Source organism: Streptomyces albus subsp. albus, assembly GCF_000719865.1.
In the GTDB taxonomy this organism is placed as follows: Bacteria; Actinomycetota; Actinomycetes; order Streptomycetales; family Streptomycetaceae; genus Streptomyces; species Streptomyces albus_E.
Window position 1 is genome coordinate 112,102 of the sequence record NZ_JOID01000003.1, and the last position, 57,671, is coordinate 169,772.

44 protein-coding genes and 1 riboswitch (1 of these 45 running past the window's edge) are annotated in these 57,671 nt (G+C 73.8%); of the genes, 25 read left to right on the forward strand and 19 right to left on the reverse strand.

The genetic code is table 11. The annotated features are described in order from the left end of the window. The 3 genes from IF83_RS32915 to IF83_RS0104100 form a co-directional block, all read right to left on the reverse strand. A protein-coding gene (locus IF83_RS32915) for an RNase A-like domain-containing protein (RefSeq protein WP_158710993.1) crosses the window boundary here: on the reverse strand, positions 1-299 show its beginning. Its footprint begins 1,381 nt before the window's first position; only the first 299 of its 1,680 coding nucleotides appear in the window; it begins with the start codon at positions 297-299; the stop codon falls past the left edge of the window. A 286-nt stretch (positions 300-585) separates the two neighbouring features. Beyond that, entirely contained in the window at positions 586-825 is a 240-nt protein-coding gene (locus IF83_RS0104095) for a hypothetical protein (RefSeq protein ID WP_158710994.1), read from the reverse strand. A gap of 127 nt (positions 826-952) precedes the next feature. Next, positions 953-2,344 (reverse strand): THUMP-like domain-containing protein, encoded by a 1,392-nt coding sequence (locus tag IF83_RS0104100; protein WP_051722433.1) that lies wholly within the window; start codon positions 2,342-2,344, stop codon positions 953-955. Positions 2,345-2,415: 71 nt separating this feature from the next. On the opposite strand from IF83_RS0104100, the gene IF83_RS0104105 reads away from it, so the two are divergent. The 4 genes from IF83_RS0104105 (at position 2,416) to groL (ending at position 6,366) form a co-directional block, all read left to right on the forward strand. Continuing rightward, on the forward strand, positions 2,416-3,453 hold the full coding sequence (locus tag IF83_RS0104105; RefSeq protein WP_030542620.1) for a polysaccharide deacetylase family protein: 1,038 nt from the start codon (positions 2,416-2,418) through the stop codon (positions 3,451-3,453). 274 nt (positions 3,454-3,727) lie between these two features. Further along, positions 3,728-4,135, forward strand: coding sequence for a VOC family protein (locus IF83_RS0104110; protein WP_030542621.1), 408 nt, complete (start codon positions 3,728-3,730; stop codon positions 4,133-4,135). Between the two features lie 203 nt (positions 4,136-4,338). Next, positions 4,339-4,647, forward strand: coding sequence for a co-chaperone GroES (groES, locus tag IF83_RS0104115; RefSeq protein ID WP_019710502.1), 309 nt, complete (start codon positions 4,339-4,341; stop codon positions 4,645-4,647). 93 nt (positions 4,648-4,740) lie between these two features. Beyond that, on the forward strand, positions 4,741-6,366 hold the full coding sequence (gene groL / locus IF83_RS0104120) for a chaperonin GroEL (RefSeq protein WP_030542622.1): 1,626 nt from the start codon (positions 4,741-4,743) through the stop codon (positions 6,364-6,366). 222 nt (positions 6,367-6,588) lie between these two features. Here the strand turns inward: groL and IF83_RS0104125 are convergent, their stop codons facing one another. From IF83_RS0104125 to IF83_RS0104135, 3 genes are all read right to left on the reverse strand, one after another. Then, positions 6,589-7,362 (reverse strand): SDR family NAD(P)-dependent oxidoreductase, encoded by a 774-nt coding sequence (locus IF83_RS0104125; RefSeq protein ID WP_030542623.1) that lies wholly within the window; start codon positions 7,360-7,362, stop codon positions 6,589-6,591. A gap of 235 nt (positions 7,363-7,597) precedes the next feature. Beyond that, the gene (locus IF83_RS0104130) at positions 7,598-8,278 is read right to left on the reverse strand and encodes an MOSC domain-containing protein (protein WP_030542624.1); all 681 of its coding nucleotides are present in this window, start codon (positions 8,276-8,278) and stop codon (positions 7,598-7,600) included. Between the two features lie 198 nt (positions 8,279-8,476). Continuing rightward, positions 8,477-8,806 (reverse strand): WhiB family transcriptional regulator, encoded by a 330-nt coding sequence (locus IF83_RS0104135; protein WP_030542625.1) that lies wholly within the window; start codon positions 8,804-8,806, stop codon positions 8,477-8,479. Positions 8,807-9,187: 381 nt separating this feature from the next. Here IF83_RS0104135 and IF83_RS0104145 point away from each other — a divergent pair, with 381 nt between their 5' ends. The 4 genes from IF83_RS0104145 to IF83_RS0104160 all read left to right on the forward strand — a co-directional run bounded on the left by IF83_RS0104145 (position 9,188) and on the right by IF83_RS0104160 (position 13,556). Further along, positions 9,188-9,799: a response regulator transcription factor gene (locus IF83_RS0104145; protein WP_003948568.1), complete on the forward strand. Its 612-nt coding sequence runs from the start codon at positions 9,188-9,190 to the stop codon at positions 9,797-9,799. Between the two features lie 258 nt (positions 9,800-10,057). Continuing rightward, positions 10,058-10,660 (forward strand): sigma-70 family RNA polymerase sigma factor, encoded by a 603-nt coding sequence (locus tag IF83_RS0104150; protein WP_051722434.1) that lies wholly within the window; start codon positions 10,058-10,060, stop codon positions 10,658-10,660. Positions 10,661-10,855: 195 nt separating this feature from the next. Beyond that, positions 10,856-12,358: an IMP dehydrogenase gene (gene guaB / locus IF83_RS0104155; RefSeq protein ID WP_030542627.1), complete on the forward strand. Its 1,503-nt coding sequence runs from the start codon at positions 10,856-10,858 to the stop codon at positions 12,356-12,358. Between the two features lie 73 nt (positions 12,359-12,431). Then, the gene (locus tag IF83_RS0104160) at positions 12,432-13,556 is read left to right on the forward strand and encodes a GuaB3 family IMP dehydrogenase-related protein (protein WP_030542628.1); all 1,125 of its coding nucleotides are present in this window, start codon (positions 12,432-12,434) and stop codon (positions 13,554-13,556) included. 124 nt (positions 13,557-13,680) lie between these two features. Here IF83_RS0104160 and IF83_RS0104165 read toward each other — a convergent pair whose 3' ends face one another. Further along, on the reverse strand, positions 13,681-14,274 hold the full coding sequence (locus IF83_RS0104165) for a hypothetical protein (RefSeq protein WP_030542629.1): 594 nt from the start codon (positions 14,272-14,274) through the stop codon (positions 13,681-13,683). Between the two features lie 163 nt (positions 14,275-14,437). Beyond that, positions 14,438-15,700: a nucleotide sugar dehydrogenase gene (locus IF83_RS0104170; RefSeq protein ID WP_030542630.1), complete on the reverse strand. Its 1,263-nt coding sequence runs from the start codon at positions 15,698-15,700 to the stop codon at positions 14,438-14,440. A gap of 196 nt (positions 15,701-15,896) precedes the next feature. Between IF83_RS0104170 and IF83_RS0104175 the strand changes: the two genes are divergently transcribed. Continuing rightward, entirely contained in the window at positions 15,897-17,606 is a 1,710-nt protein-coding gene (locus IF83_RS0104175; protein ID WP_030542631.1) for a glycerol-3-phosphate dehydrogenase/oxidase, read from the forward strand. A gap of 181 nt (positions 17,607-17,787) precedes the next feature. Here IF83_RS0104175 and IF83_RS29830 read toward each other — a convergent pair whose 3' ends face one another. Continuing rightward, positions 17,788-18,978 (reverse strand): serine hydrolase domain-containing protein, encoded by a 1,191-nt coding sequence (locus tag IF83_RS29830; RefSeq protein ID WP_244176820.1) that lies wholly within the window; start codon positions 18,976-18,978, stop codon positions 17,788-17,790. A 227-nt stretch (positions 18,979-19,205) separates the two neighbouring features. Between IF83_RS29830 and IF83_RS0104185 the strand changes: the two genes are divergently transcribed. The 6 genes from IF83_RS0104185 to IF83_RS0104215 all read left to right on the forward strand — a co-directional run bounded on the left by IF83_RS0104185 (position 19,206) and on the right by IF83_RS0104215 (position 33,801). Next, on the forward strand, positions 19,206-21,374 hold the full coding sequence (locus IF83_RS0104185; protein ID WP_030542633.1) for a serine/threonine-protein kinase: 2,169 nt from the start codon (positions 19,206-19,208) through the stop codon (positions 21,372-21,374). 308 nt (positions 21,375-21,682) lie between these two features. Continuing rightward, positions 21,683-25,747 (forward strand): protein kinase, encoded by a 4,065-nt coding sequence (locus tag IF83_RS29835; RefSeq protein WP_051722436.1) that lies wholly within the window; start codon positions 21,683-21,685, stop codon positions 25,745-25,747. 157 nt (positions 25,748-25,904) lie between these two features. Continuing rightward, positions 25,905-27,620, forward strand: coding sequence for a serine/threonine-protein kinase (locus IF83_RS0104200; RefSeq protein WP_078843170.1), 1,716 nt, complete (start codon positions 25,905-25,907; stop codon positions 27,618-27,620). A gap of 215 nt (positions 27,621-27,835) precedes the next feature. Next, positions 27,836-29,719, forward strand: a complete 1,884-nt coding sequence (locus IF83_RS0104205; protein WP_051722437.1) for a serine/threonine-protein kinase — start codon at positions 27,836-27,838, stop codon at positions 29,717-29,719. Positions 29,720-29,980: 261 nt separating this feature from the next. Further along, positions 29,981-31,654 carry a succinic semialdehyde dehydrogenase gene (locus IF83_RS0104210; RefSeq protein WP_030542636.1) on the forward strand — a complete coding sequence of 558 codons (1,674 nt, stop codon included), beginning with the start codon at positions 29,981-29,983 and terminating at the stop codon, positions 31,652-31,654. Positions 31,655-31,875: 221 nt separating this feature from the next. Next, positions 31,876-33,801 (forward strand): GMC oxidoreductase, encoded by a 1,926-nt coding sequence (locus IF83_RS0104215; RefSeq protein ID WP_051722438.1) that lies wholly within the window; start codon positions 31,876-31,878, stop codon positions 33,799-33,801. A 138-nt stretch (positions 33,802-33,939) separates the two neighbouring features. On the opposite strand, the gene IF83_RS0104220 is transcribed toward IF83_RS0104215, so the two are convergent. Both IF83_RS0104220 and IF83_RS0104225 read right to left on the reverse strand, forming a co-directional pair. Beyond that, positions 33,940-35,097 carry an LAETG motif-containing sortase-dependent surface protein gene (locus tag IF83_RS0104220; protein ID WP_030542637.1) on the reverse strand — a complete coding sequence of 386 codons (1,158 nt, stop codon included), beginning with the start codon at positions 35,095-35,097 and terminating at the stop codon, positions 33,940-33,942. 779 nt (positions 35,098-35,876) lie between these two features. Beyond that, positions 35,877-36,284 (reverse strand): chorismate mutase, encoded by a 408-nt coding sequence (locus IF83_RS0104225; RefSeq protein ID WP_078843150.1) that lies wholly within the window; start codon positions 36,282-36,284, stop codon positions 35,877-35,879. A 317-nt stretch (positions 36,285-36,601) separates the two neighbouring features. Between IF83_RS0104225 and guaA the strand changes: the two genes are divergently transcribed. The 3 genes from guaA (at position 36,602) to IF83_RS0104240 (ending at position 39,617) form a co-directional block, all read left to right on the forward strand. After that, positions 36,602-38,206: a glutamine-hydrolyzing GMP synthase gene (guaA, locus tag IF83_RS0104230; RefSeq protein ID WP_030542639.1), complete on the forward strand. Its 1,605-nt coding sequence runs from the start codon at positions 36,602-36,604 to the stop codon at positions 38,204-38,206. A gap of 122 nt (positions 38,207-38,328) precedes the next feature. Beyond that, positions 38,329-38,928 (forward strand): Uma2 family endonuclease, encoded by a 600-nt coding sequence (locus IF83_RS0104235; RefSeq protein WP_030542640.1) that lies wholly within the window; start codon positions 38,329-38,331, stop codon positions 38,926-38,928. A gap of 167 nt (positions 38,929-39,095) precedes the next feature. Continuing rightward, positions 39,096-39,617 (forward strand): DoxX family protein, encoded by a 522-nt coding sequence (locus IF83_RS0104240; RefSeq protein ID WP_030542641.1) that lies wholly within the window; start codon positions 39,096-39,098, stop codon positions 39,615-39,617. Positions 39,618-39,639: 22 nt separating this feature from the next. Here IF83_RS0104240 and IF83_RS0104245 read toward each other — a convergent pair whose 3' ends face one another. Together IF83_RS0104245 and IF83_RS0104250 are read right to left on the reverse strand one after the other, a co-directional pair. After that, on the reverse strand, positions 39,640-39,921 hold the full coding sequence (locus IF83_RS0104245; RefSeq protein ID WP_030542642.1) for a hypothetical protein: 282 nt from the start codon (positions 39,919-39,921) through the stop codon (positions 39,640-39,642). After that, positions 39,908-41,260: a PspC domain-containing protein gene (locus tag IF83_RS0104250; protein ID WP_030542643.1), complete on the reverse strand. Its 1,353-nt coding sequence runs from the start codon at positions 41,258-41,260 to the stop codon at positions 39,908-39,910. The genes IF83_RS0104245 and IF83_RS0104250 overlap by 14 nt, the downstream gene beginning before the upstream one ends. 323 nt (positions 41,261-41,583) lie before the next feature. On the opposite strand from IF83_RS0104250, the gene IF83_RS0104255 reads away from it, so the two are divergent. From IF83_RS0104255 to IF83_RS0104275, 5 genes are all read left to right on the forward strand, one after another. After that, positions 41,584-42,957: an ATP-binding protein gene (locus tag IF83_RS0104255; RefSeq protein WP_030542644.1), complete on the forward strand. Its 1,374-nt coding sequence runs from the start codon at positions 41,584-41,586 to the stop codon at positions 42,955-42,957. Positions 42,958-43,120: 163 nt separating this feature from the next. Beyond that, entirely contained in the window at positions 43,121-43,903 is a 783-nt protein-coding gene (locus IF83_RS0104260) for a LuxR C-terminal-related transcriptional regulator (protein WP_030542645.1), read from the forward strand. A 112-nt stretch (positions 43,904-44,015) separates the two neighbouring features. Next, positions 44,016-45,272, forward strand: a complete 1,257-nt coding sequence (locus IF83_RS0104265; RefSeq protein WP_030542646.1) for an AAA family ATPase — start codon at positions 44,016-44,018, stop codon at positions 45,270-45,272. After that, positions 45,272-45,994, forward strand: a complete 723-nt coding sequence (locus tag IF83_RS0104270) for an RloB family protein (protein ID WP_030542647.1) — start codon at positions 45,272-45,274, stop codon at positions 45,992-45,994. Before IF83_RS0104265 ends, IF83_RS0104270 begins: the two co-directional genes overlap by 1 nt. Before the next feature lie 380 nt (positions 45,995-46,374). Further along, positions 46,375-46,728 (forward strand): hypothetical protein, encoded by a 354-nt coding sequence (locus IF83_RS0104275; protein ID WP_030542648.1) that lies wholly within the window; start codon positions 46,375-46,377, stop codon positions 46,726-46,728. Positions 46,729-46,801: 73 nt separating this feature from the next. Here the strand turns inward: IF83_RS0104275 and IF83_RS0104280 are convergent, their stop codons facing one another. Genes IF83_RS0104280 through IF83_RS0104290 form a run of 3 tightly spaced genes read right to left on the reverse strand, consistent with a single transcriptional unit; the run spans position 46,802 to position 48,164 of the window. Beyond that, complete coding sequence (locus IF83_RS0104280) at positions 46,802-47,158, reverse strand: DsrE/DsrF/TusD sulfur relay family protein (protein WP_030542649.1); 357 nt, start codon at positions 47,156-47,158, stop codon at positions 46,802-46,804. Further along, on the reverse strand, positions 47,155-47,502 hold the full coding sequence (locus IF83_RS0104285; RefSeq protein ID WP_051722440.1) for a sulfurtransferase TusA family protein: 348 nt from the start codon (positions 47,500-47,502) through the stop codon (positions 47,155-47,157). The genes IF83_RS0104280 and IF83_RS0104285 overlap by 4 nt, the downstream gene beginning before the upstream one ends. Then, positions 47,499-48,164, reverse strand: a complete 666-nt coding sequence (locus IF83_RS0104290) for an ArsR/SmtB family transcription factor (protein WP_030542651.1) — start codon at positions 48,162-48,164, stop codon at positions 47,499-47,501. The genes IF83_RS0104285 and IF83_RS0104290 overlap by 4 nt, the downstream gene beginning before the upstream one ends. Positions 48,165-48,375: 211 nt before the next feature. Between IF83_RS0104290 and IF83_RS0104295 the strand changes: the two genes are divergently transcribed. Next, on the forward strand, positions 48,376-49,653 hold the full coding sequence (locus IF83_RS0104295) for an MFS transporter (RefSeq protein ID WP_030542652.1): 1,278 nt from the start codon (positions 48,376-48,378) through the stop codon (positions 49,651-49,653). 297 nt (positions 49,654-49,950) lie between these two features. On the opposite strand, the gene IF83_RS0104300 is transcribed toward IF83_RS0104295, so the two are convergent. Next, the gene (locus IF83_RS0104300) at positions 49,951-51,129 is read right to left on the reverse strand and encodes a C40 family peptidase (RefSeq protein WP_030542653.1); all 1,179 of its coding nucleotides are present in this window, start codon (positions 51,127-51,129) and stop codon (positions 49,951-49,953) included. Between the two features lie 7 nt (positions 51,130-51,136). Next, a riboswitch (cyclic di-AMP (ydaO/yuaA leader) is annotated at positions 51,137-51,316 on the reverse strand. Between the two features lie 300 nt (positions 51,317-51,616). Here IF83_RS0104300 and IF83_RS0104305 point away from each other — a divergent pair. Continuing rightward, a complete protein-coding gene (locus IF83_RS0104305; protein ID WP_030542654.1) occupies positions 51,617-54,226 on the forward strand; it encodes an ATP-dependent DNA helicase in 2,610 nt (869 codons plus the stop codon). A gap of 294 nt (positions 54,227-54,520) precedes the next feature. Here IF83_RS0104305 and IF83_RS0104310 read toward each other — a convergent pair whose 3' ends face one another. After that, positions 54,521-56,290: a peptidoglycan DD-metalloendopeptidase family protein gene (locus IF83_RS0104310; RefSeq protein ID WP_030542655.1), complete on the reverse strand. Its 1,770-nt coding sequence runs from the start codon at positions 56,288-56,290 to the stop codon at positions 54,521-54,523. A 195-nt stretch (positions 56,291-56,485) separates the two neighbouring features. Further along, the gene (locus tag IF83_RS0104315; RefSeq protein WP_078843152.1) at positions 56,486-57,448 is read right to left on the reverse strand and encodes an esterase/lipase family protein; all 963 of its coding nucleotides are present in this window, start codon (positions 57,446-57,448) and stop codon (positions 56,486-56,488) included. Positions 57,449-57,671 lie beyond the last annotated feature (223 nt).

A 57,671-nucleotide genomic window follows, 5' to 3' on the forward strand; every position in this document is an offset into this window, starting at 1 on the left:
CGTGGTGGCGGCCCGTGCATCCTGGCATTGCTGAACCACTCCGCCGCCGCGTAGTTGTTGGCCGTCTCGGTGAGACCCACGGCCGTGCCACCGACGCTGACGACGCTCTTTCCCCACACCTCCAGGAACCGCGTCGCCACCTTCTCGTAGGCCGCCGCGAAGTTGTCCGCGCCCGAACCGGCGCCGGCCGACTGGCGGTATGGATCGAGGGTGTCGACGAGGATGGTGGCGTTCTTGTCGTGAGCGAACTGTCCGTCCCTGAGCAGGGCGGAGGTGAGGTACAGATGAGACGGCTTCACGTCGAAGCCCTGTCCCGCGTCGGGCGGCGGGGTCCTGAGCGATTCCCGCTCCTCCCGGCGCTGCCGGTCGCTCGGCCGCGGCCCCCGGCCCGCCCCCGTCACCGGCCGGCCGCCGTTCCCGACCGTTCAGCTGCGCTGATCACAGCGCCAACTCCCCTCCCCCGTTGACCCGTTGATCCGTTCACGCGTCTCCGCGACTGTAGCAACGTGCGTCGTCACACGGCGTGCGGGTTCCTCCGGGTGCCGCGCGGCCCGGGCGGCCGCACGCCGGTTCGGCGGAGTCGGCTCAGCGGAGGCGGCCGACCGCCCAGAAGGCGGACACCAGCACTCCGGTGAACCACGCGGCCATCTCGACGGCCCGGCCCGCGAGCGACTGGTCCAGCAGTCCTTCGGAGACCGCCCGCCCGGCCATGCCGAAAGCCCCGGTGCACACGACGCAGACCACTGCCACGATCGTGATGTCGGCGATCTGGTCGTCCCGCTCGTCCTTGCGGCCCATTCCCGGCTCTCCGTCCCCGTGCGCCATACACCCGTGTGTCCGTACATCCGTACGGTGTCGGGATTCAACACGGGAGGGATTCATCCCATTCCACCCGTCTCGCCCATTGGACGGAGGAGCGTCTCACCAGGGGCGGAGCCCTGGCCGACCCGTCTCAGCGGGGCGCCGGACGGCCGATCAGCATCACCGGGGCCCCGGCCACGCGGGTGAGGAAGACCGTGGCCGCGTTGGGGCCTTTGGGCTTGACCCGCTTGCGCAGTTCCTCGGGTTCGACCGCCGAGCCGCGCTTCTTGACCGTCAGCGTGCCGACCTCGCGTTCGCGCAGCAGAGCCTTGAGCCGTTTGAGGTTGAAGGGGAGGGTGTCGGTGATCTCGTAGGCCGTCGCATACGGGGTGGGCGTCAGGGCGTCCGCCGTGATGTAGGCGATGGTCGGGTCGATCAGGCGGCCGCCCTCCAGTTCCGCCGCCACGTCCGCCACCAGGTGGGCCCGGATCACGGCGCCGTCCGGCTCGTAGAGGTAGCGGCCCACCGGCCCCGGCTCCGGGTCGGGCAGGCCGGCGCCCAGCAGGGACGCGCCGGACGGCAGCAGGGTCGCGCGCCGGGCACCCGGCGCGAGCGGCGTGCCGGTGCCGGCGGGGATGCCGCTGCCGGTACGGGTGTTGACGCCGTCCGCGATGCCGGAGCCGGTGGCGGGGGAGGCGCCGGCGCCGTTACCGGAGCCGGTGGTGACCGGGCTGCCGGCGCCGGTGCGGACGCCGGGGGTGCCGGCGCCCGTGCCGAACCAGAGCACCGCCTCCTTCACGTCCCCGCCGTCGGAGATCCACTCCGCCTCCGCGTCCTCCGGCACCGCCTCGTGCGGCACGCCCGGCGCGATCTTCAGCGCCGCGTACGGCGCCCCGCGCGCCGCTCCGATGGCCCAGGAGAGCGGCGGCGAGTACGCCTCGGGGTCGAACACCCGGCCGCGTCCGCCGCGCCGCGCGGGATCCACGAACACCGCGTCGTACGGGCCCGTGTCCACCTCCGTCACCTCCGCCCGGCGCACCTCGATCAGCCCGCCCAGCCCCAGCGCCTCGGCATTGGCCCGGGCGACCGCGCACGTCAGCGGGTCGCGGTCGACCGCCAGCACCGACATCCCCGCCCGCGCCAGGGCGATCGCGTCCCCGCCGATGCCGCAGCACAGGTCCGCCACCCGCCGTACGCCGAGCGCGGCGAGGCGGCGCGCGCGGTACGTGGCGACGGACGTGCGGGTCGCCTGCTCGACGCCGTTCGGCGTGAAGAACATCCGGTACGCGTCCCCCGCGCCGAACTTCGCCACCGCCCGCTGCCGCAGCCGTGCCTGGCCCAGCGCGGCCGACACCAGTTCGGCCGGGTGTTCGCGGCGCAGCCGGGTGGCGGTCGCCAGTTCCCGCGCCGGGTCGTGGTCGCGCAGTTCGCCGAGCAGGGCCCGCCCCTCGCCGGTGAGCAACGCCGAGAAGGCGGAGACGGCGGGGTCGGCGGAGCCGGGGGAGTCGGTGGCGGGGTCGTTCACCTGCTCATTGTGGGCCATACGGGGGGCGGGGACCGGCGGACGGGGCACCGGAGTTGCGCCGGGTGGAGGCACTGGCAGCATCCGATTCCATGGGACTTGTACGAAAAGGCTACGAGTCGGCCGAGTCGGAGAAGGCGCGGACCCGGCGGGCAGGCCCTCGCGGGACGGCCCGCCCCCGCGCCGTCCGTACCGGGCGCACCGCGGCCGCCCTCGTCCTCGCCGGACTCATCGCCGCGGCCTGCGCCCCCTCCGAGGAGCGCGCACCGGCTCACGATCCGTCCCCCGACGCCCGGAACGCCGCCCCCGACGAGGTGCCCGGATCGGGCGATCTGCTCTCCGTCCCGGCCCGGGCCCTCGCCGCCCGCGCCGAGCGGCTGCGGCGCGCCCCGTCCGTGCGCCAGGCCGTGGCCCGCCGTTGGGGGCTGCGCTCGGCGCCGCTCGCCCCGCCGCCCCCGCCCACCGTCAAACCGGTGCTGACCACCCCGGAAGGGCTCCGCCGCGGCGCGCACGACCCGGCGGACGGGCTGCCGCACGTGATCACCCGGGTCCCCACCGACGACCGCGTCATCTTCCTGACCATCGACGACGGCGACGACAAGGACCCCCGCCTGCTCCGCATGATCCGGGAGCTGAACGTCCCGGTCAGCGCCTTCCTCACGCACAGCCTCGCCCGCGACGGCTACGGCTACTTCCGCGAAATGCGCGACCTGGGCGCCGGGATCCAGAACCACACCCTCACCCATCCCTACCTCCCCAATCTCCCCTACGAGCGGCAGCGCCGGGAGATCTGCGCCCAGCAGGACAACCTGGAGCGCGAGACGGGCGTGCGTCCCGTGATGTTCCGCCCGCCCTTCGGCGGCTACGACCACGCGACGCTGCGCGCCGCCGCGTCCTGCGGGATCGAGGTCGTGCCGCTGTGGACCGAGGAGGTCTTCCCGGAGCGGACGGAGTACCGCCGGGGCGCGCTGGACGGGCGCTTCCGCCCGGGCGACATCGTCCTGACGCACTTCCGCGGGCCGGCCCACTGGGACGGCGACATGCGCGACGTGCTGCGCCGGCTGCTGGACCAGGCCACGGAGGAGGGGTTCGCGGTGGCGCTCCTGGAGGACTACATCGAGGCCCCTTGAGAGCCGGTCCCGACCCCGGCCCCGAACCCGAATCCGACCTCGGCCCCCGAACCCGAACCCGAACCCGGTCCCGGAGAGCGCATCCGGAGAAGAACCCGCCGCCACCGATGAGTTCCGCCCGGCCCGCCCGTCCACCCCTGCGGATCGCACAGCTGCAGAACGCACAGCCACACACCGCACAGCCACAGCACGCACAGCCACCCCGCACAGCCACAGCACGCACAGCACAGCTTCGCACCGGCGACGGTGCGGGCGAGAGAGAAGAGGCGACACCATGGCCACCAACAGCGTCTTCGTCAACCTCCCCGTCAAGGACGTCCAGCGTTCCCGCGCCTTCTTCGGCGCACTCGGCTACTCCTTCGACGAGCGCTTCTCGGATGAGAAGGCCGCCTGTCTGGTCCTCAAGGAGGACAGCATCTTCGCCATGCTGCTCTCCGAGCCCTTCTTCAAGGGCTTCACCAAGAAGGAGATCCCGGACACCAGCGCGAACGCCCAGGTGATCACCGCCCTCGCCGCCGAGAGCCGCGAGGAGGTCGACCGGCTGGCGGACAAGGCGCTGGCGTCCGGCGGCTCGCCCGCCGGCGACACCATGGAGGAGGGCCCGATGTACGTCCGCTCCTTCCAGGACCCGGACGGGCACCACTGGGAGCTCGTGTACATGGACATGTCCGCGATGGGGTGACCCGGTCCGGGCCCGCCCGCGTCACGACTCGTTGGCACTCAGCTTGACCGAGTGCTAACGCCGTCATAGGCTCGGCGCTGGCACTCACCACCGGCGAGTGCCAACACAGCGACGGGCAGGTCCGGCACCCGCGACGACGGATTTACCCGGTCGCCACCTCAGACAGTTAACCCCGTGAGATCTCCGAAGGGGGAGGTCGGATCGTGACGACCGCCAGCTCCAAGGTTGCCATCAAGCCGCTCGAGGACCGCATCGTGGTCCAGCCGCTCGACGCCGAACAGACCACGGCTTCCGGCCTGGTCATCCCGGACACCGCCAAGGAGAAGCCCCAGGAGGGCGTCGTCCTTGCCGTCGGCCCGGGCCGCTTCGAGGACGGCAACCGTCTTCCGCTCGACGTTTCCGTCGGCGATGTCGTGCTCTACAGCAAGTACGGCGGCACCGAGGTGAAGTACAGCGGCGAGGAGTACCTCGTCCTCTCGGCTCGCGACGTGCTCGCGATCGTCGAGAAGTAATTCACCCAGCAATTCTGATCTGCGCCCCGGCTCTCCCGTGTACTGAACCACCGGGCGCCGGGGCGCGGCTCGTTGAGAGGACTCAGGCAACCCATGGCGAAGATCCTTAAGTTCGACGAGGACGCCCGTCGCGCCCTCGAGCGCGGCGTCAACAAGCTCGCCGACACCGTGAAGGTGACGATCGGCCCCAAGGGCCGCAACGTCGTCATCGACAAGAAGTTCGGCGCTCCGACCATCACCAACGACGGTGTCACCATCGCCCGCGAGGTCGAGGTCGAGGACCCGTACGAGAACCTCGGCGCCCAGCTCGTCAAGGAGGTGGCGACCAAGACCAACGACATCGCGGGTGACGGCACCACCACCGCCACCGTGCTGGCCCAGGCGCTGGTCCGCGAGGGCCTGCGCAACGTCGCCGCCGGTGCCTCCCCGGCCGCCCTGAAGAAGGGCATCGACGCCGCCGTCAAGGCGATGTCGGAGGAGCTGCTGGCCACCGCCCGCCCGATCGACTCCAAGGCGGACATCGCCGCGGTCGCCGGTCTGTCCGCCCAGGACAAGCAGGTCGGCGAGCTCATCGCCGAGGCGATGGACAAGGTCGGCAAGGACGGTGTCATCACCGTCGAGGAGTCCAACACCTTCGGTCTGGAGCTCGACTTCACCGAGGGCATGGCCTTCGACAAGGGCTACCTCTCGCCGTACATGGTGACCGACCAGGAGCGTATGGAGGCCGTCCTCGACGACCCGTACATCCTGATCCACCAGGGCAAGATCAGCTCCATCCAGGACATGCTGCCGCTGCTGGAGAAGGTCATCCAGGCCGGCTCCTCCAAGCCGCTGCTGATCATCGCCGAGGACGTCGAGGGCGAGGCGCTCTCCACCCTCGTCGTCAACAAGATCCGCGGCACCTTCAACGCCGTGGCCGTCAAGGCCCCCGGCTTCGGCGACCGCCGCAAGGCGATGCTCGGCGACATGGCCACCCTCACCGGTGCCACCGTCATCGCCGAGGAGGTCGGCCTCAAGCTCGACCAGGCCGGTCTGGACGTGCTGGGCTCCGCCCGCCGCGTGACCGTCACCAAGGACGACACCACCATCGTCGACGGTGCCGGCAAGGGCGAGGACGTGCAGGCCCGGGTCGCGCAGATCAAGGCCGAGATCGAGACCACCGACTCCGACTGGGACCGCGAGAAGCTCCAGGAGCGCCTCGCGAAGCTGGCCGGCGGCGTGTGCGTGATCAAGGTCGGCGCCGCGACCGAGGTGGAGCTCAAGGAGAAGAAGCACCGTCTGGAGGACGCCATCTCCGCGACCCGCGCCGCGGTCGAGGAGGGCATCGTCTCCGGCGGTGGTTCCGCGCTGGTCCACGCCGCCAAGGTGCTGGAGGGCTCGCTCGGCAAGGAGCACGACGAGGCCACCGGTGTCGCCGTCGTCCGCCGCGCCGTCGTCGAGCCGCTGCGCTGGATCGCGGAGAACGCCGGCCTGGAGGGCTACGTCATCACCTCCAAGGTCGCCGAGCTGGAGAAGGGCAACGGCTTCAACGCCGCGACCGGCGAGTACGGCGACCTGGTCAAGGCCGGCGTCATCGACCCGGTCAAGGTCACCCGCTCCGCCCTGGAGAACGCCGCCTCCATCGCCTCGCTGCTGCTGACGACCGAGACCCTGGTCGTCGAGAAGCCCGCCGAGGAGGAGTCGGAGGCCGCCGGCCACGGTCACGGCCACTCCCACTGACGCGACCGGAGACCCGGGCCGCTCGCGCCGGGCGGTCCGGACCGCGCGGTTCCGGCCGGCTCCGGCCGGATGGACGAAGCGCACGAAGCGTACGAAGCCGGCGCCCCGCTGGGGGCGCCGGCTTCGGCGGTCCGGGAGGCCGGGGGGACCCGGCCGCGGGCTCACGGCCCCGGGCGCGTAACGCCCTTGCTCCGTCCCGGGGTTCCGGGTGCGGCGCAGCCGTCACCGCGGGCCGTACTTGCGTCCCGTACGGGAGCTGATCCCGCCCAGCATGTTGCGCGGCGCGAGCTTCAGCAGTCCCGTGAGGGTCTTGTAGCGGGGGTCCGGAACGCTCAGCGACTTGCCGCGTTCCAGGTCCTTTATCGCGGCCTCGACCAGCCGGTCCGCGTCCAGCCACATCCAGCCGGGGATGTTGTCCGTCCCCATGCCGGCCCGCTCGTGGAACTCCGTCCGCACGAAGCCGGGGCACAGGGCCATCAGCCGCACCCCCGACCCGGCGAGATCGTGGGCCACGCCCTGGGTGAACTGCACGACCCACGCCTTGCTGGCGCCGTACGTCCCGCGCGGGACGAACGCCGCCACGGACGCCACGTTGATCACACCGCCCCGGCCCCGGTTCCGCATCCCGGCGACGGCCGTGTACGTCAGGCGCAGCACCGCCTCGCAGTGGACCTTGAGCATGGTCAGCTCGTCCTCCACGGGCACGTCGAGGAAGGAGCCGCGGTTGCCGAACCCGGCGTTGTTGACCAGCAGGTCGACCGGGTGCTTCCGGTCCTCCAGCCGGGTCCCCACCGCCTCGATCCCCTCCTCGGTTGAGAGGTCGGCGGACAGGACGTCCACCTCGATGCCGTGCCGGTCGTGCAACTCGGTGGCCTGTTCGCGGAGCCGCTTCTCGTCGCGCGCCACCAGCACCAGATGGTGGCCGTCGGCGGCGAGCCGCCGGGCGAAGGCCGCACCGATGCCCGCCGTGGCTCCCGTAATCAACGCAGTCGTCATACGCGCACGGTATCCGGCGCCGTCGACGGCCGCCGTGCCGCTCCTCACCTTCCGGGTCCCCGGCTTCCGCTTCCACCGCCCGGGGGTTGGGGGAGTACCGCCCCGCGAAGTCGGCCTGATGGGCCCCCGGGCCCCCGGGCCGGGGGCCGCGGCCGTCAACTGCTGTGCGGCCGTGTCCATTTGGCGCAGACCCACCCGAAGCGCGCGGCGCGGGGCGGCGCGTGGCCCGGCCCGGTCAGCGGACGGCGGCCCGCCGCAGGGCTGTCTCGCGGGACTCCGGGTGCAGGGCGTCGCCCGCGGCGAGGATGCGCGGAAGCAGCCCGGGTTCGAGGGTCAGGGCCCGGAAGAGAAAGGAGACCGTGACCTCGTGGTCCGGCCGGTGCTCGACGGTGACGGTGTCCCCGGCCCGGATGGAACCCGGCCGGAGGACCCGGAAATACGCGCCCGGGACGGCGGCCCGCATGAAGGTCTTGATCCAGCCCCGGCCGTCCGCCGTCGGCAGCAGCCCGGCGCCGCCCAGATGTCCGGCGAAGGTGCGGCAGGGGACGCGCGTGCCGCTGACCTCCAGCACGAGGTCCGGGCCGACCCGCCAGCGCTCGCCGATGAGGGCGGCGTTGACGTCCACCCCGGTGGTGGTCAGGTTCTCGCCGAAGACGCCGCCCGGGAGCGTGGCGCCGAGTTCGGCCTCCCAGCGGTCCAGGTCCTCGCGGGCGTAGGCGTACACCGCCTGGTGCTCGCCGCCGTGGAAGCGCCGGTCGCACACCGCGTCCCCGGCGAGCCCGCTGCCGCCCGGGCCCCGGGGGTCGGGCGCCGCCACGGCCACCGGTCCCGCGGCGGGCCGCTTGCCGATGCCGGTGAGCCGCTGGTCCCGGCCGGAGGGGCGCGGGCGGCCGGTGTTCACGGAGAGAAGGCGCATGGGTACGGAGGGGAGCGGCCGCCCGTACCCGCGTCCGTGCCCGCGCTCGTGCCCGCGCTCGTGCCGTCGGACGGGGTGAGGCCGCACCGTCCGCTCGTCTGTCGTGCGCGTCGTCATGAAGTTCGGCTGCCCCGGTCCGTCCCGGTCAACCACGGCGGCCGGCGCGTCGGCCCGCCCGGGCCCGCCGGCGGCCCGTGGTCACCGGGCCTGCTCCTGGTACCCGGGCGCCTGTCCGGAGGGGACGAGCCGGCTGCGGGCCCGGCCCATCAGTTCCTCCCGTTCGTCCTCGGTCAGGCCGCCCCACACGCCGTACGGCTCCCGCACCGTCAGCGCGTGCGCCGCGCACTGGGAGCGGACGGGGCAGCGCATGCAGACCTCCTTGGCCGAGTTCTCCCGCGCGCTCCGGGCCGCCCCGCGTTCGCCCTCCGGGTGGAAGAAGAGCGAGCTGTCGACCCCGCGGCAGGCGGCCAGCAGCTGCCAGTCCCACAGATCGGCGTTGGGTCCGGGAAGGCGGGAGAAATCTGCCATGGCTCGTCTCCTCGGGAGGTACCGGTATGGCGTGAGGGCCGGGGTGGCCACGGCCGGAGGTGCCCGCGACCGCGCGTTCGTGAGTGCCCACGACCGCACGTTCGATGTGTAACCACCTGAAAATATTACTCATGGAAAATCTAGCCACACTCGTCAGCAAAGCGGTATCAATGCCACCAAATAGGGCATAGTCCGTCCGGAGCCCCCGGCCGGAGCCGGGGGCCGGGGCCCGTAACTCTTTCGGGTGACCATCGTTGAAAGTGCGGAGGCGGTTGACGCCGCGAACAGCCGGGCGGTGCCCGGCCCGCGGCCGCCGCCCAGGTGACGACTACGTACAGCCTGGAGGCTCAAGGTGACGCGCATCAGCTGCGGAGGGCGGCCATGACATCCGTCCTCGTCTGCGACGACTCCCCGCTTGCCCGAGAGGCGCTGCGCCGGGCGGTAGCCACCGTGCCCGGCGTCGAGCGCGTGACGACGGCCGCCAACGGCGAGGAAGTCCTCCGCCGCTGGGGCGCCGACCGTTCGGACCTGATCCTGATGGACGTCCGGATGCCCGGCCTCGGCGGCGTCGAGACCGTGCGCCGGCTGCTCTCGGCCGACCCCGGCGCCCGGATCATCATGCTCACGGTCGCCGAGGACCTCGACGGCGTCGCCCTCGCGGTGGCCGCCGGCGCCCGGGGCTATCTGCACAAGGACGCCTCCCGCGCCGAGCTGCGGGCCACCGTCACCCAGGCGCTCGCCGACCCCACCTGGCGGCTGGCCCCGCGCCGGCTGCGCTCGGCCGAGATGGGCGCCGCCCCCACCCTCACCGCCCGCGAGATCCAGGTGCTGGAGGGCATGAGCCACGGCCGCTCCAACGCCGAGATCGGCCGTGAGCTGTTCCTCTCCGAGGACACGGTCAAGACCCACGCCCGCCGGCTGTTCAAGAAGCTGGGAGCCTCCGACCGCGCCCACGCCGTCGCCCTCGGCTTCCGCTGGGGCCTGGTTCGCTAGTGCGCCACAGCGGGGGAACGACGGTCCTCGCCCGTCCCCGGCGGGCGAGGCGGCGCACCGCCGGAACGCGGGGCGAGGGGAGTCACATCCCGGTTTCGCGCGGGCTGCCGCATCCTTGGAGACATGAACTTCCTCGGGGACGGCTCGGTCGGGGGGAGGGCGCGCGACATGACAGCCGGCGCACCTGCTCATAACGCTTCGGTGCACAAGTGCGGAGGCGGTGCGCCGCACGGTCCGGGGCCAAGGCACCATGGACCGATGCGTGACACCGAGAAGCCGGGTTCCCCCGTGGCCGGAGGCCCGGGGGGGATCGGCGCACTCGTCCGGCGCGCGGCCGACGGTGACGAACGGGCCACCGGTGATCTCCTCGCCCAGGTGCACCCGCTCGCGCTGCGCTACTGCCGCACCCGGCTCTCGCGGCTGCCCGGCGACGCCCGGCACTTCGTCGACGACCTGGCGCAGGAGGTCTGCCTGGCGGTGCTGTGCGCGCTGCCCCGGTACCGCGACACCGGCCGGCCCTTCGAGGCCTTCGTCTTCGCCATCGCCCAGCACAAGGTCGCCGACCTGCAGCGGGCCGCGATGCGCGGGCCCGGCTCCACGGCCGTGCCCTCGGACCAGATGCCGGAGCAGCCGGACGACTCCCTGGGCCCGGAGGAGCGGGCGCTGCTGAGCAGCGACGCCGAATGGGCCAAGAAGCTCCTCGCGAACCTCCCGCACCACCAGCGCGAGCTGGTGCTGCTGCGGGTCGCCGTCGGGCTGACGGCCGAGGAGACCGGGCATCTGCTCGGCATGTCGCCGGGGGCCGTACGGGTCGCCCAGCACCGTGCGCTGAGCCGTCTGCGGGCCCTGGCCGAGCAGTAGGAACGGCGGCCGGGCGAACGGCGCGGCGGCGCCGTCCGTACTCGCTGCCGTGGACGCCGCACGCCGCACGGGGCTGCCGCGGGGGCTGCCCGCGGGGGGTTCCGGCGGCGGGACGGGGATCTTCCGGGGCCCGTTAGCATGGGGAATCCGCGCTGGGCAAGAGCACTGCTGGGCAAGAGCACTGGGGAAGGTGTCATGACTGACAACGTCGACGGAACGCCCGAGAAATTCGCGATGCTCGGGCTGACATACGACGATGTGCTCCTGCTGCCGGGTGCCTCCGAGGTGCTCCCGAACGCGGTCGACACCTCGTCCCGCGTCTCGCGCAACGTCCGGGTCAACATCCCGCTGGTCTCCGCCGCGATGGACAAGGTCACCGAGTCCCGGATGGCCATCGCCATGGCCCGGCAGGGCGGCGTGGGCGTGCTGCACCGCAACCTCTCCATCGAGGACCAGGCCAACCAGGTCGACCTGGTGAAGCGCTCGGAGTCCGGCATGGTGACGGACCCGATCACCGTCCGCCCCGACGCCACCCTCCACGACGCCGACGCCCTCTGCGCCAAGTTCCGGATCAGCGGGGTGCCGGTCACGGACCCCGCCGGCAAGCTGCTCGGCATCGTCACCAACCGCGACATGGCCTTCGAGATGGACCGCAGCCGCCGGGTCCGCGAGGTCATGACCCCGATGCCGCTGGTCACCGGCACCGTCGGGATCTCCCGCGCGGACGCCATGGAGCTGCTCCGCCGGCACAAGATCGAGAAGCTGCCGCTGGTGGACGCGGCGGGCATCCTCAAGGGCCTCATCACCGTCAAGGACTTCGTCAAGGCCGAGCAGTACCCGCACGCCGCGAAGGACGCCGAGGGCCGGCTGATCGTCGGGGCCGCGGTGGGCGTCGGCGACGAGGCGTACGACCGTGCGCAGGCCCTGGTCGAGGCCGGCGCCGACTTCCTGGTCGTGGACAGCGCGCACGGCCACAGCCGCGGCATCCTCGACATGATCGCCAAGATCAAGTCGAACGTCGAGATCGATGTGGTCGGCGGCAATGTCGCCACCCGCGACGGTGCCCAGGCGCTGATCGACGCGGGCGTGGACGGCGTGAAGGTCGGCGTCGGCCCCGGCTCCATCTGCACCACGCGCGTGGTCGCCGGCATCGGCGTCCCCCAGGTCACCGCGATCCACGAGGCCGCGCGCGCCTGCGGCCCGGCCGGCGTCCCACTGATCGGTGACGGCGGCCTCCAGTACAGCGGCGACATCGCCAAGGCCATCGCGGCCGGCGCCGACTCCGTGATGCTGGGCAGCCTGCTCGCGGGCTGCGAGGAGTCGCCGGGCGAGATGGTCTTCATCAACGGCAAGCAGTTCAAGTCCTACCGGGGCATGGGCTCCCTGGGCGCCATGCAGTCGCGCGGCCAGGCCCGTTCGTATTCCAAGGACCGCTACTTCCAGGACAACGTGCTCTCCGAGGACAAGCTCGTCCCCGAGGGCATCGAGGGCCAGGTGCCCTACCGCGGCCCGCTCGGCTCGGTGGCCCACCAGCTCATCGGCGGACTCCGCGCCTCCATGGGGTACGTCGGCTCGGCGGACGTCCCCGAGCTGAAGGCCAAGGGCCGCTTCGTGCGGATCACGGCGGCCGGTCTCAAGGAGAGCCACCCGCACGACGTGCAGATGGTCAGCGAGGCCCCGAACTACAGCCGCCGGTAACCGCTGCCGCTCACCGGCGCCCGCACGGGGTCGGCGATACTGGGACGGCAGACCGAACTGGGAAGGGCCAATTGTGACTGAGATCGAGATCGGGCGCGGCAAGCGCGGCCGGAGGGCGTACGCGTTCGACGACATCGCCGTGGTGCCGAGCCGGCGCACCCGCGACCCGAAGGAGGTCTCGATCGCCTGGCAGATCGACGCCTACCGGTTCGAGCTGCCGTTCCTTGCCGCCCCGATGGACTCGGTGGTCTCCCCGGCCACCGCCATCCGGATCGGCGAGCTGGGCGGCCTGGGCGTGCTCAACCTCGAAGGGCTGTGGACCCGCTACGACGACCCGGAGCCGCTGCTCGCCGAGATCGCGGAGCTGGACGAGCGCACCGCCACCCGCCGGATGCAGGAGATCTACGCGGCCCCGATCCGCGAGGAGCTGATCGGGCAGCGGATCAAGGAGGTGCGCGACTCCGGCGTCATCACCGCCGCCGCGCTCTCCCCGCAGCGCACCGCGCAGTTCTCCAAGGCCGTGGTGGACGCGGGCGTCGACATCTTCGTCATCCGCGGCACGACGGTCTCCGCCGAGCACGTGTCGGGGGCCGCCGAGCCGCTCAACCTCAAGCAGTTCATCTACGAGCTCGACGTGCCGGTGATCGTCGGCGGCTGCGCCACGTACACGGCCGCGCTGCACCTGATGCGGACCGGCGCGGCCGGTGTGCTGGTGGGCTTCGGCGGCGGCGCCGCGCACACCACCCGCAACACGCTCGGCATCCAGGTGCCGATGGCCACCGCGGTCGCCGACGTGGCCGCCGCCCGCCGGGACTACCTCGACGAGTCCGGCGGCCGCTACGTCCATGTCATCGCGGACGGCGGCGTGGGCTGGAGCGGCGATCTGCCGAAGGCCGTGGCCTGCGGCGCGGACGCGGTGATGATGGGCTCCCCGCTGGCACGGGCGGAGGACGCCCCGGGCCGCGGCCACCACTGGGGCATGGAGGCCGTCCACGAGGACGTGCCGCGCGGCAAGGTCATGAACCTCGGCACGGTCGGCTCCACCGAGGAGATCCTGCTGGGCCCCTCGCACACCCCGGACGGCTCGATGAACTTCTTCGGCGCGCTGCGCCGGGCGATGGCCACCACCGGCTACTCCGACCTCAAGGAGTTCCAGCGGGTCGAGGTGACGGTCGCGCCCTCGCGCCACGACCGCTGAACGCGCGGGCGGCCGGGCCCGGCCGCCGATGGTGCACACCCCGAAGGCCCGGACCAGTCACTGGTCCGGGCCTTCGGGATGATGCCGTGGGGTGCCGGGGCGTGCGCTCCGGTTCCCGGGTGGGTCAGCTGAACTTCTTGGTGAGGCTGAAGCCCGCCGCGCCGGAGAGGGCGTAGAAGAGGTAGTCGATGGCCTCCAGGTTCTCCTTCAGCGCCTGGTTGATGTCACCGAAGTGCTGGGTGAGGACCTCGAAGAAGCCCGGGGCGCCCGGGAAGTCGGCGAAGGCCATGGCCACGCCGAACACCTGGCCGAGGTAGACCCCCAGCAGGCCGAGAACGATGCCCACGAACGGCAGGACCGGGTTGTGGCCGCCCAGCTTGCCGAGCGCCAGGCCGATCAGGGCGCCGACACCGACGGCGATGTAACCGATCTGCATCTCGGCCTCTTTGAGGATGAGGCCGTAGATCGCCGAGCCGACGAGCATGAGGACGACCGCCGCGACGATCGCGAGGGCCACGTTGCCGCTCCGCCCGGCGGGCGGCGGGGGCGGCGGGAAACCGCCGGGCATGCCGCCGGGCGCGCCGCCCGGCTGCGGCTGCTGGGGCGGGTAGCCGTAGCCGCCCTGCGGGGGCACGCCCTGCTGCGGGGCACCCGGCTGGGGCTGCTGGGCGTAAGGGTTCTGGCCGGGCTGCTGTTGCTGCCAGGGCTCGGTGCTCATGGATCCCCCGTGATGAAGTTCTGGGAAAGGCGGGAAGCTTGTCCGACGGCCGGAAAGCGCCCTGAGGCTAACAGCCCCCGCCGCCGGCCCGGCAGGTGTTTTCCATGTCCGTGACAAGGCTGGGACCTGTCCGGTACACCGCGGAGGCGGGCGGGCGCCGCGGTCAGAGGCGGTGCGCCGTGCCCGCCGGGATCGCGCCGCGGGTGTCCAGCAGCAACCGCGCCTTCACCGACAGCCCTTGCAGATCGTAGAAGCGGTGCGGCTGGAGCAGCACCGTCAGATCGGCGTCGGCCGCGGCCTCGTAGGGGAAGCCGGCCCGGGGCACCGGGCGGCCCAGGACGCTCCACTGCGGCACATGCGGATCGTGGTAGCCGATCCGGGCCCCCAACTCCATGAGCCGCGCGGCGATTTCGCCGGCGGGCGAGCCGGTCCGGTCGCCGGTGTCCGGCTTGTACGTGACGCCGAGCAGCAGCACCCGGGCGCCGCGGGCGGACTTGCCGTGCTCGTTGAGGAGGATCGCGCAGCGCTGCACCACGTAGCGGGGCATCCGGTCGTTGACCTCCTTGGCGAGCTCCACCATCCGCAGCGGATAGCCGAGGCTGCGCCGCCGGTGCGCCAGGTAGGTGGGGTCGACGGGGACGCCGTGGCCGCCCGCCCCGGGCCCCGGCCGGAAGGCCTGGAAGCCGAACGGCTTGGTCTCGGCGCAGCGGATGACGTCCCACAGGTCGACGCCGATGTCGTGGCAGAAGACCGCCATCTCGTTGGCCAGCGCGATGTTGACGTGCCGGTAGTTGGTCTCCAGGACCTTGACGGTCTCGGCCTCGCGCGGGCCGCGGGCGCGGACCACGCGGTCGGTGATCCTGCCGTAGAAGGCGGCGGCCGCCTCGGTGCAGGCGGAGGTCAGACCGCCGACGACCTTGGGGGTGTTGGCGCAGCCGAAGGCGCGGTTGCCCGGGTCGAGGCGGCTGGGCGAGTAGGCGAGGTGGAAGTCGTGGCCGGCGCGCAGCCCGGACCCCTCCTCCAGCAGCGGGCGGAGGTATTCCTCCGTGGTGCCCGGGTACACGGTCGATTCCAGCAACACGGTGCTGCGGGGCCGCAGATGGGGGGCGAGGGTGCGGGCGGCCCGGCCGACGGCGCGCAGATCGAGCGCGGAGTCCTCGCCGAGCGGCGTGGGGGCGCAGATGACGGCGGTGCGGACCCGGCCGAGTCCGGCCGGGTCGGTGGTGGCGCGGAAGCCGGCGGAGAGCATCCGGCGCAGCCCGGCGGCGGTGAGCGAGCCGTCCGCGGGCGGCCGGCCGGCCATGAGGCCGTCGGCGCGGCCGCTGTCGGTGTCGTATCCGACGGTGGCGATGCCGGCCCCCGCGGCGGCCCGGGCGAGAGGGAGGCCCAGCGGGCCGAGACCGAGGACGGCGAGGTCTGCGGGCATGGCTGGGGGCCGTCCTTCCCGGGGCGCGTCTTGATGGATCTATGTAAGGCTAAACAGACATATTGCTGATAGGGAGTATTGCCCGCGTCGCCACGGTCCGGTGTTGCCGTGTGGGGACGCCCAGGGTTGCGTGCCCGCCGGGCGGTGAGAATCGCTGAGAGGGGAACGCGCGACCCGACCACGACGGGAGGCAGCGGTGAGGACAGCGACACTGGGACCGGCCGAGCGTGCCGAGGCACTCGCCCGGATGGCCGAACACGAACTCGACATTCTGGTGGTGGGCGGGGGAGTGGTCGGCGCGGGCACCGCCCTGGACGCCGCCACCCGCGGACTGTCCACCGGCCTGGTCGAGGGCCGGGACTGGGCCTCCGGCACCTCCAGCCGGTCCAGCAAACTGATCCACGGCGGGCTGCGCTATCTGGAGATGCTCGACTTCGCGCTCGTCCGGGAGGCGCTGAAGGAGCGCGGCCTGCTGCTGGAACGGCTCGCCCCGCACCTCGTCAAGCCGGTGCCGTTCCTCTACCCGCTGCGCCGCAAGGGCTTCGAACGCTGGTACGCCGGCGCGGGCGTGGCGATGTACGACGCCATGTCCGTCTCCTCCGGGCACGGCCGCGGCCTGCCGGTGCACCGCCACCTCAGCCGCGGCCGGGCCCTGCGGGTGGCCCCCGCGCTCAGGAAGGAGTCCCTGGTCGGGGCGTTGCAGTACTACGACGCGCAGGTGGACGACGCCCGCTTCGTGGCCACCCTGGTCCGCACCGCCGCCGCCTACGGCGCCGACGTCGCCAACCGCGCCCGCGTCATCGGCTTCCTGCGCGAGGGCGAACGCGTCGTGGGCGCCCGGGTGCGGGACGTGGAGGCCGGCGGCGAGTACGAGATCCGGGCCCGTCAGGTCGTCAACGCCACCGGCGTCTGGACGGACGACACCCAGGGGCTCATCGCCGAGCGCGGGCAGTTCAAGGTCCGCGCCTCCAAGGGCATCCACCTGGTGGTGCCCAAGGACCGCATCCACTCCACCACCGGGCTGATCCTGCGCACCGAGAAGAGCGTCCTCTTCGTCATCCCCTGGGGACGGCACTGGATCGTCGGCACCACGGACACCGACTGGGACCTGGACAAGGCCCACCCGGCCGCCTCCAGCGCCGACATCGACTACCTGCTGGAGCGCGTCAACTCGGTGCTGGCGGTGCCGCTCACACGGGACGACGTGGAGGGCGTCTACGCCGGGCTGCGCCCGCTGCTGGCCGGCGAGTCCGACGCGACGAGCAAGCTGTCCCGGGAGCACACCGTCGCGCACCCGGTGCCGGGGCTGGTCGTCGTCGCCGGCGGAAAGTACACGACGTACCGGGTGATGGCCAAGGACGCGGTGGACGAGGCGGTGCACGGGCTGGACCAGCGCGTCGCGGAGTGCGTCACCGAGGACATCCGGCTGGTCGGCGCCGAGGGCTACCGGGCGATGTGGAACGCGCGCAACCGGCTCGCGGCGCGCACCGGCCTGCACGTCGTCCGCGTCGAACACCTGCTCAACCGGTACGGGGCGCTGGCGGAGGAGGTCTTCCGGCTCGTCGAGGAGCAGCCGTCGCTGGGCGAACCGCTGGCCTGTGCCGACGACTACCTGCGCGCTGAGATCGTCTACGGCGCCTCCCACGAGGGCGCCCGGCACCTGGACGACGTGCTCACCCGGCGCACCCGCATCTCCATCGAGACCTTCGACCGCGGCACGCGCAGCGCGCGGGAGTGCGCCGAGCTGATGGCCCCCGTGCTCGGCTGGGACGAGGGCCAGATCGAGAAGGAGGTCGAGCACTACGAGAAGCGGGTGGAGGCCGAACGGGAGTCGCAGCGCCAGCCGGACGACCAGACGGCGGACGCGGCCCGGCTGGGAGCGCCCGACATCGTGCCGCTGAGCTGAGTCGTGCTGCGCTCAGTCGCGCCGGGCCGGGCTGTGCCGGGCCGGGCTGAGCCGGCTGTGCCGGGCCGCCGCTGAGCTGAGTGGTGTTCAGGCCGGAGCGGCCGCCGTGCGGAGCCGGGGTCGGTACGGGCAGTGACCCGGCCGGGACGGACGCCCGGGCCGGGGCAGGCCCCGGCTCCCGTCACCCGCGGCCGCAGAACGCCGCGTTCAGCAGCCGCCGTTCGGCCTCCGCGTCCCCCACCTCGTCGGTGTTGACCCGGTACCCGAGCACCCGGCCGCCCCCGGCGGTGGCGGTGATCCGTACGTACGAGCCGCTGATGCTGCCGTTGTGCCCCCACACCGTCACCCCGCACGGCAGCCGCTCCGGGAAGAGCCCGTAGCCGTACCGGCCGTGGGTCACCGAGGTGTCCCGCATGCGGCGCAGCTCCGGCTCGGGCAGCAGTTCGCCGCGCAGCAGCGCGCGGAGGAAGCGGTCCAGGTCGCCGAGGGTGGAGACCATCTCGCCGGCGGCGCCGGCCGTCGAGGGGTTCAGCTCCGTCACGTCCACCAGCGCGCCGGAGCGGGAGCCGCCGGGCGCGGCCGCCGCCGAATAGGCCCGGCCGTGCGGGCGCGGCAGTGCGTGCCGGGTGCCGGGGAAGGACGTGCCGCTGAGGTCCAGCGGCCGGATGATTCGCTCCTCCACCGCACGGGCGTACGGGCGGCCGGTGACGCGCTCCACGACCAGCCCCAGCAGGATGTAGTCGGTGTTGGAGTAGCGGTAGCCGGTGCCGGGCGCGAAGTACGGCCGGTGCCGCAGCGCCGCGCGCACCAGTTCGCGGGGCGAGCGGGTGTCGTAGCGGTGTGTGCTGAAGCCCGGGCCGAAGGACTCCGCCGCGAGCCGCGGATCGCGTACGTAGTCGAAGAGCCCGCTGGTGTGGGTGAGCAGCTGACGGAGCGTGACGCGCGTGCCGTCGTAGCCCCGTCCGCGCAGCAGGCCGGGCAGATATCTCTCCACCGGGTCGGAGAGGCGCAGGGCGCCCTCGGCACGCAACTGGAGCACCACGGTGGCGATGAACACCTTGGTGACGCTGCCCGCGCGGAAGCGGTCGGCCGGGCCGATCCGCCGGTCGCTGCGCCGGTCCGCGACCCCCGCCGTGGCGAACCGGGCCCGGCCGCCCTCGCGGGTGTACGCGGCGGCGCCCGGGGCGTCCGCCGCGTCGGCCAGCCGTTCGACGGCCGCCGCCAGCCGGTCCGTCCGGGCCATCTGGCGTCTCGCCGCCGCGCCCGCCGTGCCGTACTGGCCGGACGGTAGCGCGCACCCCGCCAGCAGGGCCGCGCACAGGACCCCCACCACCCAGACCAGCGGGCGCGGGCGCACTCCGCGAACCGGCAACTCCGGCCTCCCTCCCGGCTCCGCTCCGTGTACGCGCCCATGATGACCTGCGGCGGCGCGAGGCGTCAGCGCGGGGCATGAGGCGCCGGACCCCGGGCATGGGCATGGCGGGGCATGGGGGAGAATGGAGACTCTGCCGGGGCGGACCACCGCGGTTGCGACAGAGGCGCGGTGAGCCACTGCCAACTCGGCGCCACCGCCTGGACATCGCAGCGCTGAGGGGACACATGTCGGAGCCGGAGCAGACACAGGGCGCCACCGGACGGATCCTGGCCGGCCGCTACCGGCTGGGCGAGGTGCTGGGGCGCGGCGGCATGGGCACGGTCTGGCGCGCGGTCGACGAGACGCTGGGGCGTCAGGTCGCGGTCAAGGAACTGCGTTTCCCGTCGGCCGTCGACGAGGACGAGAAGCGCCGGCTGATCACCCGGACCCTGCGCGAGGCGAAGGCCATCGCCCGGATCCGCGCCCAGGGCGGCATCACCGTCTACGACGTCGTCGACGAGGACGACCGCCCCTGGATCGTCATGGAGCTGATCGAGGGCTCCTCGCTCGCCGAGGTCATCCGCGACAAGGGCCGGCTCTCCCCGCGCCGGGCCGCCGAGGTCGGACTCGCCGTCCTCGACGTGCTGCGCGCCGCGCACCGCGAGGGCATCCTGCACCGCGACGTGAAGCCGTCCAATGTGCTGATCTCCGGCGACGACAGCCGGGTGGTGCTCACCGACTTCGGCATCGCGCAGGTCGAGGGCGACCCGTCGGTCACCTCGACCGGCATGCTCGTCGGCGCCCCCTCGTACATCTCGCCCGAGCGGGCCCGCGGCCACAAGCCCGGCCCGCCCGCCGACCTGTGGTCGCTCGGCGGACTGCTGTACGCGTGCGTGGAGGGCGTGCCGCCGTACGACAAGGGCAACGGGCTCGCCACGCTGACGGCCGTGATGACGGAGCCGGTGCCCCCGCCGGAGCACGCGGGGCCGCTGGCGGACGTCATCTACGGCCTGCTGGAGAAGGACCCGGGCCGGCGCCTCGACGACGCGGGCGCGCGGGCGCTGCTCACCAAGGTGCTCGCGGAGACCGACGAATCCCAGCGGGTCGCGAAGACCAGGACGATGGCGGTGCCGGGGGAGTCGTCCGGCGCGAAGGCGGGGAAGGCCGGCGGCGCGGGCGCGGCCGGTGCCGCCGCGGCCGGTGCCTCCGCGACCGGGAGCGGGAGCGGGAAGGGGAGCGGGACCGGAAAGGGAGGCGGACGCAAGCCGGAGCCGTCGCCGGGCGGAGCGCCCGGGGACGGCGGGAAGGCCCGGACGGACTCCGGGGCGGGCTCCTCCGCGGGCTCCCCGGCGGACTCCGCGCCGGGGACCGACGGCCGCGGCACCAAGGAGGGGCGGGTGCGCGCCGCGCTGCGCTCGGTACGGGCCGCGGCGGCCGCGGGCGCCGCGGCCTCGGCGTCGTCCTCCCCGTCATCCTCCCCGGCGTCCGCGCCGGCGGAGCCGTCCTCCGGCGCACCGGCCGCCGCCTCCGGCCCGTCCTCCACCCCGGCCACCGCCGTCAACGCCTCGCCCTCGGCGGTGACGGGCACCGGCAGCCGGCGGCCCGTCACGGCCGCGCTCACGGACGTCGTGCCGAGACGAGTGCTGGCTCTCGTCGCGGGTGTGGTGGTCCTCGCCGTGCTCGGCGTGGTGCTGGCCTTCACCCTCGACGGCGACGACGGCGGATCCGCGGGCGGCGCCAAGGGCGACAAGGCGGCCGCCGGGGGTACCGGCGGCGGCAAGGACGACTCCGCGGACGCCGGCAAGGACGCCGGGCCGTCGGCCGAACCCTCGGGCGACGCGCATGACGGCCAGGGCGAGGGGAAGCCGGACGGCGAAGGCTCCGCCGGCAAGGACGGCGGACAGGACGGCGAGAGCGGCAAGGACGGCGGCAAGGATGCCGGAGACGCGGACGAGATCCCCGAGGGCTACGCGACCAGGACCGACAAGCGCTTCCGCTTCTCCATGGCCATGCCCGAGAACTGGAAGCTGACGCGGATAGCGGGCCAGAACTCCGGCGGCGTCTACAGCGAGTCCGGCGGAGTGCCGCGGATACAGGTCGACTTCAGCTCCCAGCCGAAGGACGACGCGGTCGCGGCCTGGCGCGCCCAGGAGCAGGCGTCGCGCGGATCGTTCCCCGGATACTCGTCGCGGGGCATCGACAGCGCGGAGTACCGGGACTATCCGACGGTCGCCGACTGGGAGTTCGAGTACACCCGGAGCGGTGAGCGGGTGCGGGTGCTCAACCGCGGCTTCAAGGTGGACGACGGCCATGCCTACTCGATCATGATCACGTGCGTGGCGGACGAGTGGGACGGCAAGGAGTGCACCACGCTGCGCGAGACGGCGTTCCGGACGTTCAAGCCCGTGGACTGAACGTCCGGACGCGGCGGGGCCGGCGGGAACGGCGCGCGCGGGGCGGTGTGACGGCGGCGCGCGAGCGGTGCGCGAGCGGCGCGCGAGCGGTGCGCGAGCGGCGCGCGAGCGGTGCGCGCGCCCGCTCGGCCCGTGCCCCGGGCCCGCTCCGCGCCGGGTGCGGAAACCGGTTACGCCGTCCGCTCCGCACCGCCCCGCCGGGGCACGTATCGTGAAACGGTGCGGACGCTACGCAGCCGCAACGGGTCGGTGGGCGGACAGGGTTGACTGTTCCGGGTGGATGCGGAACGCGCGCTTGGGGAGGCGTCGTGGAGGACTACGCGGGCCGGGTGCTGGCCGGCCGGTACCGCCTGCCCCGAACCGCCGACGAGACGTTCGACGCCGCCGAGACCCGCGCCTTCGACACCTACAGTGGCCAGGAAGTCCTGATCCGGCACATACCCCTGCCGGAGACCGTCGAGGCCGAGATCGTCGGCGACGACGGCCGTTACGGGCCCGGCGCGCCCGGCGGCCCGGCACGCGGTGCCGGTGACCCGGCGGTGCGGCGCGCCCTCGCGGCCGCGCGGGCCGCGGCGGCGGTCCCGGATCACCCGCGCTACGACCAGGTGTTCGACGTATTCGCCGAGGGCGGCGGTCTGTGGATCGTCAGCGAGCTGGTGGCCGGCCGGCCGCTGGCCGAGCTGCTCGCCGACCGCACGCTCTCCCCGCATCGCGCGGCGGAGGTCGCGGCCGACGTCCTGACCGCCCTGTCGGCGTTGCACGCCCAGGGCTGGATCCACCGCAACATCACCGCCCGCACGGTGCTCGTCTGCGAGGACGGCCGGGCCATGCTGACGGGACTGGCGTCCGGCGCGGCGGAGGAAGCGCTCTGCGGCTACGACCCGACCCCGCCCCCGGAGGGCGGGCCGGGCGGTCCGGGCGGTCCGGGCGGTCCGGGCCGAGACTTCGGCGGTCCGGGCGAGCCGGGGGCTCCGGGCGGAGACTTCGACAGTCCGGGTGGCCCGGGTGGCCCGGGTGGCCCGGGTGGCCCGGACGGTCCGGGCGGTTCGGGCGGGCCGGGTGGTTTCGGCGGGGAGGACCGGGGCGGCTTCGACGGCGGTCGGGGCGGCCGGAGCGATGGCTTCGGCGGTCCGGGCAGGCAGGGCAGTCCGGGCAGCCCGGGTGAGCCGGGCGGCTTCGGTGGTGGTCCGGGCGGCTTCGGGGGCGGCCCGGACGGTTCGGACGGTCCGGGTCCCGGCGGCGGTGAGCCGGGCACCGCACACGCACAGATCAACGGCCCTTATGACGACGGCGGTTCCGGCCGGTACCCCGGCGACGGCTCCAGTTCGCCGCACGGCCCCGGGGGCACGGCGGGCCCGGCCGGCCCGGCCGGCCCGGGGCACGAGGCCCCGGGGCGTGCCCCGCACACCGGTTCCGGCCCTTGGCAGGACCCCGATCCGCACCGCGCCTTCCGGCGCCCGCCCCCGTCCCCGTCCCCGGCCCCGTCCGGCCACGGACCGGAGCAGGAGCCCGGCCCGGCCGGCCGCGGGCAGAGGCAGAACCCCGGCCCGGACGCGCCCGCGGACCGGCCCGCCCCTGACGGCAGGCAGCCCCGATCCCGTGCGATCGCCGCCTACTCGGCGGGTGCCCGGGCCGCGGCCCGGGCCCAGATCCGGCCCGCCGACCAGCCCCGGGTCCGTCCGCTGTCCGCGCTGCCGGGCCCGGCCGGAGACCGCACCGGCGAGCCCGGGCTGCCCGGACCGTCCGAGGACCCCGCCGCCCGGCCCGGCGGGCCCCGTACCGGGGAGGGGAACGGCACGGCACCGGGTCTTCCGGGGCCCGCGCTTCCGGGCCGCCTCCTGGGGCCCGCCGTGCCCGGCCCCGCCCTCGGCCCGGCTCTGCCCGGCGGCACCGCATCCGGTTCTTCCGCGCCGGGCGGCACCGTGCCCGGTCCCGCGGTGCCGGGTTTTTCCGCGCCGGGCCCCGCAGCCCTCGGTCCTTCCGTGCCGGGCGGTGCCGCGCCCGGTCCTGCGGTGCCGGGCTCCGCCGTATCCGGTCCCGCCGTGCCGGGTGGTCTTGTGCCCGGCTCCACCGCGCCCGGAGCCGACGACTCCGGTTCCGCTGAACCCCGTTGGCCGGGTGCGGAATCCGCCCCGGGGCCCGCCGGCCCCTCCGCGCCGCGCTGGGGCGGACTGCCCGAGGCCCCGGTGCCGGCGGAGTCGAGCTGGCACGGCAGTACGGGGCGGCCCGGCCGACCGGGCATGCCCCCCGGCTCTCCCGGCTCTCCCGGCGGCGGGAAGCAGGGCGGGGGCGGACGCCCGGACCCGGCCGGACGCCCCTCCGGTGACGGCGGCGAGCCGGACCGCGAGGCCGGGGGCACGGACCGCCCGGGCCGGACGCCGGCCTCCCTGCCGCCCGCCGACCGGCCCATCGGCGGCCCCGAGCTTCCCCCAGGAACAGGCCGTCGCGCGGAACAACCCCGGTATCCGGGGCGGTCCGGGGAACTGGAGCCGTCCCGGGAGTCCGGACGCCCCGGAGGGCCCCAACAGCCGTACTCCGGCGAGCAGTCGGGCCGGTCCGGTGCGGTGGAGACGCCCTGGCGGCCGGACGACGAGCCCGCCCGGCGCACGGGGGCCGCAAGCGGCACCGACGCCGACCGGCGGTCCGGCGCCACGGAGCCGGATGACCGCTCCGGCGGCCACGGCCCCGGCCGCTCGCCCGGTGGGTACGGCTCACCGGGACCGTACGACCGGGAAGCCGGGCCTCCGCAGGGCCCGCCTGCGTACGGCGCCGCCGGCCGGCCGCCGCATCACACCGGTGCCGTCGCACAGGTCCGGCGTCCCGGGGCTGTCGAGCCGGTCCGCCGGGAGAGCGGCGAACGGCCCGGCGGTACGGCACCGGCCGGTGGCCCCGCGGGCGAGCACCGGCCCGCCGTGCCCGGGCAGCAGTCTGCCGGCCGCACCCCGTCCGCCGGCCGCACCCCGTCCGCCGGCCGTGACGGCGCCCCGCCCCGTGCCGACCGGTACGCCGCCCCGTCCACCGGAGGCTGGGACGAGACGCCCGGGGACGGCCCGGCGGCCGGCCGGTACCAGCGCGGCCCCGGCACCCCGCTGGCCGCCGAGCGGGCCCGCCAGGCCCGCATCCTCGTCGTCGGCGCCGTCACCGAGCGCTGGGCGCCCGAACAGGCCGGTCCCGTGCACGCCAACTGGCAGCTCGCACCGCCCATCGGCCCCGCAACCGACCTGTGGGCCGTCGGCGCGCTGCTCTTCCGCGCGGTGCAGGGACACGCGCCCTACCCCGAGGAGAACGCGGCCGAGCTGGTGCAGCTCGTCTGCACCGAGGCGCCCGCGTTCGCCGAGGAGTGCGGCGCGCTGCGTCCCGTCGTCGAGTCGCTGCTGCGCCAGGACCCCACCGAGCGCCCGGAGTTCGAGGAGCTGCGCGGCTGGCTGCGGTCGCTCATCCGTACGGCCCCGGAGCCGGATGTCGGCGCGCGCACGGTCACCGTCCCCTCCCTGGGCCCCGGTGCGGACGCCGACCCGCGGCGGCTGCCGGTGATACGCCGCCGGGGCGAACTGGTGCGCCGGCGCCGCGGCGGCGGGGCCGTGGTGCACGGCCGGCACAAGCGGGCGAAGGAGCACCGGCACGGTCCGCGCCGTCTGGGACGGCTGCTGCTTCTGCTGATCCTGCTGGCGCTGGCCGGTGCCGTCGCCTACGCGATGCTCTTCATGCCCCGCGCCGGGGACACGGCGGGCGGCTCCACCGGCCGCGCCGGCACGGCCGGAGCCCCGAGCGCGGCCCCCTCCGCCGACGCCTCCCCCGGTGAGGGGGAGCGGGACACCGCGGGCGACGGTGACGGCGAGCAGGGCGGAAACGGAAGCGACAAGGAGAACGAGAAGGAGAGCGAGAAAGAGCAGGACGGCTCGGGCGACAGTGCCGGTCTCGCCAAGGGCTTCGAACTCCGCACCGACCCGGAGGGCTTCCGGATCGCCGTGCACGAGAGCTGGGAGCGGCGTGGTGGCAATGCCCTCGGCCAGGTCCGCTACGGAAAAGGCGACTTCGAGCTGACCGTCGTTCCGGGGCGGGACACCGTGGAGGAGTTCGGCAGCGACCCGATGGCCTATCAGCAGGATGCCGAACGGGAGTTGGCCCCGTTCCGGGAGTCGCAGTGGTCCTCGGCCTCCGGGCTGCGGCGGATCGAGGTCGGGCAGACCTCCATGGCCGAGGGGGTCTTCAACTGGCGGGACGACGCCGACCGGCAGATTCACACCCGCAATCTGGCGATGATCATCGACGGCCGCTACCACCTCGTCCTGGTCTCCGGACCGATCGCGGACAAACAGGAAGTGGCCCGCTTCTTCGAGCAGGCGACCGCCACCTACCGCCCCACGGACTGAACGGCCGGGCCGGGCGGCGGGCCCCGGCCGGGCGGCGCGGGGCGCAGTCCGGCAGTGCCGAGGTCTGGCCGAAAGACGTTCCCGGCCGGGAAGTTTAAACGGAACCGGCGGGCGAACACCCTCGGATCGCCCGAAAACCTGGGGCACCATGGGCGTCATGGGGAGCTTCGGGGCGGAGAGCCCACTCATCGCCGGCCGCTACCGCCTGGACTTCCGGCTCGGCCGGGGCGGCATGGGGACCGTGTGGCGCGCCACCGATGAACTGCTCAGGCGGCACGTCGCCGTGAAGGAGGTCCACGTCGGCGAGGGGCTCCCGGAGAGCGACGCGCGGTCGCAGCGGGAGCGCACGCTGCGCGAGGCCCGTACGCTCGCGCAACTGCGGCATCCCAGTGTGGTCGTCGTGCACGACGTGGTGGAGGAGGACGAACGGCCATGGATCGTCATGGAGTTGATTGTCGGTCAGTCACTCGCCGACCGGATCGCCGCCGAGGGCCCCGTACCGCCGCGCGAGGCCGCCCGGATCGGGATCGCCCTGCTGGGCGCGCTCCGCGAGGCGCACCGGCACGGTGTGCTGCACCGGGACCTCAAACCCGCCAACGTCGTGCTGGAGGCCGCGGCGGGGCGGGTGGTGCTGACGGACTTCGGCGTCGCGCGGATGGACGGCGGCACGACGATCACCGAGAGCGGCACCTTCGTCGGCTCCCCGGAGTACACGGCCCCCGAGCGGATGGCGGGCACCGGGGCGGGCCCGGAGTCCGACCTGTGGTCGCTGGGCGTGCTGTTGTGCGAGGCGCTCAGCGGCCGCACCCCGTTCCACCAGGACTCGCTGGGCGGAGTGCTGCACGCCGTCATGGCGGGCGACATCCGGCCGCCGGAGGCCGCCGGCCCGCTGCTCCCCGCCGTCCTCGGGCTGCTGGAGCGCGATCCGGCGCGCCGGATGGTCGCGGCCGAGGCCGAGGCGCTGCTGACGGAGTATCTGCGCACCGGCCGGATGCCGGAGGTGCCGCGGTTCGCACGGGCGGAGGGGGGACGACGTGCCGGGGCGGGCGGCGGTGCCGGTGCGGAAGCCGCCGCGCGGGCCGGCTACGCGGGGCCGCCGCCGGACGGCGTCCGCCCGGGGGACGGCCACCCCGGCGGGCCGCCGCTCGGTCCGCTGCTGCCACCGCGCGGGAGCAGGCACCGGGGGCGCACGGCGCTGGCGGCGGCCCTGATGGTCGCGGCGGCCGGCGGCACGGGCGTGGCCGCGTTGGCGATGCTGGTGAACGGCGAGACCCCGCTGGACGAACGGCCGACCTCGACCTCGCGCCCGGACGGGACGGCGGACGGCGACGGCGACGGCGACGGTGAAGGGGACGGCGGCGGCAGCGGCGGGCCCGCGCGCCCGACGGCGACGCCCAGCGCGTCCCGCACCTCCCCGTCGCCCGGGCCGTCCGGCAGCGGGCCGTCGGCTTCCGGACCGTCCGCTTCCGGCCGCCCGACGGCGGGCCCGTCCGGGTTCGGACGGAGACCGGGACGCGGTCCCTCGGCCTCCGCTTCCGCCTCCCCCTCCGCCGCGCCCTCCGCGCCGAGCCGCCTGTCCGGGGTATCCGGGGTGTCCGGGCTGTCCGAGGCGTCCCGGGCGCCAGGGGCGTCCGACGGGACCGGGCCGGTCCCGGTCGGCGGCCGGCTCGCGGCAGAGGCCGCGTCCCGGTCGGCTCCGGCCTCTGAGCGGTCCCTTCCGGAGACGTCCGTCCCGCCGCTCGCCGGCCGGCTCCCGGCCGGGGCCGGTCCCGGCCCGGCGGCGGTGGACGGCGACGGGGCGCCGGAGCGCCTGCGGGCGGACGAGGAGGCGGCGGCGGGCCGCGAACGCGAACACCCGCGCGCACCCTGGTAGCCGGGCAGGCCGTGCCGGGTGCCGGAGGCCGCGGGCCGGCTCCCGTGTGGCGGCTGCCGCGCCGCCGCGCGCCGGGTGCCCGCGGGCCGCGGCCGCGCGGGCCGTTCCTCCGGGCCGTGCCGGTTCGCCCGTCCCGGCGTCCGCTGTGTCACGGTGCTGCACCGCCCCGGTGGCCCGACTGGAACCGGGCGCCGGAGGGCGGCCATGATGGGGACATGAAGAACGACGGGGGACGGGCCGACGAGCCCACCAGCTATCTGATCCCGCCTCCGGGCGCGCCCGCCGCCGGTCCCGCCGGTGCCCCCGCGCCCGGGCAGGACGGGGCGCCCGGGACGCCGCGCCCCGGCGCCGCGCCTCAGCAGGAGCCCGGGCAGGAGCCCGCGCAGGAGCCCGCGCAGGCATCCGCGCCCCACCAGGCGTCCGCGCAGGAACCCGCAGCCCGGCAGGCGCCCGCGCCCCGCCATCCACTCGCGCCGCACCCGGCGCCGGGGGCCCCGGCCCCCGCGTCCGGGGCCCCGCACCCGGAACCCGGAACCCCGGCGCCCGTGCCCACCGAGGTGGTCGCCACCCCGCCGCCCCGGGCTGCGCACGGAGCCGGTGCGGGCACCGCAGGCCCCGCGCCCGGCCGGACGATCGGCGGCCGCTACCGCCTCCTGTCCCGGCTCGGCCACGGCGGCATGGGCACCGTCTGGCGGGCCCGGGACGAGGTGGTCGACCGTGATGTGGCGGTCAAGGAGCCCCGGGTTCCCGACCAGTTGAGCGAGCAGGAGCGGCAGACCGTCTACCAGCGGATGCGGCGCGAGGCCCGCTCCGCGGCCGCCATCGACCACCCGTCCGTCGTCACCGTGCACGACGTCGTGGTGGAGGACGGCCGCCCCTGGATCGTCATGGAGCTGGTCCGCGGCCAGTCGCTCGGGGACCGGCTCGGCGAGGGCACCCTGGACCCGCGCGAGGCGGCCCGGATCGGCCTGGCCGTGCTCGGCGCGCTGACCGCCGCGCACGAGGCGGGGGTGCTGCACCGGGACGTCAAGCCGGACAACGTCCTGCTGGGGAGGCACGACCGGGTGGTGCTCACCGACTTCGGCATCGCGCAGGTCGAGGGGGAGCAGCGGCTCACCGAGACCGGCGCGTTCCTCGGCTCCCCGGAGTACATCGCGCCCGAACGGGTGCTCGGGCAGCTCCCCGGGCCGGAGTCCGACCTCTGGTCGCTTGGCGTGCTGCTGTACGCGGCGGTGGAGGGCATGTCCCCGTACCGGCGTTCCAACACCCCCGCGACGCTGCAGGCCGTGCTCTCCGCCGAGCCGCCCGCGCCGGCGCGCGGGGCGGGCGCGCTCGGCCACCTCGTCATGCAGTTGCTGCGGAAGGACCCGGCGGCGCGCCCCGCGCCGGCCGAGATCCGGCAGACCCTGGAGAGCGTCGCCCGCCCGCCGCAGCCGCCAGCCCTGCCGCAGACCCGCGCCATGACGACGGGCGGCCCCGGCGGACCGCGCGGCCTGCTCCGCACCACCCGCGGCCGGGCCGGCCTGGGCGGCGGACTGCTGGCGGCGGTGCTCGCCCTGGTGCTCGTCATCGCCAATCCCTTCGCCGCCGACGGGCCTCCGGAGGACTGGCGGGTCCGGGAGGAGGGCGAGATCGTCAAGGCCTCCCTGTTCCTGCCGCCCGACTACGAGCGCACCGACTCCGAGGAGGGGTACGTCACCTTCGCCGACCCCAGCGGCGTCTACACCGTCGAGCTGTGGCGGGACCAGGACACCGGGGAGCCGGGCGACACCCCGAACGCGGACTCGGCGGAGAAGGCGGCCGAGGAGCTGGTGACGTACTACGGGTCCGGGGCCGAGAACTCCGTGCAGGAAGCCCGCAGCACCACGCGCCAGGCCTCCCAGCAGGAGCGGAAGGCGGTGCAGGTCTTCACCACCTTCCGGGACTACGGCGCGCGGGAGGACGACATCACCCGGCACTTCCGGGAGCACGTCTACGTCAACGCGGACAAGGTCGTCTGGCGGCTCCGGGTGCGGATGCCCGCCGAGGGGCACGCGCGCCCGGAGGGCGAGAAGCTCTTCGACGAGATCGTGCGCCACCTGGAGATCCAGGAACTCTGAGCGCGGCAGCGGCAGCGGCAGCGGCAGCCGGCGGCGAAAGCGACAGCGCGAGGGCGGTGGCCCGGCGTCCCCATCGGGCACCGGGCCACCGCCAAGATCTTTCCCGGGCACACTTCCCTCACCGGTCGGCCATGAGAACTCCCTGACCAGGACCTATTTGCCAGTAATCACTGGCGCGATCTCATCTTTTCGTTCCACCGCGGTGAAATCGGTGTTACTGCCGGGTACACAAACGAGGCGCACCGGCATACCCTCACCCGCATGACGGAGACGCAGGCCACCCCGCAGGACACCGCAGCACCCGCCACGACCGGAGGCACCCCGGTCCCGGCCGCCCCGGCGGACGTGACCGGCGGCAACCCGGTCTTCACCGCCCCGGCGGGCACCCGCACCGCCGCCGAGGTGGTGACCCCCGAACTCGTCGCCCGGCTCACCGACGGCCTCACCGGCTCCGGCCGGACCGCCAACCACACGCCGTTCACCGGCGAGCGGCTGGCCGAGCTGCCCGAGTCCACCCCCGAGGACGTGGCCTCCGCGTTCGAGCGGGCCCGCGAGGCCCAGCGGGCCTGGGCCGCCGTCCCCGCGCGGAAGCGGGCCGCAGTGCTGCTCCGCTTCCACGACCTGGTGCTGGCCCGGCAGGACGAGGTTCTCGACCTCATCCAGCTGGAGACCGGCAAGGCCCGGATGCACGCCCACGAGGAGGTGCAGGCCGTGGCCATGGCCGCCCGCCACTACGGCCGCCGCGGCCCGGCGTACCTGCGGCCCAAGCGGCACACCGGCGCCGTCCCCGTCCTGACCAAGGTCACCGAGCTGCGCCAGCCGCGCGGCGTCGTCGGCCAGATCGCCCCGTGGAACTACCCGCTGGAGCTCTCCGTCGGCGACGCGCTGCCCGCCTTCGCCGCCGGCAACGCCGTCGTGATGAAGCCGGACACCGAGACCGCGCTCACCGCGCTGTGGGCCCGGCGGCAGCTGATCGAGGCCGGACTGCCCGAGCAGCTGTGGCAGGTCGTCATCGGCGAGGGCCCCGTGGTCGGCCCGGCCGTCGTCGAGCACGCCGACTACGTCTCCTTCACCGGCTCCACCCGCACCGGCCGCACCGTCGCCCAGAGCGCGGCCGCCCGGCTCGTCGGCTGCTCGCTCGAACTGGGCGGCAAGAACGCCATGCTGGTGCTCCGCGACGCCGATCTGGACAAGGCCGCCGAGGGAGCCGTCCGCGCCTGCTTCTCCTCCAGCGGCCAGCTCTGCATCTCCATCGAGCGCCTCTTCGTCCACGAGTCGGTCGCCGACGACTTCCTGGAGCGCTTCGCCGCCCGCACGAAAGCCATGAAGCTCGGCACCGCCCTCGCCTACGGCGCCGACATGGGCTCCCTCGTCTCCGACCGTCAGCTGGAGACGGTCAGCCGCCACGTGGACGACGCCGTGGCACGCGGCGCCAAGGTCGTCGCCGGCGGCCGCGCCCGCCCCGACGTCGGCCCGCTGTTCTACGAGCCGACCATCCTGGACGGCGTCGCCGACCCGATGGCCGTCTGCTCCGAGGAGACCTTCGGCCCCGTCGTCTCCGTCTACCGCTTCACCGACGAGGACGAGGCGATCGAGCGCGCCAACGCCACCACCTACGGCCTCAACTCCAGCGTCTGGACCAAGGACGGCCGCCGCGGCCGCGCCGTCGCCGCCCGGCTGCGCACCGGCACCGTCAACGTCAACGAGGGCTACGCCGCCGGCTACGGCAGCGTCCAGGCGCCGATGGGCGGCATGGGCGACTCCGGGCTCGGCCGCCGGCACGGCTCCGAGGGCATCCTCAAGTACACCGAGGCGCAGACCGTCGCCCACCAGCGGCTGATGCCGCTCGCCCCTTCCTTCGGACTGACGGACGAGAAGTACGCGGCGCTGATGTCGGTGAGCCTGCGCGCCATGAAGGCGTTCCGGCTCCGCTGACCACCGGTCGGGGCCGCCCGCGAGCCCGCACCGCGCACGCCCCGGCCGCCCGCGACCCCCCACCCCCCACCCCCGTCCCCCGACCCCGGCACCGCCGGCACCGCGCCCGCCCCGCGGACCGGCGCCGCCGGCCGCACGACCCCACACCGCACCGCACCCGCCCCGCGACGGCACCCGGGCGCGGCCGGAACAGAACCTCACAGCATGGGAGGGCCGACACCGTGGCCGAAGGCAAGTACGACTACGACGTGATCGTCGTGGGCTCCGGCTTCGGCGGATCCGTATCCGCCCTGCGGCTGACCGAGAAGGGCTACCGCGTCGGCGTCCTGGAAGCCGGCCGCCGCTTCACCCGCGACAGCCTCCCCAAGACCTCCTGGGACCTCAAGAACTTCCTGTGGGCCCCCGCGCTCGGCCTCTACGGCCTCCAGCGCATCCATCTCCTCAACAACGTGATGATCCTGGCCGGCGCCGGGGTCGGCGGCGGCTCGCTCAACTACGCCAACACCCTCTACGTACCGCCGCGTCCGTTCTTCGAGGACCGCCAGTGGGGCCACATCACCGACTGGCAGGAGGAGCTGAGGCCCTACTACGAGCAGGCCCAGCGCATGCTCGGCGTCCGCCTCAACCCGACCACCACCCCCTCCGACGTCCATCTCAAGGCCGCGGCCGAGAGGATGGGCGTGGGCGACACCTTCCATCTCGCGCCGGTCGGCGTCTTCTTCGGCGACGGCAAGGACGCGGACGGCAAGACCCTGGCCGAGCCGGGCGCCGAGGTCCCCGATCCGTACTTCGGCGGCGCCGGGCCCGACCGCAAGGCGTGCACCGAGTGCGGCGAGTGCATGACGGGCTGCCGCCACGGCGCCAAGAACACCCTCAACGAGAACTACCTCTTCCTCGCCGAGAAGGCCGGCGCCGTCGTCCACCCGATGACCTCGGTCACCGCCGTCACGGAGGACGGGGAGGGCGGTTACGCGGTCTCCACCGTCCCGACGAACAAGCGCCGCCGGCTCCGGAAGAAGCCGAAGGTGCTCCGCGCCCGGCAGGTCGTCATCGCCGCCGGCACCTACGGCACCCAGACCCTGCTGCACACCATGCGCGACCAGGGCCTGCTGCCGCGCGTCTCGGACCGCCTCGGCGCGCTCACCCGCACCAACTCCGAGGCCCTCGTCGGCTCCATGACCTCACCGGCCCGCTACCGCAAGAAGTACGGCCAGGACCCGGACTTCACCAAGGGCGTCGCGATCACCTCCTCGATCCACCCGGACGAGAACACCCACATCGAGCCCGTCCGCTACGGCAAGGGCTCCAACGCGATGGGCCTGATGACCACCCTCCAGGTGCCGCACGGCTCCGGGCTGCCGACCGCCCTCGCGCACGCGCTGCACTGCCTGCGCCACCCCGTGCTGCTGCTCCGCTCGCTCTCCAACTACCGCTGGTCCGAGCGGACCATCATCGGCCTCGTCATGCAGTCCCTGGACAACTCCCTGACGACGTACCGCAAGCCGAAGGGCCCGGGCAAGGGCCTGCTCACCGCCCGCCAGGGCCACGGCGCGCCCAACCCGGTCTTCCTGCCGGAGGGCGCCGAGGCCGCCCGGCACATCGCCGAGGACATCAACGGCTTCGCCGGCACCAACATCGGCGAGGTGATGGGGACTCCCCTCACCGCCCACTTCCTCGGCGGCTGCCCGATCGGCGAGGACGCGGACCACGGCGTCATCGACCCGTACCACCGGCTCTACGGCCACCCCGGCATCCACGTCGTGGACGGCGCCGCGGTCTCGGCGAACCTGGGCGTCAACCCGTCGCTGACGATCACGGCGCAGGCCGAACGCGCCATGTCCCTCTGGCCGAACAAGGGTGACGCCGACTCCCGCCCGGCCCAGGGCGAGGAGTACGTACGGCTGCCCGCCGTCGAGCCGCGCTCCCCGGCCGTCCCGGAGGGCGCCTTCGCGGAACTGCGGCTGCCGGTGATGCTGCCGGTGCCGTCCGTGCCGCCGAAGGCGAAGGTGCCGGAGCCGCGGACGGAGGAGGCGGTCCCCGCCGAGCCCGCCGCGCCTGCCGCACCGGCCGAGCCGGTGGCTCCGGCGGCCGACGGGGCCGCGACGGCGCCGGAGCCGTCACCGAACGGCCGCCCGGCCGAGGCGTAACCGCCCGGGCCCGCCGCCGCTCGAAACGCCGCCGGGGACACGAGGAAGGGCCGCACCCCGGGGTGCGGCCCTTCTCGTCGTGTCGCGGCCGTGCCGTGTTCCGGCCGTGCCGTTTGTCTGCCCTGGGAGCGCGGAGCCTTACGCGGCGGCGCCCATGTCCTCGGTCCGGCGGCGGCGGACGACGAAGATCGCACCCGCGCCGGCCACCATGGCGACGCCACCGATCATGGCGATCACCGGCAGCATGGAGGACGAACCGGTCTCGGCGAGGTTGCCGGTCACCGGCTGCTTCTCGACACCGCCCTGCGGCTTCGGGCCCGTACCGGCGCCCGGCTTGGCCTCGTTGCCGGGCTTCGGCTTGGCCTCCCCCGGGTCCGGAACGCTCGTGCCCGGCTTGACGACGGTGAACTCGTAGTCGTCCCAGCCCTCGGCGATGCAGTCCTGGCCCTCGACGTTGTCGAGGAAGGCACCGGAACCGAAGGTGTAGCCGTCACCGGCCGGAGCGTTCTTGTTGATGTTGACGCGGAGGTCGATGGCGACGTAGTCCTTCGCCTTCATCTCCTCGACACCCCAGAAGTAGGCCCCGGCCCACTCCTTGTCGCCGATCGCCACCCACTCGTTCGTGCCCGGCACCCGGAACTGGAGCTGCACGAAGCGGCTGAGGTACTTGTCCTCGTCCATTTCGTAGTTCTCCACCTCGGCGTAGAAGGCGACCTCCTTGAGGTCCTTCTCCGAGGTGTTGGTGACGGTCAGCTTGAAGCCGTGCCAGCCGCTGCCGGCCTCGATCTTGCCCGGCAGCCCGCCCAGCTCGGCCGTGACCGCCTGGGTGTAGTTCTCGTCGACCTCTTCGCAGAACAGCGGGGGCTCGAACTCTTCTTCCTCGCCCTCGCCCGGCTCGGTGGCGGGGTCCTCGCCCGGCTCGGCCGGCTTGTCCTCCTCGCCGGAGGACTCCTCGTCCTCACCCGCGGCCTCGTCCCCGGCCCCGTCGCCGGCTCCATCGCCGTTCTCACCCTCGGCGGGGGGCACGTCGGATCCGGTGTCCTCCCCTTCGGTGTTCTCGTCCGCGGGCTGGTCGTCCCCGGCGGGGGGCTGGTCGTCCCCGGGCTCCTGCGCGGTGTCCCCCGACTCGTCGCCGGACGTGGAGCCGGCCGTCTCGGTGCTCCCGGGAGACGGGCTGTCCGCGGCGGTGACCGTGGTCTCGTTCTCGTTCGCGTACGCGGCCGGAGCCGCCATCAGCGCTGCCGGGGCGATGACAGCCGTCGCGGCAGCGGTCGCCAGAACGCGGCGAATTCTCATGCAGACCTCTTCGGTCAGCGGTGCCGTGACAACGCGGCACCGGAAAGAAAGAAAATGGGGCCCTGCCGTCGCGGTGGGGCGCGTTATGGCGGAGCGATCGTCATAAGTGACCGGTAAAGATCGCCAATGGTTGTATCCGGACCGGCGCAGCACGGAGTGACTCGCGTCACAGGCATATGCCGAAGGGCCTCACGGGGCGGGAGGTGCGGGGCGGCCGTGAGGCCCTTCGGCGGCCGGCCCGCGCGTCAGGGGTGCGCGGGCCGGGAGGGGGCGGGCGCCGGGGGAACGCCTGCCCGCGGAGGAAAGTCGGGGTGGACCGGACACGGCCGGCTCCGGGCGTCCCCGGAGCCGACCGCTTCGGCAGTGACCGGGCTGCTGTCCCCTGCTGTCCGGTCACGCACTGAAGCGCGGTCCCACGACGTGCACCGCTTGTCCCCAAGCCAATCGGCACGCCACACGCTTCAGTGAGATCCGTCCCTGCCGCACCCGGCGCCCCGAGGGGGCTGGGCGGAAACCGCGACGCAACGCCCTCTGGATCGGGCCGCCCGGTCGGCACGGACAACGGGCTCAACGAGGGACCGTGGGAACGGTCACGGCCTTCCCGGCAACCCGGGACGACGCCCGGGCCGGGTTCGCGCCCGCGCGCCGTCGGCCGCCCGGGCGAAGCCATGACCGGTCCCCGGACACGACGGCTGGGTGCTCCCGCCGGATGAGTCCGTGCGGCCGGACGACCGCCACGTGATGTGCGGCGCCCGCGGGCGGACGGGACCGCGCGCGCGTCAGACCCGCCCGCGGCAGAGCTCCAGGATGGTCATCGCCAGCGCCGTGCCCGGCTTGCCGAGCTGGTCGCGGTAGTGGTGGAGGACCTCCATCTCGCGGGAGAGGTTCACCCGGCGGCCGCCGGAGGTGATCCGGGCCTCCTGGATGGTGGCCGAGACGGCCATCCGTTCGCGCACCAGGCCGATGATCCGGGCGTCCAGATCGTCGATCCGCTCGCGGGCCCCGGCGATGAGGGCCGCGGCCTCGTCGGTTCGGGCGCCCGTGTCCGGCGCGGCCTGGCCGGGCACCCGCGCGGCCGGCGCGGGGACGCCGCCCGTACCCGTGCCCGCAGCCGTGCCCGTACCCGTGCCCGCAGCCGTGCCCGTGCCCGTGCCGGTGTTCGTGCCGGTGTTCGTGTCCGTGTTCATGTCCGTGTCTCCTCGGGGCCGTTGGGCCCCGGTACCGCCGCCGCCCGGACCGAACGCGAAGCGCCCCGGGCCTTGACCGGCCCGGGGCGCCTGGAAAGTCGCGTGTCAGTGGTTCACGCAGCGCGACCATGGCAGCCGGACGGGCCGGTGCCATAGGTAAAGCGGAAGGTGAGCTGCGCGAACATGCGGCCAGTATGACCCGGCCGGGACGGGCGGTGCCAGGGCGGGCCGGATGCTGAGACGGACGGGGGCGGTGCCCCGCCCCGTTAGAATCGGGATCCAGCCAGCTCCACCGTCCACGCCGGAAGGCCGCCGCAGTGCCCTCAGCGACCCCCGCTTCCGCTCCCGACGCCGACCACTCCCCGGACACGGTCCTCGTCGTCGATTTCGGTGCGCAGTACGCCCAGCTCATCGCCCGCCGCGTCCGCGAGGCCCGGGTCTACAGCGAGATCGTCCCGCACACCACGCCGGTGTCCGAGATCCTCGCCCGCAACCCCAAGGCGATCATCCTCTCCGGCGGACCCTCCTCGGTCTACGCCGAGGACGCCCCGCACGTCGGCCCCGAGCTGTTCGAGGCCGGCGTCCCCGTCTTCGGCATCTGCTACGGCTTCCAGGCCATGGCCAAGGCGCTCGGCGGCACGGTGGCCCGCACCGGCACCCGTGAGTACGGCGGCACGGACCTGACCGTCTCCCGCCCCGGCTCCACCCTCTTCGAGGGCACCCCCGCCGAGCAGTCGGTGTGGATGTCGCACGGCGACTCGGTCGCGGAGGCCCCCGAGGGCTTCACCGTCACCGCCTCCACGCCGGGCACCCCCGTCGCCGCCTTCGAGAGCGACGAGAAGAAGCTCTACGGCGTGCAGCACCACCCCGAGGTGATGCACTCCACCCACGGCCAGCTCGTCCTGGAGCACTTCCTCTACCGGGGCGCCGGCCTCAGCCCGGACTGGACGATGGCGAACGTCGTCGACGAGTCCGTCGCCGCCATCCGCGAGCGCATCGGTGACAAGCGCGCCATCTGCGGCCTCTCCGGCGGCGTGGACTCCGCGGTCGCCGCGGCCCTGGTGCAGAAGGCCATCGGGGACAGGCTCACCTGCGTCTACGTCGACCACGGACTGATGCGCAAGGGCGAGTCCGAGCAGGTCGAGAAGGACTTCGTGGCGGCGACCGGCGTCAAGCTCAAGGTCGTCGACGCCGAGGAGCGCTTCCTCACGGCGCTGGCCGGGGTCTCCGACCCCGAGCAGAAGCGGAAGATCATCGGCCGGGAGTTCATCCGGGTCTTCGAGCAGGCCGCGTCCGAGATCGTCGCCGAGGCGGGGGAACACGGCGAGTCCGTGGAGTTCCTGGTGCAGGGCACCCTCTACCCGGACGTCGTCGAGTCCGGCGGCGGCACCGGCACCGCCAACATCAAGTCCCACCACAACGTGGGCGGGCTCCCCGAGGACCTGCAGTTCCAGCTCGTGGAGCCGCTGCGCCGGCTCTTCAAGGACGAGGTCCGGATGGTCGGCCAGGAGCTGGGCCTCCCCGAGGAGATCGTCCAGCGCCAGCCCTTCCCGGGGCCGGGCCTCGCCATCCGCATCGTCGGCGACATCACCAAGGAGCGGCTGGACCTGCTCCGCGAGGCCGACGCCATCGCCCGCCAGGAGCTGACCGCCGCCGGCCTGGACCGCGAGATCTGGCAGTGCCCGGTCGTGCTGCTGGCGGACGTCCGCTCGGTCGGCGTCCAGGGCGACGGCCGGACGTACGGGCACCCGGTCGTACTCCGCCCGGTCTCCTCGGAGGACGCCATGACGGCGGACTGGACCCGGCTGCCGTACGACGTGCTCGCGCGGATCTCCACGCGGATCACCAACGAGGTCGACGAGGTCAACCGCGTGGTCCTCGACGTGACCAGCAAGCCGCCGGGCACCATCGAGTGGGAGTGACCCCTCCGGGTCCCGCTCCTGCCTCCGTCGCACGTCAACCCCGGCGCCGCCGCTCACACGGATGAGTGGCGGCGTCGGGGTTTGCGACGGGTGGGCTGTTCAGGTCGGCAACGATGGGTCCCATGGGAGCGTCACGGACCGGTGCCGAACCACAGTGGCGGCACACCTGGCCGCAGCCGCCACCCGGTGGCTACACAGCCGACCACCTGGACCGGCTCCCCGGCCTGCCTCCGCACACGGAGTTGATCGACGGAAGCCTTGTCTTCCGCAGCCCGCAGACGGTTTTCCACACGCGGACCCTGCGTCTGCTGGAGCACAGCCTGCTGCGCACCGTGCCCGAGGACATGGAGGTCCTCAGGGAGATGACCATCGTCCTGGACGACCGGCAGCGGCCGGAGCCCGATGTGATGGTCGCGCGCGCGGACGCCGACACGGGGCCGGACCAGACGGCTTACCGTCCGCAGGACGTGATCCTCGCCGTCGAGGTCGTCTCCGACGACTCCAAGGCGCGGGACCTGGAGACCAAGCCGCAGAAGTACGCCAAGGCCGGCATCCCGCACTTCTGGCGGGTGGAGAGCGACAACGGCCGCCCAGTCGTCTACGTCTACGAGCGCGACCCCGCCACCGGCGCCTATGTGGCGACCGGCATCCACCACAACCGGCTGAAGCTGTCCGTTCCGTTCACGATCGACATCGACCTGACCGGGGCCGCCCGCCCCTGAGCGGTCCGTCCTTGTTCGGCCCGCCGCCGGGGCCCGTGTCCGGAGATGGCCTGCTCGAAGATGATTGGATCTGCTCAATTTATTTGATTGTTGATGTACCTCGTCTCCCGTAATCGGTCCGGATCGGAGAGAATTCTGCCCCCGGCAGCGATCGAGAGGCGGACCTCATGGCGCACGGGCTCCACCGGGCACACACGCCGGAGCCGGCGGGAGCACGGGCCACCGCTGCCCGCTACGCCCTGCTCCCGCTGCGTATCTTCCTCGGCGTCACCTTCGTCTACGCGGGCATCGACAAGCTCACCGATTCTGCCTTCATCGCCGACTCCGGAGCGGGGTCGATCGGCCGGCTCATGAACTCCGTGCGGGACAACTCCGCGATCCCGGCCCTGGTGGACCTCGGTCTCCGCGACCCCTCGCTCATGGGCTACGCCATCGCGGGCGGCGAGATCGCGGTCGGCCTCGGCACGCTGTTCGGGCTCCTCGCCCGGCTCGCGGCGTTCGGCGGCGCCCTGATCTCGCTGAGCCTGTGGCTGACGGTCAGCTGGCCGTCCGACCCCTACTACTACGGCAACGACCTGGCCTATCTGATGGCCTGGCTGCCGCTGGTGCTGGCGGGCGCCCCGTATCTGTCGCTCGACTCGGTCCTGACCAAGCGCCGCGCCCGCCACGGACAGCAGCTCTACGGCTGACACGGGCGCCCGGCCGCGCGCGTCACCCCTGGGCGCCCGGCGGTTCCCCGCCGCCCGGGAGCCCTCGGCGCGTCCGGTGCCTCGCGCGCCGACGGCGGACGCCGTAGGAGACCGCCCCCACGACCCCCGCGGCGCACAGGCCGAGGAGGACGGCGGGCAGCAGCCGCGGGCCCGGCCCGGGCTCCACGGCGCCGGCCGAGGCCAGCAGGGCCACGACGCCCGCGGCGAGCAGGACCAGTCCGGCGACGAGCTTCGCCGGTTCGAACGCGTGACGGCCGCGGCCGCCGTGCTCACGGGGCGGCACGTTCCACCTCCACCCGGCCCACGCCGGCTTCGAGTTCCAGGACGAGGGTGCCGGACGGGGCGCGCCCGTCCTCCGGCCGCAGGGTCACGGTCCGCCGGGCGCCGGGCTCGACGTCGATGTCGTCCGGCGGGTCGCCGGGCAGCCGGCTGTCGCCGAGGCCGATGTCCAGGGTCAGATCCAGGACGGCGTCCGGCGGGACGAGGACCAAGAGTTCGCCCGCGCCGACGCTGGCGCGGGTGGCGACCTTCTCGTCCTTCCCCAAGTCGAGCGCGCTGAGGTCGAGTTCGGCCCGTCCCGTGCCGAGTCCGTACGCCGGGCGCACGTCGGCCGCCGAGGCCGGGCGCCACGTGCTCCGCTGCCAGTGGGTGGTGACGCCCTCCGGGAGGCTGCCCGCGCCCACCAGCAGCCCGCAGGTCAGGACCGCCGCGACGACCGTGCCGCCGCCGGCGCGGCCGTAGAAGGCGGACACCGCCAGCCCGAGCCCGAACACCGCAAGGGCGGCGGCGAGTCCGGTCTGCAGGCTGGTGGTCAGCGGACCCCGCTCCCAGGTCGCCAGGGTGCCGGTGACGGCAGCGAGCACCGCCGCCAGGAACGTCCAGCCGCCGGTCCACGGGCCGGACGGGCCGCGACGGCCGCCGTACGGCGCTCCGGCGGCCGTCGCCCGCGGGTCGTACGGGCCGGAGTCCCGCCCGTCGTCCGGGCCCCAGAGATAGCCGGTCGCGAGGGGGCCCGTGGTGCCGTCCTTGACGATCGGATCGCGCCACCAGGACGGTCCGCCGGGGGAGGGCGGGGCCGTCGTCTCGGGGGGCGCGTCCGCGACGGCCTGCGCCGCCGCCGCGTCCACCGCGGCGCCCGCCCGCTCCAGCCGCCGTCTCCGCAGCGACCAGGAGCAGACGCCGGCCAGCGCGGACGACAGCAGCACGGCGAAGAAGAGCACCGACCCGTTGTTGAGCATGGACAGCAGCAGACCGGAGCCGACCAGCGCGAAGAGCAGAGCGGTCAGCGCCGTGCCCTCGACGCGGCCGGAGAGCAGCCGCCGCAACTCGTTCTCGTCCTCCCCGTCGAGCGGGATCAGCAGCCAGGCGAAGCCGTAGGCGATGAGGCCGATGCCCCCGGCCATGGCGAGCACGGTGAGCACGATCCGGAAGATCACCGGGTCCAGGTCGAACTGCCGGCCGAGGCCGCCGCAGACTCCGGCGATCGTCTTCGTACGGCGGCTGCGCCGCAGCCGGGGCAGCACGGGCGGGACACCGGAGGCGGGATCGGCGGTGCTGCCGGTGGGTCCGCCGGCTCCCGCCGCGTCCGCCGCCGGGCCCGGGGTGGGCTGCTGATCGGTCATGCGTCCATGGTGACGGCCCGGCGGCCCCGGCAGCACCCGTGACGACCCTGGCGGAACCCTGACCTTTCCCGGAGGCGGGCCGCCCGCGGGGCCCGGCCGCGGAGCCCCGCACACCGACGGCCTTCCCGGGATGACGGGGCCCACACGCGCTCCGGGGCTCCGGAGGCACCGGGGAGCCCGCGTACCGGAGCCCGCGCCGCCCGGGCCTCGTTCCCCCGGAACGAACCCGGGACTCCCGGACCCCCTGAACCCCCCGGACCCCCGGGACCGTTCAGGGTCCGACCCTGATGCCCGGGCACCCGCTCCCGTGTGACCATCGGTTCATGACCGCCGCCGCGCCCCGCGCCGGGACTCCCCGCGCGGGCAGTCCCCCCGTCCCCGGACCCGAGGTCCCCGAGGAGCCACCGGTCCGCAAGCTCTACCGGAGCGCCGAGGGCCGGCTGCTGGGCGGCGTGGCGCGCGGCCTCGCCGGGCATCTCGGGCTGCCGGTGTCCTGGGTGCGGATCTTCTTCGTGGCGCTCTTCATGGTGGAGGGGCTCGGCGCGCTGCTGTACGCGGCCTTCTGGTTCGTGGTGCCGCTCGGCGTCGGCGGCGTGGAGGCACCGCGCGGCGCGGGCGGTGGCCCCGCGGCGGCCAGGGGCGGGGCCGGCGCGGCGACCGGGCCGGGCACCGAGGCCGCCACCGGTCCGGACGGCCGGCGCCGGCTCCTCGTCCGCAAGCCGGACCGCGGGCAGATCATCGCGCTGCTCGCCATGGTCGTCGGCGTGGCCGTGTTCGTGGACAACCTGCAGCTCGGCCGCCGGGCCAACGCCTACCTCTGGCCGACGCTGCTGATCGGCGCGGGCGTGGTCCTCGTCTGGCGGCAGGCCGACAACGCGCGCCGCGCCCACTGGGCCGCCGTCACCCGCCGCACGCGGGTGCTGCCGTTGGTGCGCGGGGCGGCCGGGGTGCTGCTCGTGGGCGTCGGCGTGAGCGCCATCGTCGTGATGCAGGGCTCCGCGCGGCATCTGGGCGCGGTCCTGCAGGCGTCGCTCGCGGTGCTGGTCGGCATCGCGCTGCTCGCGGGCCCGTATCTGATCCGGATGACGCAGGACCTGTCGGAGGAGCGGCTGATGCGCATCCGCGCCCAGGAGCGCGCGGAGGTCGCGGCCCACGTCCACGACTCGGTGCTGCACACCCTGACGCTGATCCAGCGCAACGCGGACAACTCCCGCGAGGTGGCCCGTCTCGCGCGCGCCCAGGAGCGGGAGTTGCGGGCCTGGCTCTACAAGCCGGAGGGCCGCGGCAAGGACGAGGAGACGGAGCCGGACACCCTCGCCGAGGCGGTGAAGGCCACGGCGGCGGAGGTCGAGGACCACCACGGGGTCCCGGTGGAGGTCGTCTGTGTCGGCGACTGCCCGCTGGACGAGAAGCTGGGCGCCCAGCTCCAGGCCGCGCGGGAGGCGATGGTCAACGCGGCCAAGTACGGTGGCGAGGGCGGGGCGGTGCAGGTCTACGCCGAGGTCGAGAGGGCGACCGTGTTCATCTCCGTACGGGACCGGGGCCCGGGCTTCGACCTGGACGCGGTACCGGCGGACCGGATGGGCGTCCGGGAGTCGATCATCGGCCGGATGCAGCGCAACGGCGGTACGGCGAGGCTCCGTTCGGCACCGGACGGGGGCACCGAGGTGGAACTCGAAATGGAACGCTCGGCATGACGGGCGCGAGGCTCCGCACGGACGCGTCCCCACCCGGAGCGGACCCGGCGGCTCTCAGCCGCCGATGCGCCCCCGCGCCTACGCTGGGGCAGTACAGGGACCGGGGCGACGACGACACGACCGCGGGCGCGGCCGGGCGGTACGGACGAGGGACGGACGGGCGATGAACGACGGAACGCGGAACACGGGCGGCACCGGCGGGGCAGGTGGCGCCGGGGCCTTCGACACCCCTGCGAATAGCGGCCCACACGCCGCCGACGCCACCAACGGCCCGGAGACGGCCGACCGCCACGCGCGGGTCGTCCTGGTCGACGACCATCGCATGTTCCGCACCGGCGTCCAGGCCGAGATCGGGCAGACGGAGACCACCGGGGTGGAGGTCGTCGGCGAGGCCGCGGACGTCGACCAGGCGGTCACGGTGATCACGGCGACCCGGCCCGAGGTCGTCCTGCTGGACGTCCACCTCCCGGGCGGCGGCGGCGTCGAGGTGCTGCGCCGGTGCGCCCCGCTGATGGCGGACCAGGAGCGGCCGGTGCGCTTCCTCGCCCTCTCCGTCTCCGACGCGGCCGAGGACGTGATCGGCGTGATCCGCGGCGGCGCCCGCGGCTACGTCACCAAGACCATCACCGGCGCCGACCTGGTCAACGCGGTCTTCCGGGTCAAGGAGGGCGACGCCGTCTTCTCCCCGCGCCTGGCCGGCTTCGTCCTGGACGCCTTCGCCTCCACGGACGCCCCGCCGGTGGACGAGGACCTGGACCGCCTGACCCAGCGGGAGCGCGAGGTGCTGCGCCTGATCGCGCGCGGCTATGCCTACAAGGAGATCGCGAAGCAGCTCTTCATCTCCGTCAAGACGGTCGAGTCCCACGTCTCGGCGGTCCTCCGCAAACTCCAGCTCAGCAACCGCCACGAACTCACCCGCTGGGCCACGGCCCGTCGCCTCGTCTGATCCAGGGGTGTGACGCGCCGGTCCCGAACCGGCCCGGCCGGGTCCTGCCACTGCCACTGGAGAGGCGTACACGTGATCACCCCGCTACTCTGTGCGCGGTGAGGAGGGTGGCGTGCTGCTGAGATTCCGCGTGGCGAACTTCCGGTCCCTGCGCGACGAGCAGGAGCTGTCGTTCGTCGCGCCCGCGGACGAGGAGGACGCCGCCCGCACGCTGCCGCTCTCCGACGGGAAGAGCCTCCGGACCTACCCGGTACTCGGCGTCTTCGGCGCCAACGCCTCCGGCAAGTCCAATGTGATCACGGCCATGAAGGAGATGCGCGAGGCCGTTCTCAACTCCTACGCGCACTGGACCTCCTACCGCGGAATCCCCCGGGAGCCCTTCGCCCTCGATGCCAAGACGGCCGCGGAGAGCACCTTCTACGAAGCCGACTTCGTCATGGCGGACGGCGTCCGCTGGACCTACGGCTTCGAGCTGGGCGACCTCCGCGTCGAGTCCGAATGGCTGCACTCCTACCCCAAGGGCCGGCGCCAGGTCTGGCTCGACCGCGACGCGACGCGCACGAACCCCTTCGAATTCCCCGGTGACCGCATCCACGACCGCGCCCGGCTGGCCCGCACCACACGGCCCAACGCGCTCCTCCTCTCCCGCGCCGCCACCGACAACCACCCGCAACTCACGCCCATCTACCGGTGGTTCGAGGGAAACCTCTGGGACATCGACCCGGAGACCGAACGCTCCCAGCGCGAGACCTACACCGCCGAGCGTCTCCTCGACGACGCCTTCCGGGCACGGGCCGAAGAGCTGCTGCGCGTGGCCGACCTGGGCATCAGCGGCCTCGACGTGGAGCAGAAGCCGGGGGAGCCCCCGGCCGTGCGGCTGCGCCACACCGGCGGCGGCGAACAGCCCGTGCCCCTGGACTGGAGCCGCGAGTCATTCGGCACCCGGTCCTGGTTCGCCCTGCTCGGCCCCCTGCTGCTGGCCCTGGACGAGGGCGCCGTCCTCCTCATCGACGAACTGGACGCCAGCCTCCATCCCCGCATGGCCGCCGAAGTGGTCCGCCTCTTCCAGGCCCCCTGGGTGAACCCGCGGGGAGCGCAACTGGTCTTCACCTCGCACGACCCCTCGCTGCTGCGCGCACCGGGCGGCGGCCGGCTGCTCGACCCGGGCCAGGTCTGGCTGACGGAGAAGGACGAGCGCGGCGGCACCGAGTTGTACCCGCTCACCGACGCGGAGCCGACCGACGACGAAGACCTCACGAAGTCGTACCTGGCTGGAGCCTTCGGAGCCGTCCCACGGGTGTCCGAGGGCCAGATCGGCCGCAGGCTGCTGATGACGCGGGAGACGGGAACGGAGGCGGAGGGGTCCTGATGGCGAGGTCCAGGGGGCGGGACGACACGGCCCGGCGGCGGAGGGACCACGGCCGGAAGCGGTTAAGGCCGCGCGGCGTATACGTCTTCACCGAGGGCGAGGTCACCGAGCCGATGTACATCGACCTCGTCCTGCAGCACGGTGTCCCGGCCTTCCCGGACCGGCCGGTGGAGATTCATTACCCGGACGAGCACGCCCCCTCGAAGCGCCGCAAGCCGCTGCCCCTGGTCGAGGCGGCGATCCCCGTCCTGCGCGAGGTCGAGCGCGACGCCAAGAAGGCCGGACTCAAGAAGGACGACTGGAACTGGCCGCAGGTCTGGTGCCTGTTCGACCGCGACGAGCACGACCAGATCCCCACCGCCTTCGCCAGAGCGAGGCAGGCCGGGGTCCGCATCGCCTACTCCCACCCGTGCTTCGAGCTGTGGCGGCTGCTGCATTACCAGAACTACACGAGCACCTTCAGCGGCGTCTGCGGCAGCGCGGCGGCCAAGCTCCGGCAGCGCCCCGGCTTCGCGCAGACCTACGGCCGGAACATCCGGAGCGTGTCCGAGGAGCAGGCGAAGCACGTGATGCCCGGACAGCTTCTCGAGCGGTACGGGAAGGCCAGGGGATACGCACAGCAGATCAACGCGGAGCACCGCGGGTCCGATGAGACGGCCTGGGATCCGTTCACCGACGTCTGGCGCTTCGTTGAGGAAGCCGTCGGGATCGCCGACTACTGAAGCCGGCCGGCCCGGCGCCGAGAGTGCGGCATGGCCTTCCGGCCGTTTTCCGGGTCCCGGGGTGCCACGGCGCTCGTACACCTTGAGTTTGTACGCGCTCACGGGCTGCGACCAGGGCCCGCGCCGCGCCATGATGGCGGAGCCGTGAGGCGGTTGGCGCTCCCCCTGCGCCGTTGCCTCGGCCGTCTCGCGGTGCCCCGTTCCGGGCGGTGCTTCGCTCCCGCCACCTCCGGCCGCCCGGAACGGGAACCCTGGAAGGGAGCCCGGAACGGGCCTCCCGGAGTGGGCAATCGCGGGCAGGGCACGGGCCGGTCACGCTCCGGAGACCATCGGGAGACCTGGCTGCCGGGCGGGAGAGGGCCCCGCATAGGCTCGCGGGCATGGACGTACTCATCGATGTCTTCGTCGGCCTGCACATCATCGGTATCGCCTCGCTGCTGGGCGGCTTCCTCGTCCAGATGAAGGCGATGAGCGCCGGCACCGCGCGCATGGTGCCCGCGATGCTGCACGGGGCGCTGACCATGCTCGTCACCGGTGTGCTGCTCGTCGGGTTCAACGAGATGAACGACGCGATGGTCAACAACGTCAAGATCGGCGTGAAGCTGGCGGTGCTGGTCGCCATCCTCGGGCTCGTCTACGTCAAGCGGGACGAGGAGCGGGTGTCGAAGGGCGTCTTCGGTGCCGTCGGACTGCTGACCGTCCTCAACATCTTCATCGCCGTTCTCTGGCACTGACGGCGGCGACCGGAGCCCGCCCGTCCCCGGCACCCCTTGCCCGGGCGGGCGGGCTCCGTACTGCTCGGAAAGCTCAGAACGTGATGACCTGGTCCGCCCACAGGGTCCAGTCGGCCAGCTCCTCCAGGGTGGAGCGGCGGGCCTCGCCCGTGAGGAGGTCCTCGCCGAGGCCGCGGGCGTCCATGCACGTCCCGCAGCAGCCCACTTCGGCGCCGTGGCGGATACAGGACTCGACCATCCGGTCGAGGTGGTAGTAGCCGTTGGGCACCTGCTGGCCGGCGATCGCGCAGCCGACCGCGTCCCCCATCAGGAAGATCCGGATCTCCGTGCCCGGCCGCTTGGCCAGGGCTCCGGCCAGGCGCAGGCCGTTGTAGGAGCGTTCGGTGCCGTAGGGCGGGTCGTTGAGGATGAAGAGGATCTTGTGGTTCATGCGGGGCCTCCGGAGTTCGACGGACGGGTCTCATGCCCGGTGCGCGGCGGGTCCAGTGGGTGCCACGGTGCGTCACGCCGGGTGGGGCGGGCGCCGGGGCTGACCCGCAGGGCGTAGGCCGGCCGGGGCGTACCGGGAACGGGGCCGAGGTAGGTGTGGCCGGTGAGGTGGCACCAGGCCGCCAGGTCCAGCGGGGCGGCCGGATCGGTGGCGATCAGGCGGACGACCGTGCCGGGTTCGGTCCGGCCGACCCGGCGGCTCAGTTCGAGGATCAGCTCAACGCACAGCCGGTCGCCGCCGTCGATGACCAGCGGTGCCGGGGAGCCGGGGCGTTCGGTCGTCACGCGGCGGCCGTTTCGACGGGCAGCCCGTCCAGCCGCCACTCCAGCATCCCGTCGGTGAGCCGTGCGGCCGTGCGGCCCCGTTCGCGCAGCAGGCGCACGGCGTCGTGGGCGAGGACGCAGTAGGTGCCGCGGCAGTACGCCACCACGTCGGTGTCCGGCGGCAACTCGGCTATCCGCTCGGGGAGTTCCCCCACCGGGATGGACACGGCTCCGGGGATGTGTCCCGCCGCGTACTCCTCCGCCGGGCGCACGTCCAGGACGACGACCTCGCCGGCCGCCGCCCGGGCGAGCAGCTCCTCCCGGCCGACCCCTTCCCCCGTGTCCGTGCCCAGGTAGGCGGCCCGGGCCGGCTCGACTGCGGGCTGGTGGTTCCGGGCGACCTGGCGCAGCAGCGCGTACAGGGCGGCGACGTCGTCCCCCGCCAGCCGGTAGTGGACGCGGACCCCCTCGCGGCGCGTGGCCACCAGCCCGGCCTGCTTGAGGGTCTGCAGATGGGCCGAGGCGGTAGTGAGGTTCAGCCCGGCCGCCCTGGCCAGGGCCTCGACGGGGCGTTCGCCCTGGGCCAGCAGGTCCAGCAGCTCCAGGCGCTTTCCGCTGCTCAGGGCCTTGCCGGTGCGGGCGAAGGCGTCGTACAGCGCGCTCTTGCGCGTGGCGTCCGCCATGCCCACCTCCTTCCTCCATGAATCCATGGAATATTGTAGCTTGAGGGAAGGCTGGGGTGTACGGAAGCGGCCCGGCCTCCCGGCAGTACCCGGAACATCCGGCGGCAACCCGGGCCCCGGACCTCGGACCTCACGGACCCCGCCGCCGTGCCCGGCGGCAGGCCCGCCGACCGGTCCGCCGTCACCGGACACCCCCTGCGAGGAGAAGCGCGTGAGCAGCCCCCACACCACCCCGGCCCCCCACGGCATACGGCTCGGGCTGCGCGCCAACCTCGCCCAGTTCAGCCTGCTCGTCCTCGTCAACGCGCTGGTCGGCGGCATGCTCGGGCAGGAGCGCACCGTTCTCCCGCTGCTCGCCGAGGACGTCTTCCACCTCTCCGCCTACACCTCCGCCCTCACCTACATCCTCGCCTTTGGCGCGACCAAGGCCGTCACCAACTTCTTCGCCGGCACCTGGTCCGACCGCTTCGGCCGCAAGCCGGTCCTGATCGCCGGCTGGCTGATCGCCCTGCCCGTGCCCGCGATGCTGGCCTGGGGTCCGAGCTGGGGCTGGATCATCGCGGCCAATGTGCTGCTCGGCGTCAACCAGGGCCTCACCTGGTCCACCACCGTGATCATGAAGATCGACCTGGTCGGGCCCGAACGCCGTGGTCTGGCCATGGGCTTCAACGAGGCCGCGGGCTACGTCGCCGTCGCCGTCACCGCGATGGCCACCGGCGCCATCGCCGACCACGCCGGGCTGCGGCCCGAGCCGTTCCTGCTCGGCGCCGCCTACGTCGTCCTGGCCCTGGGCCTGTCCACCCTCGCCGTCCGCGAGACCCGCGAGCACGCACGCTTCGAAGCGGCCCGCCACACCCCGCCGGCGGGCAGCGAGCACCACGGAGAGCTGACCACCGGGCAGATCGCGCGCCTCACCAGCCTGAGCGACAAGGCCCTCTCCAGTGCCAGCCAGGCCGGCATGGTCAACAACCTCAACGACGCCCTCGCCTGGGGCATCTTCCCGCTGATCTTCGCCGCCCAGGGCCTGTCCATCGCCCAGATCGGCGTCCTCGCCGCCCTCTATCCGGCGGTCTGGGGCGCGGGCCAGATGCTCACCGGCTGGTGGTCCGACCACATCGGCCGCAAGCACCTCATCACCGCGGGGATGCTGCTCCAGGCCGTCGCCATCGCCCTCGTCGCCCTCGGCACCACCTTCGGCGTATGGGCCGGCGCCCAGATCCTGCTCGGCGTCGGCACCGCCCTCGTCTACCCGACGCTCCTCGCCGTCATCGGCGACGTGGCCCACCCGGCCTGGCGCGCCCGCGCCGTCGGCGTCTACCGCCTGTGGCGCGACGGCGGCTTCGCCGTCGGGGCGCTGCTCGCCGGCGTCCTCGCCGACCTCTACGGCCTGAGCGCCGCTCTCTGGGCCGTCGCCGCCCTCACCGCCGCCTCCGGTTTGGTGGTCGCGGTCCGGATGTACGAGACCCGGCCGCCCCGCGCCGTGACGTGACGGCGGGGAACGGCGGCGGCCGCACCCGGCAGCCCTGACGGCGGAGCCGCCCGCCGGCGGCGTCCGGACCGGGCCCGGCGGTAGGGCGGGACGCCGTGACGCAGCCGGACGCGGCGGCGGGCGGTGCCCGGCCTCCCCCCGAGGCCGGGTACCGCCCGCGCGTTCGTGTCCCGCACCCGCGCGTCGTCGGCCGCGAGCCCGGAGTTCCTGCCCGGCTGCCCGGCTGCCTCGTTCGCGCTCCGCTTGAGCCGCGTGGTCCGCGCGAAACGGAGCCCGGGCCGGCCCCGCGGGCGCCCGCTACGCGGGGCGCGTCGCCGCGTAGAACGGCATGGTGTCGATCGACTCGATGCGCACGTTCGTGCCCGGCTTCGGTGCGTGGATCATCTGGCCGCCGCCGATGTACAGGCCGACGTGGCTGATGTCGTCATAGAAGAAGATCAGGTCACCCGGCTGCATGGCCGACTTCGCGATGCGCGTTCCCGTGTTCACCTGGTCATAGGTGGTACGCGGCAGCGTGACACCGGCGGCCTTCCAGGCGGCGCCGGTGAGACCTGAGCAGTCGTACGAGTTGGGGCCGGTCGCGCCCCAGACGTACGGCTTGCCGATCTGGGCGCGGGCGAACTCGATCGCCTGCTGCGCCTTGGTGCCGGTGGTCTCCGTCGTGCCGCTTCCGGCCGAGGTGTCCGTGCCGGCGGAGGTGCCGGTGTCCGTGCCGGCCGCGGCCTCCGCCTGCGCCTGCTGCCGCGCCTCCTCCGCGAGCCGCTGCCGCTCCGCCTCCTGCTGCCGGGCCAGCTCCTCCGCCTTGCGCTGGGCCTCCGCCTCCTTCTTGCGCTCGATCTCCGCCAGCCGGGCCCGCTCCTCCGCGGTCAGCCGACTGAGCAGCTCGCGCGCCTCGGCCAGCTTGGCCTGGACGGTCCGCTTGCTCTCCCGCAGCTTCTCCTGCGAGTCGGTGAGCGTGCCGAGGCTCCTGCTCGCCTCCTCGCGCTTCTCCGTGGTCGCGATCTGCTGCTCGCGGAACTCCTCGACGGCCTGCTCCTGCTGGTCCGTCATCCGGGCCATCACGCGCGTCTGGTCGAAGTAGTCCTGCGGGTCGGAGGCGAGGAGCATGGTGGCGGTGGGGCTCATGCCGCCGCCCCGGTACTGCGCGGTGGCGAAGCTGCCGAGGGACCTCCGCGCCTCGTTGAGCTTCTCGGTGCGCTTGGCGACCGCGTCCAGAAGACCGTCGACCTTCGAACGCTGTTCCTCCGTGCGCTCCTTGGCCTGGTTGTACTGCTGGGTCGCGCTCCCCGCCTGGCGGTAGAGCTCGTCGACCTTCTTCTGCACTTCCTCGATCGACTGCTTCGGTTCACCGTCGCCCGGCGCGGCCTGCGCGCTCTGGAGGAGGGTGACGGAGGCGAGGGCCGCCGTACCGAGTCCGACGGCGGTGCGACGCGAAGCCGGGGTACCGAGGGGCCGGGATTTGCGGTGCGACGCCAAGATCGGCGCTCCTTCCGTGGACCGCCTACCGGGTTAGCTGTCGGGTTCGGGCGTATCGGAAGGCTGCCCTACGGTCGGTGCGAGACGCCGTGCGCGCCGCGCGGAAGACCGATTCACCCCGGTGTCGCGTGTGGGTCCCCGGCTCCGGACTCCCTGGGGAAAGGGCCGGATTCGGCGGTGGCTGCCCGTGCCGGCGCGGTCGCCGGCGGGGAGTGCGGGCCGCCTGAACGAGCACCGTAGCCATATGTGCGGCTCCTGTGAAGGCCGTTGTGCGATATGCCCGAAACCATTCCGTTATATTTTTCCGGCAGAGCGGAATTGTGCCCTCCGGGTGGCTGACCGGGCACGGTAAGTAGCGCATAAAGGCTGGGCGCGGCCGGGGAGTTCGGGTTCGGACTCCCAGGCCCACCGGTGTCCGGACGCGGCGGGGACCGCCGGCGGGAACCCCGTGCCGCATGTCGGCGGGTCCGCCTAGACTCGGGGGGCGATGAGCAGCCTCTTTGACGACAGCTTCCTGGCAGACCTCGGCCCCGCGGACGAGGAGCCCCCGCCGCCCGAGCACGACGCCCCCCGTGAGGAGATCCCGGCCGATCTCTTCGGCGGCGCGTTCGACGGCCCGCCCCGGGAGGCGTACTACCGCGACGGCGCCCCGCGGCCCGTCACCGACCCCGCCGCGCTGCTGCACGGTCTCAACGACCAGCAGCGCGCCGCCGTGCTGCACACCGGCTCGCCGCTGCTCATCGTCGCCGGCGCCGGCTCCGGCAAGACCCGGGTCCTCACGCACCGCATCGCGTATCTGCTCGCCGCCCGCGGCGCGCATCCCGGCTCGATCCTCGCGATCACCTTCACCAACAAGGCTGCGGGCGAGATGAAGGAGCGCGTGGAGGAGCTGGTCGGCCCGCGGGCGAACGCCATGTGGGTCTCCACCTTCCACAGCGCCTGCGTGCGCATCCTCCGCCGCGAGAGCAAGAAGCTGGGCTTCACCTCCAGCTTCTCGATCTACGACGCCGCCGACTCCAAGCGGCTGATGGCCCTGGTCTGCCGCGATCTGGACCTGGACCCCAAGCGCTTCCCGCCGAAGTCCCTCACCGCCAAGGTCTCGAACCTCAAGAACGAGCTGATCGACGAGGAGGACTTCGCCGCGCAGGCCGCCGCCGAGTCCTCCCCGAGCAGCTTCGACAAGACGCTCGCCGAGGCGTACACGATGTACCAGCAGCGGCTGCGCGAGGCCAACGCCCTCGACTTCGACGACATCATCATGACCACCGTCCATCTGCTCCAGGCGTTCCCGGATGTCGCCGAGCACTACCGGCGGCGCTTCCGGCACGTCCTCGTCGACGAGTACCAGGACACCAACCACGCGCAGTACACGCTCATCCGCGAACTCGTCGGCACGGCCGGCGGGGCGGAGCGGGGCGGGGCGGAGGGCGAGCAGGGACAGCCGGCCGTCGAACCGGCCGAGCTGTGCGTCGTCGGCGACGCGGACCAGTCGATCTACGCCTTCCGCGGCGCGACGATCCGCAACATCCTCCAGTTCGAGGAGGACTACCCCGACGCCACCACCATCCTGCTGGAGCAGAACTACCGCTCCACGCAGACCATCCTGAGCGCCGCCAACGCCGTCATCGAGCGCAACGAGAACCGCCGCCCCAAGAACCTCTGGACCGAGGCCGGCGCGGGCTCCGCGATCACCGGCTACGTCGCCGACACCGAGCACGACGAGGCCCAGTTCGTCGCCGACGAGATCGACCGGCTGACCGACGCGGGCCAGGCCAAGGCCGGTGACGTGGCGGTCTTCTACCGCACCAACGCCCAGTCCCGGGTGTTCGAGGAGATCTTCATCCGGGTCGGGCTGCCGTACAAGGTCGTCGGCGGCGTGCGCTTCTACGAGCGCAAGGAGGTCCGGGACGTCCTCGCCTATCTGCGGGTGCTGGCCAACCCGGAGGACTCCGTCCCGCTGCGGCGCATCCTCAACGTCCCCAAGCGCGGCATCGGCGAGCGCGCCGAGGCGATGATCGACGCCCTCGCCTCCCGGGAGAAGATCAGCTTCTCGCAGGCGCTGCGCCGCGTCGACGAGGCGTACGGCATGGCCGCGCGCTCTGCCAACGCCGTCAAGCGGTTCAACACGCTGATGGAGGAGCTGCGGACGATCGCCGAATCCGGCGCCGGCCCGGCCACCGTCCTGGAGGCCGTGCTCGAACGCACCGGCTATCTCGCCGAACTCCAGGCCTCCACCGACCCGCAGGACGAGACCCGCATCGAGAACCTCCAGGAACTCGCCGCCGTGGCGCTCGAGTTCGAGCAGGAGCGCGGAGCGGCTGCGGCCGCCGCCGGCCCGACGGAGGGCGAGGCCGAGGGCGGGACCCCGGCAGGAGAAGAGACCGCGGCCGGAGAAGAGACCCCGGCCGAAGCGGAGACCGCTGCCGGAGCGGGAGCCGGGGCGGAGGGCCCGGGCACGCTCGCCGACTTCCTGGAGAGCGTCGCCCTGGTCGCCGACTCCGACCAGATCCCCGACGAGGACGAGGACGGCGGCGGCGTCATCACCCTCATGACCCTGCACACCGCCAAGGGACTGGAGTTCCCGGTCGTCTTCCTCACCGGCCTGGAGGACGGCGTCTTCCCGCACATGCGCGCCCTCGGCCAGACCAAGGAGCTGGAGGAGGAACGGCGCCTGGCGTACGTGGGCATCACCCGTGCCCGCGAGCGGCTCTACCTCACCCGCTCCGTCCTGCGCAGCGCCTGGGGCCAGCCCTCGTACAACCCGCCCTCCCGCTTCCTGGAGGAGATCCCCGACACCTACGTGGAGTGGCGGCGCACCGGACCGGCCGTCCCCTCCGCGTCGGCGGCCGGGGCGGGCGTGGCCGCGTCGCTGTCGTCGGCGCGGGCCAAGGGGCCCAGCGGTTTCGCCACCCGGCGGACCACGGACCGGCCGGTGATCGCGCTGGCCGCCGGGGACCGCGTCACCCACGACCAGTTCGGGCTGGGCACGGTGCTGTCGGTGGCCGGCAGCGGACACGACGCGAAGGCCACCATCGACTTCGGTGACACGAAGCCGAAGGTGCTGCTGCTGCGCTACGCCCCGGTCGAGAAGCTGTAGCGCCGCCGGGGGCCGGCCGTTGGCCTGCCGCTCCGGCGGAGGGCCGCGGTCCGTGGCCTCGTCCCCGCGCCGGACCCCTGCGCCGGACCCCTGCGAGCCCGGCCGTGCGCGGTGGCCCGGGCGGCCGGGTGGCCCGGTGGGCTGGCAGCGCGTGGCGGACATCGCGGGTGCCCGCCCGTACCGGCGTACGGACGGACGCGGGGCCCCGGGAACATGCGTCCGGGGGCCCCGCGTCCGTCGTCGTATCCGTCCGGCCCGTTCGGCCTGTTCGGTCCGTCCAGCCGCCCGTGCCCGCTACTGCGGGTCGAGGCCGTGGCTCTGGAACCAGCCCAGCGGGTCGATCGCCGAGCCGCCGCCGGGGCGCACCTCGAAGTGCAGGTGCGGGCCGGTGGAGTTGCCGGAGTTGCCCGCGTAGGCGATGGTGTCGCCGGCCTTGACCGTGCCGGACCGGATCTTGGTGCTGCTGAGGTGGCAGTACCAGGTCTCGGTGCCGTCGGGGGCCGTCACGATCGCCATGTTGCCGTAGGCGAGGTTGTACTGCGTGCGGACCGTGCCGTCGGTGGCCGCCATCACGGGGGTGCCGTAGGCGACGGGGAAGTCGATGCCGCTGTGCACGGACATCCAGTTGACGCCCGCCTGGCCGTAGTAGGCGCTGAGCCCCTGCTGCGCCACGGGGAGCGCGAACTTGGGGCGCAGGGCCTCCTTGCGCGCCGCCTCCGCCTCCTTGCGCCGCTTCTCCTCGGCCTGGCGCTCCCGGAGGTCGATGCGCTCCTGGGTGCGGCTGGCGCGGTCGGCGAAGTCGCCGGCGTCGGCGGTGAGCGTGGCGAGCTGGGTGTCCAGCTTGTTGTTGGCCAGGGCCGGCTTCACCGCGTCCTTGTCGGGGGCGGCCTGGGTGGTCGTGGAGTCGTCCGCGGAGGTTCCGCCGACGGAGGCGGCGGCGATCCCGGCCACGCCCATCACGGCGACGGAGGGGACGGCCACGGTGAGCAGCGCGGACCGCTTGGCGGGGGCCCGGCGGCGGCTGCGGTTCCCGGAACCGGCGCGGCGCGAGGGCGGGCCGGCGTAGGGAGTGGCGGGGACGGCGGCGGAGACGACGGTGTCGAGGACGGCGATCTCCTCGGCGTCCGGGTGGCCGGTCTCGTGGTGGCCGTCGGCGTCCGCGTCGATGCCGGCGCCGGTGGTGTACGGATCGGCGGTGTACGGCTCGCCGTCGTGTGTTTCGGAGGTGTACGCGTCGGTGCTGTACGCGTCGCTGCTGTACGCGTCGGTCCCGGGGGAGCCGGCGGAGGCATGGCCGTCGCCGGTGGTCTCGGCGGGATGGGCGTGGCCGGGTCCGTCGAAGCCGTGGTACCCGCCATAGGGGTCGTAACCGTCGTGACCCGGGTCGTGCTCGGCATGGGCGGCCGTCTCGGGCAGCGGCTCGAAGACGGCCGTGCGTTCGTGCTCCGCCTCGGGGGCGGCGTCGTGGGCCCCGCCGGCGGCCGAGCCGTCGGTCTGCCACGCGGTGGCGTCCCACTGGCCGGAGCCGTCGAAGCCCCCGGCGGTCTCGAAGGAGCCGGTGTCGTGGCCGGCGGTGGCGTACTGGCCCGTGTCGTACGGGCCGGAGGCGTCATAGCCCTGTGTCCCGGCGGCGTACTGGCCGGCCGTCGCATAGGTGCCGGTGGCGGCGTTCGGGCCGTGGCCTTCCGCGCTCTCCCAGGACCCGGTGTCCCACTGGCCGGTGGCCGGAGCGGCGGGCTGGTGCTGCCCCTCCGGTGTCCAGTGCGCGCCCGTGTCGTACCCGCCGGTGGCCCAACCGCCGGTGTCGAAACCGGAGTTGTCATACGCGCCGGTGTCCCACTGGGGGGTGAGCTGCTGCTCACCGCCCGGGGCCGCGCCGAAGAGCGGGTCGCCGTCCCCGTAGGAGGAGGCGTCGTGGTGCCCGGGCACGCCCGGGGTGTGGTCGCTGTAGCCGGCGTAACCGATCTGGGTGTCCTGCTGGGCGTAGGGGGCGTAATACCCGTACGAGGCATCAGGAGCGTGGGCCGTCTGGATGGGGGTACCAGACGGGTGACGATCGTTCACCACCAACTTCTCTTTCGCCTCGACAGCAGGAGAATTAGCGGCGACTGTACCCGGCGGTACGCGACGGCGACAATCTTCCCCGGGTTTCCGGCCGCCCCGCGACGGGCATTTGGATACCTTTCGGCGAACTGTCGGCCGTGGTTTGGCTCTGCGTTCGAATAATGTTCGAAAGATAATCGGTTGCGCTCCCGGCTGTCAGGCCACCGAACCGGCCTCTCCGGCGTCCGCGTTGGCCTCCCGCGCGTCCAGCATCCGCAGGATCTCCGCGGCCACGGCGCCGTGCACGGGCAGCGCGAGATGTCCGATTCCGCTGACCCTGATATTGACAACGGCCAGATCCGGATGCTCGATTCGGGCGGTCGCGGGCGGCAGCACCACCTGGTCCAAGTCGCTCCAGAAGCAGACGAAACGCGTCCCGCATTCCGGCGCGGGAGCGGACAATTCCTCGATGACGGGGGAGTCCGGGCGCATCTGCCGGACGACCGGGTGCGCGCTCAGCCAGGGCGCGGCGGTGGTGCCGGAATGCGGGGTGCCCAGCGTGACCAGGGTGCGGACCCGGGCGTGGCCGCCCAGCCGCTGGACGTAGTAGCGGGCGATGAGCCCCCCGAGGCTGTGGCCCACCACATCGATCCGGGCGTGGCCGGTGCGCCCGCAGATCTCCTCGACCCGTTCCGCGAGCGCCGCCGCAGCCGACCGGATGTCGCAGGTCAGCGGTGAGTAATTGAGCGCTTCCACCTGGTGGTGTCCGTGCCGCCGCAGGGAGCGGCGGAGAAGGACGAAGACGGAGCGGTTGTCGATGAAGCCGTGGAGCAGCAGGACGGGGGGCCGGCCCCGCCCGCCCGCCGGAGCGGGCAGGCGCGGAGCCCGGGTGTCCGTTGCGTTCGGGGAACCGGAGGCGCGGGACGGACCGGGCTCCTCGGCGCCGGCGGGCCCCGGATGGCGCGGAGGAGCCGTAAGCCCGGGGGCCGTGCGGCGCTCCTGGGTGAGGCCCATCGGATAGAGCAGGGTGTGGCCGGCGAGGACCAGCAGTTCCAGGACGGAGGCCCGTACCAGCGCGCCGGAGGGCGGCCGCGGCAGCGGTGGAAGAGGCAGCGCGGGGAAGGGAGGCAGGGAAGGCCGGGGCAGGGCCCCCAGCGCTCTGCGGGTGAACGCCTTCATCGGCAGACCTCCGGATCGCACACGGCGGCGGCCGCGGGCCGCGGCCCGTGTGCTCTGAAGGGGTGGCCGCGGTGACGGGGGCACCCGGCGTCGCTGAGCGGGCACACTGCTCCCCGCTGCTGCGATGACGGCTGCGGCTCGCTGCGGCGGCCCCGCTCCGACCGCCCCGGCGGCCGCCCGGCGGATCGGCCCGCCCACCGGGCTTCCGTGGGGAAGTGGCCGG

Bases quoted from the DNA above. Each gene is read 5' to 3' on its own strand.
- IF83_RS0104095 (WP_158710994.1), bottom strand. From the start codon at position 825: ATGGCGCACGGGGACGGAGAGCCGGGAATGGGCCGCAAGGACGAGCGG.
- IF83_RS0104100 (WP_051722433.1), bottom strand. From the start codon at position 2,344: ATGGCCCACAATGAGCAGGTGAACGACCCCGCCACCGACTCCCCCGGC.
- IF83_RS0104105 (WP_030542620.1), top strand. From the start codon at position 2,416: ATGGGACTTGTACGAAAAGGCTACGAGTCGGCCGAGTCGGAGAAGGCG.
- IF83_RS0104110 (WP_030542621.1), top strand. From the start codon at position 3,728: ATGGCCACCAACAGCGTCTTCGTCAACCTCCCCGTCAAGGACGTCCAG.
- groL (WP_030542622.1), top strand. From the start codon at position 4,741: ATGGCGAAGATCCTTAAGTTCGACGAGGACGCCCGTCGCGCCCTCGAG.
- IF83_RS0104125 (WP_030542623.1), bottom strand. From the start codon at position 7,362: ATGACGACTGCGTTGATTACGGGAGCCACGGCGGGCATCGGTGCGGCC.
- IF83_RS0104130 (WP_030542624.1), bottom strand. From the start codon at position 8,278: ATGCGCCTTCTCTCCGTGAACACCGGCCGCCCGCGCCCCTCCGGCCGG.
- IF83_RS0104135 (WP_030542625.1), bottom strand. From the start codon at position 8,806: ATGGCAGATTTCTCCCGCCTTCCCGGACCCAACGCCGATCTGTGGGAC.
- IF83_RS0104145 (WP_003948568.1), top strand. From the start codon at position 9,188: ATGACATCCGTCCTCGTCTGCGACGACTCCCCGCTTGCCCGAGAGGCG.
- IF83_RS0104150 (WP_051722434.1), top strand. From the start codon at position 10,058: ATGCGTGACACCGAGAAGCCGGGTTCCCCCGTGGCCGGAGGCCCGGGG.
- guaB (WP_030542627.1), top strand. From the start codon at position 10,856: ATGACTGACAACGTCGACGGAACGCCCGAGAAATTCGCGATGCTCGGG.
- IF83_RS0104165 (WP_030542629.1), bottom strand. From the start codon at position 14,274: ATGAGCACCGAGCCCTGGCAGCAACAGCAGCCCGGCCAGAACCCTTAC.
- IF83_RS0104170 (WP_030542630.1), bottom strand. From the start codon at position 15,700: ATGCCCGCAGACCTCGCCGTCCTCGGTCTCGGCCCGCTGGGCCTCCCT.
- IF83_RS0104185 (WP_030542633.1), top strand. From the start codon at position 19,206: ATGTCGGAGCCGGAGCAGACACAGGGCGCCACCGGACGGATCCTGGCC.
- IF83_RS0104200 (WP_078843170.1), top strand. From the start codon at position 25,905: ATGGGGAGCTTCGGGGCGGAGAGCCCACTCATCGCCGGCCGCTACCGC.
- IF83_RS0104205 (WP_051722437.1), top strand. From the start codon at position 27,836: ATGAAGAACGACGGGGGACGGGCCGACGAGCCCACCAGCTATCTGATC.
- IF83_RS0104210 (WP_030542636.1), top strand. From the start codon at position 29,981: ATGACGGAGACGCAGGCCACCCCGCAGGACACCGCAGCACCCGCCACG.
- IF83_RS0104220 (WP_030542637.1), bottom strand. From the start codon at position 35,097: ATGAGAATTCGCCGCGTTCTGGCGACCGCTGCCGCGACGGCTGTCATC.
- IF83_RS0104225 (WP_078843150.1), bottom strand. From the start codon at position 36,284: ATGAACACGGACACGAACACCGGCACGAACACCGGCACGGGCACGGGC.
- IF83_RS0104235 (WP_030542640.1), top strand. From the start codon at position 38,329: ATGGGAGCGTCACGGACCGGTGCCGAACCACAGTGGCGGCACACCTGG.
- IF83_RS0104240 (WP_030542641.1), top strand. From the start codon at position 39,096: ATGGCGCACGGGCTCCACCGGGCACACACGCCGGAGCCGGCGGGAGCA.
- IF83_RS0104250 (WP_030542643.1), bottom strand. From the start codon at position 41,260: ATGACCGATCAGCAGCCCACCCCGGGCCCGGCGGCGGACGCGGCGGGA.
- IF83_RS0104255 (WP_030542644.1), top strand. From the start codon at position 41,584: ATGACCGCCGCCGCGCCCCGCGCCGGGACTCCCCGCGCGGGCAGTCCC.
- IF83_RS0104260 (WP_030542645.1), top strand. From the start codon at position 43,121: ATGAACGACGGAACGCGGAACACGGGCGGCACCGGCGGGGCAGGTGGC.
- IF83_RS0104270 (WP_030542647.1), top strand. From the start codon at position 45,272: ATGGCGAGGTCCAGGGGGCGGGACGACACGGCCCGGCGGCGGAGGGAC.
- IF83_RS0104275 (WP_030542648.1), top strand. From the start codon at position 46,375: ATGGACGTACTCATCGATGTCTTCGTCGGCCTGCACATCATCGGTATC.
- IF83_RS0104280 (WP_030542649.1), bottom strand. From the start codon at position 47,158: ATGAACCACAAGATCCTCTTCATCCTCAACGACCCGCCCTACGGCACC.
- IF83_RS0104290 (WP_030542651.1), bottom strand. From the start codon at position 48,164: ATGGCGGACGCCACGCGCAAGAGCGCGCTGTACGACGCCTTCGCCCGC.
- IF83_RS0104305 (WP_030542654.1), top strand. From the start codon at position 51,617: ATGAGCAGCCTCTTTGACGACAGCTTCCTGGCAGACCTCGGCCCCGCG.
- IF83_RS0104315 (WP_078843152.1), bottom strand. From the start codon at position 57,448: ATGAAGGCGTTCACCCGCAGAGCGCTGGGGGCCCTGCCCCGGCCTTCC.